The sequence below is a fragment of the Vibrio sp. 10N.222.55.A1 genome, assembly GCF_041473835.1.
Taxonomy (GTDB): domain Bacteria; phylum Pseudomonadota; class Gammaproteobacteria; order Enterobacterales; family Vibrionaceae; genus Vibrio; species Vibrio crassostreae_C.
In genome coordinates this window covers 57,672-108,148 of sequence record NZ_JBFRSX010000060.1, presented here as the reverse complement: position 1 = coordinate 108,148, position 50,477 = coordinate 57,672, and the positions used below count along the sequence as shown (strand labels likewise).

38 protein-coding genes and 2 pseudogenes (1 of these 40 only partly in view) are annotated in these 50,477 nt (G+C 45.1%); 22 read left to right on the top strand and 18 right to left on the bottom strand.

From position 1 onward, the window contains the following. Window positions 1–103: 103 nt before the first annotated feature. From rplT to AB4493_RS17450, 5 genes are all read right to left on the bottom strand, one after another. On the bottom strand, window positions 104–457 hold the full coding sequence (gene rplT / locus AB4493_RS17470) for a 50S ribosomal protein L20 (RefSeq protein WP_004733517.1): 354 nt from the start codon (window positions 455–457) through the stop codon (window positions 104–106). 42 nt (window positions 458–499) lie between these two features. Further along, on the bottom strand, window positions 500–694 hold the full coding sequence (gene rpmI, locus AB4493_RS17465; RefSeq protein WP_004738430.1) for a 50S ribosomal protein L35: 195 nt from the start codon (window positions 692–694) through the stop codon (window positions 500–502). Window positions 695–798: 104 nt separating this feature from the next. Then, window positions 799–1,350 (bottom strand): translation initiation factor IF-3, encoded by a 552-nt coding sequence (gene infC, locus AB4493_RS17460; protein WP_076654893.1) that lies wholly within the window; start codon window positions 1,348–1,350, stop codon window positions 799–801. A 2-nt stretch (window positions 1,351–1,352) separates the two neighbouring features. Further along, complete coding sequence (thrS, locus tag AB4493_RS17455; protein WP_017059786.1) at window positions 1,353–3,281, bottom strand: threonine--tRNA ligase; 1,929 nt, start codon at window positions 3,279–3,281, stop codon at window positions 1,353–1,355. Between the two features lie 377 nt (window positions 3,282–3,658). Next, on the bottom strand, window positions 3,659–4,402 hold the full coding sequence (locus AB4493_RS17450; RefSeq protein WP_136978508.1) for a sporulation protein: 744 nt from the start codon (window positions 4,400–4,402) through the stop codon (window positions 3,659–3,661). 181 nt (window positions 4,403–4,583) lie between these two features. Here AB4493_RS17450 and hutC point away from each other — a divergent pair, with 181 nt between their 5' ends. The 6 genes from hutC (at window position 4,584) to AB4493_RS17420 (ending at window position 11,930) form a co-directional block, all read left to right on the top strand. After that, window positions 4,584–5,297 carry a histidine utilization repressor gene (gene hutC, locus AB4493_RS17445; RefSeq protein WP_017059778.1) on the top strand — a complete coding sequence of 238 codons (714 nt, stop codon included), beginning with the start codon at window positions 4,584–4,586 and terminating at the stop codon, window positions 5,295–5,297. Between the two features lie 113 nt (window positions 5,298–5,410). After that, window positions 5,411–6,661, top strand: a complete 1,251-nt coding sequence (hutI, locus tag AB4493_RS17440) for an imidazolonepropionase (RefSeq protein WP_372155516.1) — start codon at window positions 5,411–5,413, stop codon at window positions 6,659–6,661. Further along, complete coding sequence (gene hutG, locus AB4493_RS17435; RefSeq protein WP_017059776.1) at window positions 6,648–7,676, top strand: formimidoylglutamase; 1,029 nt, start codon at window positions 6,648–6,650, stop codon at window positions 7,674–7,676. The genes hutI and hutG overlap by 14 nt, the downstream gene beginning before the upstream one ends. 78 nt (window positions 7,677–7,754) lie before the next feature. Beyond that, window positions 7,755–9,449 carry a urocanate hydratase gene (gene hutU / locus AB4493_RS17430; protein WP_048615115.1) on the top strand — a complete coding sequence of 565 codons (1,695 nt, stop codon included), beginning with the start codon at window positions 7,755–7,757 and terminating at the stop codon, window positions 9,447–9,449. A 14-nt stretch (window positions 9,450–9,463) separates the two neighbouring features. After that, on the top strand, window positions 9,464–10,996 hold the full coding sequence (gene hutH / locus AB4493_RS17425; RefSeq protein WP_048607477.1) for a histidine ammonia-lyase: 1,533 nt from the start codon (window positions 9,464–9,466) through the stop codon (window positions 10,994–10,996). A 208-nt stretch (window positions 10,997–11,204) separates the two neighbouring features. Beyond that, the gene (locus AB4493_RS17420) at window positions 11,205–11,930 is read left to right on the top strand and encodes a DUF3581 domain-containing protein (protein WP_016792117.1); all 726 of its coding nucleotides are present in this window, start codon (window positions 11,205–11,207) and stop codon (window positions 11,928–11,930) included. Window positions 11,931–12,021: 91 nt separating this feature from the next. Here AB4493_RS17420 and AB4493_RS17415 read toward each other — a convergent pair whose 3' ends face one another. Both AB4493_RS17415 and AB4493_RS17410 read right to left on the bottom strand, forming a co-directional pair. Then, a complete protein-coding gene (locus AB4493_RS17415) occupies window positions 12,022–12,483 on the bottom strand; it encodes an isoprenylcysteine carboxylmethyltransferase family protein (protein WP_372155515.1) in 462 nt (153 codons plus the stop codon). A 66-nt stretch (window positions 12,484–12,549) separates the two neighbouring features. Beyond that, window positions 12,550–15,585, bottom strand: a complete 3,036-nt coding sequence (locus tag AB4493_RS17410; protein WP_372155514.1) for an FAD-binding and (Fe-S)-binding domain-containing protein — start codon at window positions 15,583–15,585, stop codon at window positions 12,550–12,552. 222 nt (window positions 15,586–15,807) lie between these two features. On the opposite strand from AB4493_RS17410, the gene AB4493_RS17405 reads away from it, so the two are divergent. The 7 genes and pseudogenes from AB4493_RS17405 (at window position 15,808) to AB4493_RS17375 (ending at window position 21,130) form a co-directional block, all read left to right on the top strand. Then, window positions 15,808–16,491: a DUF3334 family protein gene (locus AB4493_RS17405; RefSeq protein WP_017059770.1), complete on the top strand. Its 684-nt coding sequence runs from the start codon at window positions 15,808–15,810 to the stop codon at window positions 16,489–16,491. A 209-nt stretch (window positions 16,492–16,700) separates the two neighbouring features. Beyond that, on the top strand, window positions 16,701–17,390 hold the full coding sequence (locus AB4493_RS17400; RefSeq protein WP_017059769.1) for a DUF2786 domain-containing protein: 690 nt from the start codon (window positions 16,701–16,703) through the stop codon (window positions 17,388–17,390). A gap of 118 nt (window positions 17,391–17,508) precedes the next feature. Continuing rightward, window positions 17,509–18,076: pseudogene (locus AB4493_RS17395) on the top strand (tetratricopeptide repeat protein); the annotation flags it as partial. Window positions 18,077–18,156: 80 nt separating this feature from the next. Next, window positions 18,157–18,594: pseudogene (locus tag AB4493_RS17390) on the top strand (hypothetical protein); the annotation flags it as partial. Between the two features lie 165 nt (window positions 18,595–18,759). Then, on the top strand, window positions 18,760–18,948 hold the full coding sequence (locus tag AB4493_RS17385) for a hypothetical protein (protein ID WP_017059767.1): 189 nt from the start codon (window positions 18,760–18,762) through the stop codon (window positions 18,946–18,948). Window positions 18,949–19,291: 343 nt separating this feature from the next. Next, window positions 19,292–19,699, top strand: a complete 408-nt coding sequence (locus AB4493_RS17380) for a SulA-like leucine-rich domain-containing protein (RefSeq protein ID WP_017055178.1) — start codon at window positions 19,292–19,294, stop codon at window positions 19,697–19,699. A 327-nt stretch (window positions 19,700–20,026) separates the two neighbouring features. Further along, on the top strand, window positions 20,027–21,130 hold the full coding sequence (locus tag AB4493_RS17375; protein WP_017055177.1) for a phosphoribosylaminoimidazolesuccinocarboxamide synthase: 1,104 nt from the start codon (window positions 20,027–20,029) through the stop codon (window positions 21,128–21,130). 174 nt (window positions 21,131–21,304) lie between these two features. On the opposite strand, the gene AB4493_RS17370 is transcribed toward AB4493_RS17375, so the two are convergent. Both AB4493_RS17370 and AB4493_RS17365 read right to left on the bottom strand, forming a co-directional pair. After that, on the bottom strand, window positions 21,305–21,682 hold the full coding sequence (locus AB4493_RS17370) for a hypothetical protein (RefSeq protein WP_017059766.1): 378 nt from the start codon (window positions 21,680–21,682) through the stop codon (window positions 21,305–21,307). Window positions 21,683–21,885: 203 nt separating this feature from the next. Continuing rightward, window positions 21,886–24,264, bottom strand: coding sequence for a helicase-related protein (locus AB4493_RS17365; RefSeq protein ID WP_372155513.1), 2,379 nt, complete (start codon window positions 24,262–24,264; stop codon window positions 21,886–21,888). A 183-nt stretch (window positions 24,265–24,447) separates the two neighbouring features. Here AB4493_RS17365 and AB4493_RS17360 point away from each other — a divergent pair, with 183 nt between their 5' ends. The 3 genes from AB4493_RS17360 to AB4493_RS17350 all read left to right on the top strand — a co-directional run bounded on the left by AB4493_RS17360 (window position 24,448) and on the right by AB4493_RS17350 (window position 28,676). After that, on the top strand, window positions 24,448–26,136 hold the full coding sequence (locus AB4493_RS17360) for an NAD-dependent malic enzyme (RefSeq protein ID WP_017059764.1): 1,689 nt from the start codon (window positions 24,448–24,450) through the stop codon (window positions 26,134–26,136). A gap of 172 nt (window positions 26,137–26,308) precedes the next feature. Next, a complete protein-coding gene (locus tag AB4493_RS17355) occupies window positions 26,309–27,109 on the top strand; it encodes a vancomycin high temperature exclusion protein (protein WP_017063589.1) in 801 nt (266 codons plus the stop codon). Window positions 27,110–27,305: 196 nt separating this feature from the next. After that, complete coding sequence (locus AB4493_RS17350; protein ID WP_372116000.1) at window positions 27,306–28,676, top strand: SLC13 family permease; 1,371 nt, start codon at window positions 27,306–27,308, stop codon at window positions 28,674–28,676. 254 nt (window positions 28,677–28,930) lie between these two features. Here AB4493_RS17350 and AB4493_RS17345 read toward each other — a convergent pair whose 3' ends face one another. Continuing rightward, a complete protein-coding gene (locus AB4493_RS17345; protein WP_065585186.1) occupies window positions 28,931–30,226 on the bottom strand; it encodes a GGDEF domain-containing protein in 1,296 nt (431 codons plus the stop codon). Between the two features lie 303 nt (window positions 30,227–30,529). On the opposite strand from AB4493_RS17345, the gene AB4493_RS17340 reads away from it, so the two are divergent. Beyond that, window positions 30,530–31,354: a DUF2797 domain-containing protein gene (locus AB4493_RS17340; RefSeq protein ID WP_372155512.1), complete on the top strand. Its 825-nt coding sequence runs from the start codon at window positions 30,530–30,532 to the stop codon at window positions 31,352–31,354. Between the two features lie 132 nt (window positions 31,355–31,486). Here the strand turns inward: AB4493_RS17340 and AB4493_RS17335 are convergent, their stop codons facing one another. Both AB4493_RS17335 and AB4493_RS17330 read right to left on the bottom strand, forming a co-directional pair. Next, window positions 31,487–32,737, bottom strand: a complete 1,251-nt coding sequence (locus tag AB4493_RS17335; RefSeq protein ID WP_372155511.1) for a diguanylate cyclase — start codon at window positions 32,735–32,737, stop codon at window positions 31,487–31,489. A gap of 346 nt (window positions 32,738–33,083) precedes the next feature. After that, window positions 33,084–33,968 (bottom strand): LysR family transcriptional regulator, encoded by an 885-nt coding sequence (locus AB4493_RS17330; RefSeq protein ID WP_372155510.1) that lies wholly within the window; start codon window positions 33,966–33,968, stop codon window positions 33,084–33,086. A 233-nt stretch (window positions 33,969–34,201) separates the two neighbouring features. On the opposite strand from AB4493_RS17330, the gene AB4493_RS17325 reads away from it, so the two are divergent. Then, the gene (locus AB4493_RS17325; protein ID WP_229647063.1) at window positions 34,202–34,873 is read left to right on the top strand and encodes a type 1 glutamine amidotransferase domain-containing protein; all 672 of its coding nucleotides are present in this window, start codon (window positions 34,202–34,204) and stop codon (window positions 34,871–34,873) included. 168 nt (window positions 34,874–35,041) lie between these two features. Here the strand turns inward: AB4493_RS17325 and AB4493_RS17320 are convergent, their stop codons facing one another. Continuing rightward, window positions 35,042–36,277 (bottom strand): cysteine desulfurase-like protein, encoded by a 1,236-nt coding sequence (locus tag AB4493_RS17320; protein WP_372155509.1) that lies wholly within the window; start codon window positions 36,275–36,277, stop codon window positions 35,042–35,044. Continuing rightward, window positions 36,261–36,917 carry a 2OG-Fe dioxygenase family protein gene (locus AB4493_RS17315; RefSeq protein ID WP_029405418.1) on the bottom strand — a complete coding sequence of 219 codons (657 nt, stop codon included), beginning with the start codon at window positions 36,915–36,917 and terminating at the stop codon, window positions 36,261–36,263. Before AB4493_RS17315 ends, AB4493_RS17320 begins: the two co-directional genes overlap by 17 nt. Before the next feature lie 806 nt (window positions 36,918–37,723). Between AB4493_RS17315 and AB4493_RS17310 the strand changes: the two genes are divergently transcribed. From AB4493_RS17310 to cydC, 4 genes are all read left to right on the top strand, one after another. Continuing rightward, window positions 37,724–38,770, top strand: a complete 1,047-nt coding sequence (locus AB4493_RS17310; RefSeq protein ID WP_372155508.1) for a S1C family serine protease — start codon at window positions 37,724–37,726, stop codon at window positions 38,768–38,770. Window positions 38,771–39,305: 535 nt separating this feature from the next. Beyond that, a complete protein-coding gene (gene trxB / locus AB4493_RS17305) occupies window positions 39,306–40,265 on the top strand; it encodes a thioredoxin-disulfide reductase (protein ID WP_012603688.1) in 960 nt (319 codons plus the stop codon). A gap of 161 nt (window positions 40,266–40,426) precedes the next feature. Next, window positions 40,427–42,211: a heme ABC transporter permease/ATP-binding protein CydD gene (gene cydD, locus AB4493_RS17300; protein ID WP_017059751.1), complete on the top strand. Its 1,785-nt coding sequence runs from the start codon at window positions 40,427–40,429 to the stop codon at window positions 42,209–42,211. Further along, the gene (gene cydC, locus AB4493_RS17295) at window positions 42,204–43,925 is read left to right on the top strand and encodes a heme ABC transporter ATP-binding protein/permease CydC (RefSeq protein ID WP_372155507.1); all 1,722 of its coding nucleotides are present in this window, start codon (window positions 42,204–42,206) and stop codon (window positions 43,923–43,925) included. The genes cydD and cydC overlap by 8 nt, the downstream gene beginning before the upstream one ends. 342 nt (window positions 43,926–44,267) lie before the next feature. On the opposite strand, the gene AB4493_RS17290 is transcribed toward cydC, so the two are convergent. The 4 genes from AB4493_RS17290 to AB4493_RS17275 form a co-directional block, all read right to left on the bottom strand. Beyond that, complete coding sequence (locus AB4493_RS17290) at window positions 44,268–46,151, bottom strand: methyl-accepting chemotaxis protein (protein ID WP_372155506.1); 1,884 nt, start codon at window positions 46,149–46,151, stop codon at window positions 44,268–44,270. 323 nt (window positions 46,152–46,474) lie between these two features. After that, a complete protein-coding gene (locus AB4493_RS17285; protein ID WP_017060963.1) occupies window positions 46,475–48,046 on the bottom strand; it encodes a BCCT family transporter in 1,572 nt (523 codons plus the stop codon). 271 nt (window positions 48,047–48,317) lie between these two features. Beyond that, window positions 48,318–49,916 carry a BCCT family transporter gene (locus tag AB4493_RS17280; protein ID WP_372155505.1) on the bottom strand — a complete coding sequence of 533 codons (1,599 nt, stop codon included), beginning with the start codon at window positions 49,914–49,916 and terminating at the stop codon, window positions 48,318–48,320. A gap of 149 nt (window positions 49,917–50,065) precedes the next feature. Then, window positions 50,066–50,477: the 3' portion of a response regulator transcription factor gene (locus AB4493_RS17275; protein WP_017060961.1), read on the bottom strand. 227 nt of this gene lie beyond the right edge of the window; 412 of the gene's 639 nt are visible here — the last part of the coding sequence; the start codon falls outside the window, past its right edge; the stop codon is at window positions 50,066–50,068.

The window sequence follows — 50,477 nt, the reverse complement described above, 5'->3', positions numbered from 1 at the left end:
TGCGAGATGCGAGATGCGAGAGAGTATGGCAAAGCCAAATTACAGGCAATAAAAAAGGAGAACCGAAGTTCTCCTTTTCTTAAACCTTTAAGCTAACTCTAAATTATAGAGATGCTTTCGCTTTTTCAACTAGAACAGCAAATGCTGCTTTGTCGAATACTGCGATGTCAGCAAGAATCTTACGGTCGATCTCGATAGATGCTTTCTTTAGGCCATTGATGAAACGGCTGTAAGATAGACCATTTTGACGAGATGCCGCGTTGATACGTGCAATCCAAAGTTGACGGAATTGACGTTTCTTGTTGCGACGGTCACGGTAAGCGTATTGACCAGCTTTGGTAACTGCTTGGAAAGCTACGCGGTAAACACGTGAACGTGCTCCGTAGTAACCTTTAGCTTGTTTTAGAACTTTCTTATGACGTGCACGAGCTTGTACACCACGTTTTACGCGAGGCATTATGCTTCTCCTAAACTAAACGAATTTATAAACTAAAAAGAATTAAGCGTATGGCATCATACGTAGAACTTGAGCAACTTCACATTTAGGAAGGATCGAGTTCGGACGTAGCTGACGCTTGTTCTTAGTAGTACGCTTAGTCAGGATGTGACGTTTACCAGCGTGCTTAAACTTAATACCACCAGCAGTTTTCTGGAAACGCTTAGCAGCACCTTTGTTGGTTTTCATCTTAGGCATGATGAATAACTCCGCATTGTTGAGTTGTTAATAACATAGTAATTAGGGCGAATAAAACCCCGCAACCTGAGGCTGCAGGGTTCAATTACTTGCAAAGCCGTTAATTACTTCTTTTTAGGGGCCAACACCATGATCATCTGGCGACCTTCAATTCTCGTTGGGAAAGATTCGACTACTGCAAATTCTTCAGTATCCGCTTTCAAACGATTAAGAACGTCAACACCGATTTCTTGGTGAGCCATTTCGCGGCCACGGAAGCGAATTGTTACCTTCACTTTGTTGCCGTCTTCTAGGAAACCAGTCAGGTTGCGTAGTTTTACCTGATAGTCTCCAATATCAGTTCCAGGTCGGAATTTAATTTCCTTGATCTGAACCTGCTTTTGCTTCTTCTTCTGCTCTTTCGCAGCTTTGCTCTTCTCGAAGAGGAACTTACCGTAGTCCATCACACGACAAACTGGCGGCTCGGCGTTAGGGCTGATCTCTACAAGATCCATACCAGCTTCATTTGCAGCTTCCATCGCTTCAGCGATTGATACTACACCAACAGCTTCGCCGTCTGCGCCAGTTAGACGCACTTCACGAACGCCACGAATGTCACCGTTTAAACGGTGCTGGTTTTGTTTGGCCGGTTGTTGGCCACGTCTTCCGCCTTTAATAGCTATTCCTCCAGATTGAGCTTACGGCTTGAAACCTCGGCTTGGATGTATGAAATAAAGTCATCCACTTTAAATTTGCCAAGGTCCTTACCTTTACGTGTACGTACTGCAATTTCGCCGGCTTCCATTTCTTGGTCACCACACACAAGCATGAACGGTACACGTTTCAAAGTATGTTCGCGGATTTTAAAGCCAATCTTCTCATTTCTCAAGTCTGCTTTGACTCTAAATCCACTTTTTTGCAGTTTTTTCGTAATTTCTTGTACATATTCAGACTGTTTGTCTGTAATGCCCATTACAACTGCTTGTTCTGGCGCCAACCACGTTGGGAAGAAGCCAGCGTATTCTTCAATAAGAATACCAATGAAGCGTTCTAGTGAACCTAAAATCGCGCGGTGGATCATAACTGGCGTGTGACGCTCGTTATCTTCACCTACGTAAGTAGCACCTAAACGTTCTGGTAATGCAAAATCGAGCTGCACTGTACCACATTGCCAAGCGCGGTCCAAACAATCATGCAAAGTAAATTCAATCTTAGGTCCGTAGAACGCACCCTCGCCTTCTTGAATCTCGTATGCAATGTCCATTGCCTCTAGCGCTTGCTTAAGGTCAGCCTCTGCACGGTCCCACATTTCGTCTGAACCTACACGCTGTTCTGGACGAGTAGATAGCTTAACAACGATGCTTTCGAAGCCGAAAGTTGTGTAAGTATCGTAAACCATTTCAATACAAGCTTTAACTTCTTGTTGAACTTGGTCTTCAGTACAGAATACGTGAGCATCATCTTGAGTGAAGCCACGAACACGCATAATGCCGTGAAGTGCGCCAGACGGCTCGTTACGGTGACATGAGCCGAACTCAGCCATACGTAGCGGTAGATCACGGTAAGATTTCAAACCTTGGTTGAAGATTTGAACGTGACCAGGACAGTTCATTGGCTTGATAGCGTATTCACGGTTCTCTGAAGAAGTAGTGAACATCGCTTCAGCGTACTTATCCCAGTGACCAGAGCGTTCCCAAAGAACACGGTCCATCATTAATGGGCCTTTAACTTCTTGGTAATCGTACTCAGTCAGTTTTTGACGAATAAATACTTCTAGCTCACGGAAGATAGTCCAACCGTTGTGGTGCCAGAACACCATGCCTGGTGCTTCTTGCTGCATGTGGAATAGGTCAAGCGCTTTACCGATTTTACGGTGGTCACGTTTAGCCGCTTCTTCTAGGCGCACAAGGTGAGCTTTAAGTGCCTTCTTGTCGTGGAATGCAGTGCCGTAGATACGTTGAAGCATCTTGTTGTCACTGTTACCACGCCAGTATGCACCCGCTACGTTAAGTAGAGTGAAGTGCTGGCAGAAGCTCATGTTAGGCACGTGTGGACCACGACACATATCGATGTATTCTTCGTGATGGTACAGGCCTGGACGATCGTCTTTAGAAACGTTCTCGTCCAAGATTTCAATCTTGTAAGTCTCGCCGCGAGCTTCGAATGCGTCGCGCGCTTCCTGCCAGCTAACTTTCTTCTTAACAACCTGGTATTTGGTCTTCGCTAGCTCTTTCATGCGCTTTTCGATCTTTTCTAGATCGTCTTGCGTTAGAGAGTGCTCAAGATCGATATCGTAGTAGAAACCGTTATCGATAGTAGGACCGATCGCCATTTTCGCTTCTGGAAAAAGCTGCTTAACCGCGTGGCCTAAAAGGTGAGCACAAGAGTGACGAACGATCTCAAGGCCATCAACTTCATCTTTAGCTGTGATGATTTCTAGGCTTGCATCGTTTTCGATAAGATCACAAGCATCAACACGCTCGCCGTCTACACGACCAGCAATGGTAGCTTTCGCAAGACCAGGACCGATTGATAGGGCAACATCTAGAGTTGATACAGGGTTGTCAAATTGACGCTGACTACCGTCAGGAAGAGTAATAATTGGCATTATTTGTCCTTTACAGTGGTGTTGCACACCAAGCAACACATGAAAATGTTTAATATATGTCTTTCAATCAACGAGTACGCTGATTGGGGATATATGCATAATAAATATACCCACATAGAAGCAAATACAGATGCCACATCTGTGAGTAGCCGAACATTGTAACGAAATTATATGAAATGACAATGTTAGTCCCGTAGCACCACAAAAACTATATGACTGAAATGTCTCTTCTATATAGATCCTTCTAACGCCTTACCCATAGCTCAATCATTAATTCGTTGGCTTTATCTACAATACAAAAAAGCCGAACGTTTAAGTTCGGCTTTAGAAATCATATTGAACCTATTAATAGAAAGACACTACTAACAGAGAGGCAACTACGCACTCATGATTCTTGAAACTGCATTGCGAATGTCTGAATCGGCAGCGTTCGCAGGCAAGCTGAATGAGATGTATTGATCGCCACGGAAGCTCATTGAGCGATCGATTTCTGCTAGGCAGTGAACCATTGAGCCTTCAACGATGAATGACAGCTCGATCTCTTTATTATTCATGAAACCGCCGCTGCGAAATTCAATCTCTTGGTAACAACCCGAACGAGAAGCAAAGTTGTTGCCTTTTAAGAAGCCCTTCTCTACGTCAGCTTTCACCATTGCCATACCGGATGCTTCCACGCCTTGGATGATTTTAGCAACTGTTGGCAGTGGGTGTACGGAGATAAAGTCACGGTCTTTAGGGTCAATCGCGAAGCCTATATCTAGGTTGGTTTCAACCCACACATGGCATTGGTTCATTTGTGCGTTCAACGCGGTGACTGGCGTTTCATCATTTAACTTAAGTCGGAATGGAACCAGTTTGGTTTCGCCCGGTTGGATAACGAAAGGCTCTACGGCTTGAATACGACCCAGTGAAAAGGTTTCGTAGCTGGTGCTATCTTCCGTTTCTACTTTTACTTCTGTGTTGAGAACCAAGTTGATCAGGTCGATTTGTTGCTCAACGTCACCACCAACAATGTGAACATTGCCAGACAACTCTCCACCTTGGAAAACTTCAATATTATCTAAGACAGTATCAACCTTTGCTGCACCGATGCCCAACGAGGCCTTTAATTTCTTAAACATATTATTTCCCTTTCTAATTATCTGATTTACGAATAGTTATTGCGTGACAATTTGCGACACTTGCCTCACAGAATCAAGCAATTTGCCCCATCTATGTTGAATAAGGTCACATTGCCCGAGGAAATGTTGAAATCGTGAAAAATTCCGTTACTCTATTTGTATAGTCAAATAAGGTTTCATTATGTCGAAAGCACCGCTCTACCTTCAGATAAAACAGTTCATAGATGACAAGATCAGCAGTGGTCATTGGCCGGTGGGTTACCAAATCACCACAGAACTCGAACTTACCGAGCAGTTCAATGTGAGTCGAATGACGGTCAATAAAGCCATTCGAGATCTTGTGTCTGAAGGCAAGCTCATCAGGAAACCAAGACTGGGGACTTTTGTTTGTGAACCCGACGAAAAAGCGCAATCTCCGTTGCTTGATATCAACAACATAGCGCAAGAGATCAAAGACCGAGGCCAAACGTATACTAGCCAAGTTATCAAGCACGATAGTATCAAGGCTGATGAAAGCACGGCTACACGGTTAGGTGTGATGATTAACGCAGAAGTGTTCTATAGTGAAATCATACACTTTGCGGACAACGCACCGATTCAATTGGAAGCGCGCTGGGTGAACTCTCAAGCCGCTCCAAAATACCTAGAGCAAGACTTTTCAACTTCCACACCTAATGAATACCTTTCAAAAAGCTGCCCGTTAAGTGCTATCGAGCACACAGTTGAAGCCATTATTCCAGACTCTCAAATCAGAACGTCACTAAAGCTATCTGAATCAGAGCCTTGCCTTCTTTTGAATAGAAGAACATGGAGCAAAGAACGCCTCATCAGCTTTGCATTGCTCTACCATCCTGGCTCTAAGTACAAATTAAGCTCCAAGATACTTCTAGATTAAAGAACATCATCCTGCTCGCCGATCACATTTTTGCAACATCAACTTGATTCGGGTCAGCGTTTAGCCTATTTATTTGTATATACATTTAATATTTAGCAAAGATCTAGGTGATTATGAATTTGATCCTCAAAAACGCACGAGTGGTCTCCATGAGTTCGGGATCCGACGGTTATCAGCCCTCTTCCCCTCAAGATATCGTTATCGAAAGCGGTAAAATCGTGTCCATCTCTTGTTCAAACCAAGGCGTACTTGATTCTGAGGTAGAACAACCGAGCACTGATAACTCTGAGGATTACATCACCTATGATTGCAAGAACAAGCTCGTCACCCCAGGTCTGATTGATTGCCACACTCACCTCGTATTTGCAGGCAATCGCGCCAACGAATTTGAACAGCGTTTGAATGGTATCTCTTACACCGACATCGCCAAACAAGGCGGCGGGATTCTTGCGACAGTCACTGCAACACGCGCAGCGCAAGAGTCTGAACTGGTTGAAATGGCACTACCTAGACTCGATGGCCTGCTAAGAAGTGGCGTAACCAGCATCGAAGTAAAATCGGGCTATGGTTTAACACTTGAAGACGAACTCAAGATGTTACGTGCAGCTAAAGCGTTAGAAAATCATCGCCGAATTAAGATCACTACCACTCTCCTTGCAGCACATGCTGTACCGCCAGAATACAAAGAACAACCAGATCGTTACATAGATCTGGTTTGCCAAGAGATCATTCCTAAAGCTGCGGGGCAAGGGCTCGCCGATGCCGTTGACGTGTTCTGCGAATCTATCGGCTTCAACTTAGAACAAACCGAACGTGTATTTGCAGCTGCCAAAGCACATGGGCTAGCGATTAAAGGTCACACTGAACAACTTTCAAATATGGGCGGCAGTGCGCTCGCAGCTAAATACGGTGCACTCTCTGTCGACCATGTTGAATACCTTGATGAAACCGGAGTAAAAGCACTGGCAGAATCAGGCACAGTCGCCACCTTATTACCCGGGGCTTTCTACTTCTTGAAAGAGACTCAACAGCCACCTATTGCTTTACTTCGTGAACACAAAATCCCAATGGCGATCGCGACCGACCTAAACCCCGGCACATCTCCCTTTGCAGACTTAACCCTGATGATGAACATGAGCTGCACCCTGTTTGGTACGACGCCTGAAGAAGCGCTACGCGGTGTAACTTGTAACGCGGCGGCTGCCATTGGTGAGTCACAAACCAAAGGCAAAGTCGAAATCGGTTATGCCGCAGATTTGGCTATCTGGAACATCGACCACCCTGCAGATCTAAGCTATCAAGTCGGTGTTCCTCACCTGCATAAACGCATTGTTAATGGCGAGGTGTGTCATGACTCAATCTAAATCCAACGCTATCCAAGAGAACGCAACAACCGTGCATAACTTTGTGTGGACCGGACGTAATGATCTTGAAGATGGCGCACTCGGTACTCGCGTTCATCACATTACCAAGCAAGTGCAAAGTAGTGAGTTAAGTGACAAGCTGACTGACGGTGATATCGCCTTGGTAGGCTTTGCCAGCGATGCCGGTGTTGCAAGAAATAAAGGACGCGTGGGCGCGAAACAAGCACCTAACTTGATACGCCAAGCGTTGGCGAATATGGCTTGGCACAGTGACGCACACATCGCCGATCTTGGTGATATCGAGTGCAATGATGGTCAATTAGAAGTCAGCCAAAAACAGTGTGCTTCTGTGATTGCCAATGCCTTAGCAACCAACAAAGTGATTACCCTTGGCGGTGGTCACGAGGTGGCTTGGGCAACGTTCCAAGGTCTCGCTGAGCACCTAAATAAAATTCAATCAGAACACAATCCTAAGATCGGCATCGTTAATTTTGATGCTCACTTTGATCTTCGTGAATTTGAAAGCGACATCACCGATGTTAAACCGAGCTCCGGCACGCCTTTTAACCAGATCAGTGATTACTGCCACGCACATCAATGGCCGTTTCATTACGCTTGTCTTGGTGTGAGTGCCGCCAGCAATACCAAAGCGCTGTTTAACAAAGCTGACCAACTGGGCGTGTGGTATGAACACGACCGCAACATGACCCAAGTGAATCAAGTCGCTCAACTGATCAAGTTACAAAAATTCATCGTTGAGTGTGATTATCTCTATCTCACCATTGATCTCGATGTTTTCCCCGCAGCTACTGCGCCGGGCGTAAGTGCACCAGCGGCAAGAGGCGTGAGCTATGAAGCGCTTGCTCCTTTTCTAGAACAGATTTTCCAACACAGTGAAAAACTCATTATCGCGGACATAGCGGAATACAACCCAGACTACGACGTCGATGGCCAAACGGCTCGATTAGCGGCTCGTTTATGTTGGGATATTGCCAGTGCAATGGCCAGCGACTAATCCAGCTATACCGATAACTACAACTACAACTACAACTACAACTACAACGATATAACGTGAAACAGAAGGAATTCCAAAATGACGGAACACCACAACAGTGACCCTCGTCTCGACACGACTCGCGAAATTCGCGCACCTCACGGCACCACTTTGCGCGCTAAATCTTGGTTAACAGAAGCACCACTGCGTATGCTGATGAACAACCTAGACCCTGATGTGGCAGAACACCCACATGCACTGGTTGTGTATGGCGGTATTGGTCGCGCGGCACGTGATTGGAAATGTTATGACAAAATTGTTGAAGTATTAGAGCGTTTAGAGGACGACCAAACGTTACTTGTTCAATCCGGTAAACCTGTGGGCGTGTTCCCGACTCATAAAAACGCACCTCGCGTACTGATCGCTAACTCGAACCTTGTTCCACACTGGGCGAACTGGGAACACTTCAACGAGCTCGATAAAGAAGGCTTGATGATGTACGGCCAAATGACCGCGGGCAGCTGGATCTACATTGGTTCACAAGGCATCGTTCAAGGTACTTACGAAACCTTTGTCGCTATCGCGAAGAAGCACTTCCAAGGTGAAGCAAACGGCAAGTGGGTTCTAACGGGCGGTCTTGGTGGAATGGGCGGCGCTCAACCTCTTGCTGCAACGATGGCTGGCTTCTCAATGATCGCAGTGGAGTGTGATGAATCACGAATCGACTACCGCTTGCGTACTGGCTATGTAGACAAAAAAGCCACCAGCTTAGATGAAGCGATGGCAATGATTAAAGAGTCAGACACGCCAATCTCTGTTGGCTTATTAGGTAACGCCGCAGACGTCTTCCCAGAGTTAGTTGAACGCAATATCACACCTGATGTGGTGACTGACCAAACCTCTGCCCACGATCCTCTTAACGGCTACTTGCCGCAAGGTTGGACGATGGAGAAAGCCGCACAAGAGCGCACCATTGATGAAGCAAAAGTGGTGAAAGCCGCTAAGCAATCAATGGCGATTCAAGTACAAGCGATGCTAGACCTGCAATACCGCGGCGCAGCGACCGTGGATTACGGTAATAACATTCGCCAAATGGCACTGGAAGAAGGCGTAGAAAACGCGTTTGATTTCCCGGGTTTCGTTCCGGCTTATATTCGACCTTTATTCTGCGAAGGTATTGGTCCTTTCCGTTGGGCGGCACTATCTGGTGACCCAGAAGACATCTACAAAACAGACCAAAAAGTAAAAGAACTGATTCCAGACAACCCACATCTACATAACTGGCTAGATATGGCGCGTGAACGCATTCAGTTCCAAGGCCTGCCAGCGCGTATTTGTTGGGTTGGCTTGAAAGATCGTGAACGCTTAGGCCAAGCATTCAATGAAATGGTGAAAAATGGCGAACTGAAAGCACCAGTTGTTATCGGTCGTGACCACCTAGATTCAGGTTCAGTAGCAAGCCCGAACCGCGAAACAGAAGGCATGATGGATGGATCAGATGCCGTATCAGATTGGCCTCTATTGAATGCCCTTCTGAACACAGCGGGCGGCGCAACTTGGGTTTCTTTGCACCACGGTGGTGGCGTTGGTATGGGCTTCTCGCAACACTCAGGCATGGTGATTTGTTGTGACGGCAGTGAAGATGCATCACAGCGTATTGCTCGCGTACTTCACAATGACCCAGCAACCGGCGTTATGCGTCATGCTGATGCAGGTTACGATATTGCCAAGCAATGTGCCAAAGAGCAGAAGCTTGATTTACCTATGCTAAACGAAGAACTTCGTCGCCTTTAATGTCTGGAGAGAACATGTTGAACTTATTACTTAAGCCAGGACTTCTTGGCCTATCTGAACTTCGAAAAATCAGCCGTAGCCCTGTGAACTTATCACTCGATCCTGCAGCAATCCCGGATATCGAAGCGAGCATGCAAGTTGTCGAACAAGTGATTGCTGAAGACCGCACTGTGTATGGCATCAACACGGGTTTTGGCTTATTAGCAAACACCAAGATTGCGCCTGAAGATCTCGAAGTTCTACAGAAAAGTATCGTACTTTCTCACGCTGCGGGCATTGGCAAGTTCATGTCTGATGAAACCGTACGCTTGATGATGGTATTGAAGATTAACAGCTTGTCTCGCGGTTACTCTGGTATCCGCCTCAAAGTGATTAACGCTCTTATCGATCTTGTGAACGCGCAGGTTTACCCGTGTGTTCCACAAAAAGGATCAGTAGGCGCATCTGGAGATCTTGCTCCCCTCGCCCACATGAGTACCGTTCTGCTAGGTGAAGGCCAAGCACGCCACAACGGCAAGATCATCACTGGCTTAGAAGCAATGCAGATCGCAGGTCTTGAACCAATCACACTTGCGCCGAAAGAAGGCTTAGCGCTGTTAAACGGCACACAAGCATCGACTGCCTTTGCATTAGAAGGTCTGTTCGCAGCGGAAGACTTGTTTGCGTCTGCAACCGTATGTGGTGCAATGTCTGTTGAAGCTGCACTGGGTAGTCGTCGTCCGTTTGACCCTCGAATTCATCGCGTTCGTGGTCATCGTGGTCAAATGGATGCCGCGCTTGCTTATCGCCATATGCTTGATCAAAAGAGTGAGATTGGTGAATCACACACTTGCTGTGAAAAGGTTCAAGACCCTTACTCGTTGCGCTGTCAGCCTCAAGTGATGGGTGCCTGTTTACAGCAAATTCGTAATTCAGCAGAAACGTTAAACGTTGAAGCGAACTCGGTATCGGATAACCCACTGGTATTTGCTGAAGACGGCGACATTATTTCAGGTGGTAACTTCCACGCAGAACCTGTGGCAATGGCAGCGGATAACCTAGCACTTGCGATTGCAGAAATTGGTAGCCTTTCTGAACGAAGAATGGCACTGCTGATTGATAGCGCACTAAGCAAACTTCCACCTTTCTTAGTCGATAACGGCGGCGTTAACTCAGGCTTTATGATTGCTCAAGTAACGTCTGCTGCTCTGGCAAGCGAGAATAAAACACTGGCACACCCAGCTTCAGTAGACAGCCTTCCAACATCGGCAAACCAAGAAGATCATGTATCTATGGCAACCTTTGCGGGTCGTCGACTGCGTGACATGGCAGAAAACACCCGTGGCATCTTGGCTGTTGAATACTTAGCAGCAGCACAAGGCTTGGATTTTAGAGCACCAAATCTCTCTTCTCCTCGAGTAGAAGAAGCAAAACAGATACTGCGCGAGAAAGTCAGCTTCTACGACAAAGATCGCTACTTCTCACCAGATATCGAGCAAGCTAACTTATTGCTCAAATTGTCTGTACACAACCACTTAATGCCTGAAGGTATTTTGTGTAGCTTCTGAGTCGTGAAATAACACGTCATATAAACAAGGGCTATCGATTAGCCCTTGTTGCATTGAGCCAGTCACCATATCCCCTGTAAAACTGCCACATACCATCCAACGTATTTATCTAATTGACTGATATATAAGCAAAGTTAACTGGATAGACCATTAGATCGAAGTTAGTTAGCTATAATCCACCCCAGATTTGATGACTAATAGCGATACTATGTTTCTGACACCTTACTTTTCTACTGAAGACAATCAATTTCAATTCACTCGTGAACAAGCTAGCCACTTTGCTAAAAAAGTAGCTGCTGACTTCAACCCAATTCACGATGAAGACAACAAGCGCTTCTGCGTGCCTGGCGATCTTTTGTTTGCAGTTCTTCTGCAGAAAGAAGGCATCAGCCAAAAAATGCGTTTTGATTTTTCAGGTATGGTGGGTAACGGTATTGCGCTTAGCGTTGACAACAAATGTGAGAAAGAAAGCTCACTGGTTGACGAGAAAGGCAAAGAGTACCTACACATGTCTTGTGAAGGTGAAAAGAGCCACGACCAAGCATTCATCGAGCACGTGGTAACAAACTACGTTAAGTTCTCTGGCATGAACTTCCCACACATCATGGTTCCTCTTATGGAAGAACAACAAATGATGATCAACTGCCAACGCCCTCTTGTTATTTACGAGAGCATGGAAGTTGAATTTACTCGCCTAGACCTGTCTCACCCAGAAGTTGAATTCTCTGGCGCGACTTTTGATGTTGAAGGCAAACGTGGCATCGTGACCCTGAACTTCGATTTCAAAGAAGACGGCGAAGTAGTAGGTAAAGGCGTGAAGCGTATGGTAGCAAGTGGCCTTAAGCCATACGACCAAGCTTCTGTAGACGACCTAGTAAACCGCTTCAACGAACGCAAAGAGATGTTTCTAGCTCAGTTCACAGCCGCTGCTTAATCAGCTCTAGAACAAGATCAATAAAGCCCAGCTTGATAATCTCAAGCTGGGCTTTTTTATTTCGATTACTAAGCCAGCACTCAAATCATCACTAAATCCAGCGTCTAACCTTTTGTTTGTAATCAACATATTCTGCGCCGAATAATTGTTCTAGTGCTCGCTCTTCGGGTTTGATTTGGAAGTAATTCATGTAGATTACGAAGCCAAAGCTAAGTAGTACACTGAAGATATTCTGGAAGAAGTAGCCAAAGCAAAATAGCAGGATGAACAACCCTAAGTACATTGGGTTTCGCGTGTAACCAAAGATCCCACTGTCCACGACGGCTGAAGCGGTTTCGACTTTGATCGGGTTAACGGTGGTTTTCTGTTTTCGAAATTCCAATATGCCGGATATTCCGACCACACCACTCAATGTGACTCCGATTCCTAACACAATCATTCCATGAGGCAATGCCAGTGTCCCTTGGCTCAACTGTTGAGCGCAGAAGTATGATGCTACGAATACAATAATGAACAGTGCAACGGGTGGTACTTTTAATTCTAGAAATTTCATACTTTTCCTTATTAACATTCCTTTGTTAGTTTAGAAAAAAGCCCAGCAATTGCTGGGCTAAATGTATTAGAGAATTTTTGCTAGCGCCTGTAATGGGTGAGCAAGCTTCTCACCTTCAAAACGCTTCACTTGGCTGCGGCAAGAATAGCCCGTCACCAAGCAACGATCTTTTGGTAAGTCCTGCATCTGAGGCTTCCAGCTTAAACCATATATGTCTTTCGACATTTGTAGCTTATCGACTTCGTGGCCGAAAGTTCCCGCCATACCACAACAGCCGACAGGAACGCTGGTTAACGCAGCACCAAAGTGCTTAAAGATAGCGCCCCACTCTTTTTCAGCGTTCGGCATCTTGGTCTTCTCTGTACAGTGAGCGAACAAGTACCACATATCTTCACTTGCTGAGCGTGCTTCGAACTCACCTAGCGATGGCATTAACCATTCATGCACAGTAAGTACATCAAAGTCGCCGCGCTTGTCACCTAAGATCTCGACGTATTCATCGCGGTAACAAAGCACAAGAGCAGGATCAACACCGACCAAAGGAATTCCGATATCCGCCACCATCGACAAGAAATCCGAAGTCGATTTCGCCTCACGTGCAAAACGATTTAAGAAGCCCTTGATGTGCAACGCTTTACCATTCGGTTTGAACGGCAGCAGTACCGGAGTTTTGCCAAGTTTTTGAGCCAGAGTGACGAAGTCTTCAATTACCTCGGCATCATAGAAGCTGGTAAACGGGTCTTGAACGATCAGCACATGCTGTTTCTTCTGTTCAGAAGACAAGCCTTCTAAATACTGTAAATCGAAGAGTTGCAGCTCTTTACTCGCTAGACGATTTTTGAGCGTAGGCACCGACATCAATGGTGCATCAACATAACCGACCGTTTTAGCTGTTGCCGTTTGGATCCACTTTTGACCCAATGCAGCGTTGACTACTTTTGGCACTTTCGCCATCAGCGGCAGCATGGTTTCAATGTTGGCAACTAGATAATCTTTTGCAGGGCGCTGGTAACGCGAGTAGTAGATGTTCAAGAATCGAGAACGGAAACTTGGTACATCGACTTTGATCGGACATTGACTCGCACACGCTTTACACGCCAAACAACCGTTCATCGCCTCATGAACTTCATGCGAGAAATCGTACTCATGGCGTTTGTTCATCGTATTGCGAACACGCTCAATCATAGTCTTAACGGGTGTGTTGTCTTTCAACGCTTCTTGCTCAAGGTCGAGAATATCAACGCCTTGTTCAGTCAGTTGACGCAACCACTCTCTTACCAAGCCTGCGCGGCCTTTGGGTGAGTGACGTCGGTCAGCCGTAACTTTCATTGAAGGACACATTGGCGAGCTAGTATCGTAGTTGAAACACAAGCCGTTACCGTTACATTCCATTGCTTGCTTGAAGCTGTCACGAACTTGTACGTCGATCTGACGGTCGTAGAAACCACGCTTGGTATCGGTGACTTTCACCAATTCAGCGTCACTTTCTAAAGGCGTACAGATCTTGCCTGGGTTCATCTTGTTGTGCGGGTCGAATGCTGCTTTAATACGTCTTAATTCGGTAAACAGCTCTTCACCAAAGAAGTCTGGGCCATACTCAGAACGGAAACCTTTACCGTGCTCGCCCCACATTAAACCGCCGTATTTCGCCACCAGCTTAACCACTTCATCAGAGACTTCATGCATCAATGCTTCTTGCATCGGGTCACACAGATCCAATGCTGGACGAACGTGTAATACGCCCGCGTCAACGTGACCAAACATGCCGTAATTCAACTCTTTTGAATCGAGTAACACTCTAAATTCAGAGATGAAATCCGCGAGGTTTTCTGGTGGTACACAAGTATCTTCAGCAAAAGCGACTGGCTTAGCTCGGCCTTTCGCCGCACCTAACAGACCCACTGCTTTCTTACGCATGTTGTAGATTCGGCCAATGCTCGCCAAATCGCTACAAACTTGAAAACCAATCACGCCGGCTTCTTCGCTTTCAACCATGGTTTCAAGGCGTGCAGTCAGCGCTTGAACTTGCTGTTCAACTTCCGCTTCATCTTGGCCTGCAAACTCAACCATGTTGATGCCAAGCATCTCTTTGTTCGGAACATCAGTCAGCAAATCGCTCACGGTGTGCCAAACGATGTCTTGCTTCGCTAGGTTCAATACTCTTGAATCTACCGTTTCAACAGACAGTGCTTTCGCTTCCACCATGAACGGCGCATTACGCAGCGCAGAATCAAACGTGTTGTATTTCACGTTAACCAGTGTGCGCGCTTTTGGAATCTTGGTTAGGTTTAACTTTGCTTCCGTGATGAATGCTAAAGAACCTTCAGCGCCACATAGAACGCGAGTTAGGTCAAAGCTGTCATCTTGTTCGTTGATTGCATTCTTTAGGTCATAGCCTGTTAAGAAGCGATTCAGCGGAGGGAATTTATCTAAGATTTGAGCGCGTTTGTCTCGACAAACCGCCTCTGTCACCGCAAGTGCATGGTGAGCGAATTCACCCTCTACAGGTAAGCCGCGTGATAAATCAGATTCTAGACATGAACCATCTGCGAACACCGCTTGCAGCGACAATACATGGTCAGACGTTTTGCCGTACTTCAATGACCCTTGGCCCGAAGCATCGGTATTGATCATGCCACCCAAGGTTGCTCGGTTACTGGTTGATAGATCAGGAGAGAAAAAGTAACCATAAGGGCGAACAGCGTCGTTCAATTGATCTTTAACGACACCAGACTGAACTCTTACCCAGCCCTCTTTCTCGTTAATCTCAAGAACCTTATTCATGTATCGCGACAGGTCAACCACGACACCTTTTGTTAAAGATTGTCCGTTGGTTCCGGTACCGCCGCCACGAGGGGAAAAAGTCACGCGTTCGTAAGCGGATTTAGAAACCACTTTACCGATAAGCACAACGTCTTGCGTTGTTTTAGGAAGGATGACCGCCTGCGGCAATTGCTGATAGACACTATTATCAGTCGCCACAGCCAAACGGCTAGAATATTGAGATTCAATGTCGCCAGTAAAGCCCGCTGTTTTTAGTTCATCTAAAAAGCGTACGACAACTGGATCGACATCAGCATTGAGTTGAAGTCTTGGTAACATTTGCTTCCTGCCCCTACTTCGCTGATCCTATCAGCATTGGGTTATCTGAGATTTATAATAATTTTCTTTGAATTTCGTCACTTTACTACTATTAAGATCATATAAAAAGGTGATCAAATCAGAATCTCAGTGCAAGAATGGAGAAATAGTCACTTTCGTCTTAATTCAGTAACAATATACTGAATAACATTTTGTTTAAGACATCTCCACGAGCACATCACAATGAAAAAAAACAAAACAGTCACAACTGAAGATATCCTTCTTAAACTATGCCAATCAGTCTCAAGCGTACTGACTTCAGCGACGGCTTCTCAGGTGTCCTATTCAGCCATGGTTCAAAAGATCAACAAGACAAGCCTAAAGCCAGATTTTGGTTGCTTCGTTCTGTTTGACGGCGGCTTTTCTGGTCTCGTTGTTATTAATTTTACGTCCAAAGCAGCGCTAGAGATCTACACCAATTACATGCGCAATATGGGCATGCCTGAAAACGAGCTTGCTGTGCTTCATACTTCAGACGAAGTGGGTGATGTATTGGGTGAGTTGATGAACCAATTAGTTGGCGATTTCACCAATAAAATCCGCAAAGAGCTGCAAACCAACATCACACAAAACCAACCGAAAATGCTGGCTCTGAACAAGCAAGTTAACCTTTCTGTTGATACCAATCTCGACCGTCCACAAGCTCGTCGTGTGACCTTCTCTACCGCTAATAACAACATCTTCTACCTTGAGCTTGCGATGGATAAGACTGAGTTCATTCAATTAGAAGAATTTGAAATCGCAGAAGACGAATGTCCAGATAGCATTCTTGAGGCGACTCAGAAAAAAATGCAAGAAGCGAACAAGCCAGCTCAAAGCTCTGGCAATGATTCTGCGGCAGATCTACTCGATGAACTGGGTATCTAGTTTACGAATGCTCTAGACATATTGAAAAAACGTGGCACTAACGCCATCAATACGCTTGATGGCGTTTTTGTTTTTACCGCCAACTGGGCTCATGCAGTTCAATGTTCACCGCCTTCCTTGTTCATCAAACCAGTTTTGCCTTTCTGTTACCCGCGAAAACATGTAAAATGTTGGACTTTTAAAAATTTGCGGTACTGATTAAATTGTCGATGGATAAGAAAAAAGCCCTAAAGAAAATTGCCAAGTGTCTTGAGCTTGGAAATTCTGCGAACGTCAATGAAGCTGCCAATGCGATAAAAATGGCGCATAACTTGATGCTGAAATATGGTCTCGAAAAAGACGATATTGAATTTATCAAGATGGGGAAAACTCAGTCCAGTCACCTGTTACCTGCAAATATCAGTTCTACACTGCTGCGTGTTATTCGCGGTATCAACACCAAATTTGGCGTAGAAGCCGTATTGCTGAATCATAAAGGCCTCAAGCGTGTTGAGTTCATTGGTGAAGCCGACCGCGCGATCTTCGCAGCGTTCGCTTTCGATATCATTTATCGTGAACTGAATGAACACACCGGCCAATTCAGAAATAGCTTTGCTGGCTCTGGCACAGGGTCCTTAGAAGTGACACGCCGCGTGAACTCGTTTGTTTCAGGCTGGGTTGAAGGTGCGCTTGAAAAGCTACCAACCATTACTCCCGACGACGAATCAAACAACAAGATCAATAACTACATTGATAAAGAATTCAAAAATATCGACCGTGAAACGTTCAAGCAGCAACTGAGAGAAGCGATGAAAAACCTCACCGCCGATTATGAAGTTGGTTTGAAGAAAGGTCGTAAATTGTCTGTTAATCGACCAGTTGGCGGTACCCAGGCAGCTAAAAAGATAACTAAATCATAGAGCCGATGCACATTGGCTTAGGGTATTGATAGTGATTACTTTAGTCGTATCACTCGCCGAAGAAGATACGACTTAATTGACAACCACATATCGTATTAGACTTAACTATGAGGTCCCATTGTTTATCGTGTCCAATTTTCCCCCCTCATCATTTCTTAGAGCTCTATTTCTAGCCCTCATCTTTTCCACGATACCGTTGTCCACCACACATTTCGTGCACGCAGCAAGCAGTGATGAATTTTCACTAGAATCACAACCTCAAGATCCAGTTTCTCAATACCAATTGGCTCAAGCTTATGAATCGGGTGTCGACGTTCCTGTTAGCACCAGTGATGCATTGTATTGGTACACGCAGTCAGCAGAAAACGGCAACCCAAACGCGCAATTTAGACTGGGTGAATGGTACTTGGCAGGTACAGGTGTTGAACAAAGTAACAAGCTTGCTTTGGAATGGTTTATTAAAGCGGCGTTGCAAGGTAACCAGCGCGCACCTATCGAGGTAGCAAAACTCTACGAATCCTCGCTAGAACAAGACCTCCTTCAACCATTAGATAAAGCGCAGCTATGGTATGAAGCAGCCTTAAAAGATAATCCACAAGCAGAAGAGGGCTACAACCGCATTTTGGAAGCACAATTCAACCAGCAACGTGCAAAACAGATCTCTTCAATAGAACAGCTCGATGACAGCATCGACTCTGAAATAGACACCAGTCAGGGGGTATCTAAGCACGTTCAATCTAACCAAGCATCACGCTCTAACCTCTCCAGTTCTAACCTAACTAGCTCTGACTATATGATTGGTGCTGCGTTGGCCGTGTTGATTTCAATCATCAGCATTATTGCGACGCTCGTTATCTCAAGAAAAAGACAAGCTCTAAAGTCGGGTGATTCGCGACAGCAACAACAATCACTTGAAGCGCAGCTTAGCTCGAAGGACCTTACGATTAAGCAGCAAAAACGCCAGCTGCACACTATGTTCCACGAATTGAAGAAGCAGAAAAACAGCAAAGGTCTGAGTAATTTGCAGGTGGCCTGCGCGCTATTTGGCTACACACCTAGCTCAATCCCCGACCAGAAAAGCATCAAGATCCGATACAAACAGCTATCAAAGATCTACCATCCAGATGGTCACGGATGTGACGAAGAAATGAAACGTTTGAACAATGCGCTAAAAACCATTTTACAAAATGTTACAAAACCGTAAACAAACACACATCTTCATTTTCCTAGATCTCAAAGATATCGATTTTATTGGTGTTGCAATCGATCCCCCTCTCAAAAACGGGTAACAAACTATTAACTAATGGGTCTTACTTGTGTCATAATTTGCGCCGAAAATACACCTGACTTAAACAGGTGAGGAGAGAATATGTTCACAATAGAAGGCGTTTGTGATTGGTGCAAAAAGCCAAGCCTAGTTAAAAAGCACGACTACCTAGATGGTAAGTGTCATCATGCATGTAACGAGTGCAATGATATTGCAACCATTGATGTTCGCCAGTTCAATATTGGTGAAATGGAAATGAGAGCAAAACTCTCCCAAGCGACATTGAGATAAGCAACACCGTGAAATATAAGAAAGCGCCTAAGGCGCTTTTTTTGTGCCTGTGGTTTTAGATCTTCTTTCTTCTTTCTTCTTTGTTCTCTCTTCTATACAGGTATATACAGTACTTTTCTGCAAAAACCAGTGTATACACCTGTATAAAGCTCACATTTATTCAACTTATGATACAAAACAGCAGATTCATTCAAATTTAATTTATCGAATACTTTCAATGATTTAATCATTTACCATCCATAACCTCAGACGAAATCGTCCAATAATCCCGCAAAAAACGCTTGATCTTATAAGCAACTAAAACTACTGTATACACATACAGCATGTATATAAGGACAGCAAAATGATTCAAGCACACGTTAAAGCACAACACTCTAGCCCGCTAGTTCACTGCGCATTTACATCAGTTTCTCGTAAAAGCAAAAATTCAAACGAGGAAGCGTTGTTTGCAAGAATGGCGTTGCTGTCCAATCAACATCAGTGGTTACTGTTTACGGCTCAAACACCAAGACCATCGGCTAAGCAGCTTAAGCAACATAATGTTTGCTGCGACCGCGTTATTCATATGAAAGCCTCTCATCAAATGACTGAGGTAGAGACTGTCGAGAAAGCAATCCGCTCTAAGAATGCGAGCGCGATTGTTGCAAGTGCATCGATTGATCAGTTCAGCCAACAGTACCTAAGAACATTAGGGTTACGCTTTCAATGTGAAGTCTTCTTTATGGATGCAAATTCAGAGCGTATTCACTAAGCCACCTTGCTTAATAACATGTTGGCTTAATAACATTTTGGCTCAAAAACATGGTCCACAAACATAGCTTAATCTTTTAGCTAACAAACTTAATTTAACTTAAGAAACAATTCGCCAAAACACAGTCCAAACATACTGCCTTCCCCTGCCCTACAATTCGCCCATTTTTTAGCGGATTGTTAGGCGGGGGTTTTTATTTAAACAACAGATTTAGCAAACGTTTGCTTTTTCTCTGGAAGCAAATAGTAGATTGGGTATAATGCCCGTCTAATCATGTGCACACCGCACTTCTCTGTATGACGTTTGATAAAAGATAGGAATGTCTAAATGAGCCTTGCTGATCAAGTTCTTGCCGTAAATGATGACCTACCAATCCGTACTGATAAACCTGTCCACAGTGGCAAGGTTCGTTCGGTCTACTGGTTAACTGAAGAAGATAGCCAACGACTAATTAAAGAGAAAGGCTACGATGTAGCACCAGATGCGCCTTTAGCAATCATGGTGATCAGTGACCGTATCTCTGCATTTGATTGTATCTGGCGTGGTGAAGGGAATCTTAAAGGTGTTCCAGGTAAGGGAGCGGCTCTGAATGCTATCTCTAACCACTGGTTCAAATTGTTTAAAGACAACGGACTTGCTGACAGTCATATTCTTGATATCCCTCACCCGTTCGTATGGATTGTACAAAAAGCTCGCCCAGTCATGATCGAAGCGATTTGTCGTCAATACATCACTGGTTCAATGTGGCGTGCATACGCAAACGGCGAACGTGAATTCTGTGGTATCGAGATGCCTGAAGGCCTTGAGAAAGACAAGAAGTTGCCTGAGCTACTGATCACGCCTTCAACAAAAGGGATTCTGAAAGGTATTCCTGGCGTTCCAGAAGCTGACGATGTGAACATCACACGCAACAACATCGAAGATAACTTCGCAGCATTCAACTTTACTCAAGCAAGCGACATCGCGCATTACGAAAAACTTCTTAAAGAAGGCTTCAACGTAATCAGCCAAGCGCTAGCAAAAGTAGACCAAACCTTTGTTGATACCAAATTTGAGTTTGGCTACGTCAACGATGCTCAAGGCAAAGAAAAGCTTATCTACATGGACGAAGTCGGTACTCCAGATTCATCTCGCATTTGGGATACTCAGGAATATAACAACGGCAACATCGTTGAGAATTCAAAAGAAGGCTTCCGTCAGTTCTTGCTTAACTACTTCCCTGATGCCGACATTCTTTTGAATAAAGAGCGTATGCCAGAACGTGAAGCATTGGCTCGTGACAATGAACTTCCACTGGATTCTCTAATGTCTCTGTCTCGCACTTACCTTGATATCGCAGCGAAAATCACAGGTGCGGAGATCGTACTGAGCGAAAATCCTAAGCAAGAGATCATCGATGTACTGCGCGCTGACTATGGTCTAATCGACTAGTCGCTTAATTGCTAATTGCTTAATCGCTTAATCGCTTAATCTCAAAATAAAAAGCTCGAAAGCTAATAAGCTCGTAGACTCAAGTTTTAGATACTAAAAGGGCCTCAATATTTGAGGCCCTTTTTACGTGTACGTTTTTACTATTCCTCGAGAGAGATTATAGGCGAGCTGAAGTTACAGCTTAATCGTGAACTCTTCTCCAGAATTACCCGCAATCACTAAATGACTGCGCGATTCAATATACTCGATCTGCTCTTCTTCAAGTGAATATGGCATCACCACTTTGAGCTCATTGATCCCTTCCAGCTTAGCGAGCTTGAGTAAGGTAACAATGTTCGACTCATCACTTTTACGCGTCGACATTGATTTCAATGCCATCTGCCATAAACGATCCTCTGGGGTGCCCAACTCTTTAATGCTATCTCGCCAGACGGTACTGAACACTGGCGCAATTGTGGTGAGTGCTTCCAGAAAAGTCCATTTTTTACTGCATGAGGCGCCAAGAAATGTTGTGTAATCGAACTCTACACGCGTCTCTTCCTGTTTATCCATGATGTCCCCCGACACTTTGGCAACACAATATACTCAATATCTATCAACTCTTTCTTTATAGCAATAGGATATAGAAGAATAGTCTTTTATGACCTTTTGATTGGTTAAAAAGGCATATAAAAATCAAACTTGTAACAAAATAAGCACTGAAAAATCATATATGCATCTATTTGATTAATATTTTAGAGATAAAACTTATCCATCTATTTGATATCAATTATTCGACTCGCTTTTTTGAACTGAATACGCCAACCAGACCATGTCGGTAGCTCCCAACGTTTTGGCGATAACTTTCGGCTACCCGACTGATAATGGACGTAAATCAGCTTTCTTGCGGGCAAGTATTCAACATCGAGTTGCAAGTCGGCAAGGCTCAATGCAAACGGGTATTTTTCCGAAAATTCTGAGTAGAGCCAAGTTGGAATGCCATCGAACGGTATGTCTGCATGATCGAACATTTCCAATTCGCTGACATCAGTAACACCTAGTACTTCAAGCTGCTCTATAAACCATAGCTCAAAGTTAATGTTCTCAATTTCTGGTGTGTATTTAGTTTGTTCATCGAGACCAAGTTTCACATACAACTGCCAGTGTTTGATTTCTTGAGTGCGAGCCTTTGCAAAACCGGGAAGCTGCTCTCCATTTAACACAAGGTCGACGATAGGTTTTAACGATAGTTGCCCTTCAGCGGCGACGAGTTTGGTTGTAATCGTGCGGCCTGCGTACACCAATGCCATCTCGGTAAAAACACCATCATCATTCACAACGGTTTCGCCTTGCTCCCACTCTCCTAGTTCAGCATCAATGAGAAGCTCAAGAGGAATGGGTGTCGTGACCGTCGCTAAGGTCAGTGTTTGCTTAACGCCTCTTCCCGGCAAGCTGTGAGTATCCAACACCAACATCGCTTGTGCATTATCAGGGAAACGGTTCTGACGACCGAGCACCACTTCTAAAACACCATTGGCAAAGGCTTCTTTCCTTTTCAGTCGGCGCACAAACACCAGTTCAGGATGCAGATTCACAATGCTCTTGAGCAATTCAATGCGTTGGAAACGTGACGCGACTTCTAGCTGAGGAAGTTCAAATACCTCCCGCATTTGCTTCGCCAATCCTTGAGCTTCATTCAGAGCCTGTTGGTCGATGTCTAAATGCGGATATTCTCGACCGCGCACAATCTGAATCAACAGGCTTAAATCACACCCTTCCTTCTCTTGTTGCGCGAGCGCTTCAAGATGTTCTGCATTGTTTGGTAACTGATACAAGCGAGCAGGAACGGACAGCGCCGCAGTGAGATCAACCATCGCCTCTTTTAATGCTTTGGTTTTGATTCGAGTAACGATATCGGCATACAAAGCATCAATCGGCAACGGATACAGCTTTTTACCATGCTCGGTAACTTGATGGTCGGCGTTAATCGCTTCCATCGTCAGCAAGGTTTGAGTTGCACTGTTGAGTGATTTCTCTGGAATAGGGTCAAGGAAGGACAAGCTCTCAAGCGGAGATCCACAACATGCTGCGGCCAACATAGGTTCAGTCAGCTCTTCACGCTGCAATTCAGGCGGTGTGACTAACTCTAACGCCGCATGTTCACCATATAGACGCACGCAAACGCCATCCATTACCCTACCCGCGCGGCCAGCTCGCTGTTTGGCACTCGCTCGTGATATGGATTTAAGCATCAGTGTGGTTCTGCCATTACGCTGAACGGTGCGTCTCTCTAATCCTGAATCTATCACCACGCCAATGTCAGGAATGGTTAATGAGGTTTCTGCAACGTTGGTCGCAAGGATGACCTTTCTCAAACCATTACCTTCAGTATTGATATTACGACCCGATAAGGCTGAATCTCGCTCTTTATCACTGACCGACGCATGCAATTTAACGACTTGGATATCTGGATTTTTCGCCAAGGCTTGTTCGCATTGCACGATCTCTTTTTTACCCGGCAGAAAAACCAACATATCGCCAGAAGAAGCGATCAGCTGATGATTCACTTCTTCCGCGATACGCTGCTCTAGATGTCGACTATCAGGCAGTGTTCTGGATTCATTCGCTCTGTGCTCAATCTCAACTTGATAGGTTCGCCCTTCACAGCTTATGCGATTCGCATCCAAATAATGAGCAAGGCGTTCACCCTCAATGGTTGCTGAAGTGATCACCAAACGATGACTCGCTTTTTGTTTCAGAATCGCCACCAGCAGATCAATGTCCCAGCGCCTCTCGTGAAACTCATCCACCACGATCACATCAAAACTAGCTAATCCATCTTCTGATAACCAACGCAGCGCGATACCGGGCGTCACAAAAACAACGTTAGTTTGCTCGTTGTATTCCGACTCAAGCTTAATCGCATAGCCCACTTTGCTACCCAACTTCTCGCCTGATCGCTGCGCGAGATATTTAGCCAGTGATGTACACGCGATGCGTCTTGGCTCCACCACTAACACTCGTCCATGTTGAGAGGCCCAAAGTGGCAGGCGCGTTGATTTACCTGATCCGGTTTCCGCCTCTACGACAAGGTGAGAATTAGCGATTTGTTCGTGGAATACGTTTTGATAAGCATCGATGGGAAGTAATGACATAAAATGGCGAGTAGCGAAAAAGTGTGAGCAAAGTATAACGAATTATCGTGTTGAAATTCGATAAGTGTGGGACAGAGGTAAGAATATCATTTTGTTTGCTCAGATCGCGGAGAAACTATTTACAATTGAATAACTAAACCGTTATCATTTTTTAGTTACCCTTTCTCCCATATTAGGCATCCAATGAACAACGATAAACGCCCTCTATATATCCCTTATGCTGGTCCTGCTCTACTAAGTACACCTCTTCTAAACAAAGGCAGCGCATTCTCTGCTGAAGAGCGCAGTTCTTTCAACCTTGAAGGTTTGTTACCGGAAACAACCGAAACAATCCAAGAGCAAGTAGGACGTGCATACAAACAATATTGTAACTTCGAAAGTGATATGGATAAGCATATCTACCTTCGTAACATCCAAGACACTAATGAAACGCTTTTTTATCGTTTAGTTCAAAACCACATCTCTGAAATGATGCCTATCATTTACACGCCAACGGTTGGCGCAGCATGTGAGAACTTCTCAAATATTTACCGTCGTGGCCGTGGTCTGTTTATCTCATACCCGAACCGCGATCGTATCGATGACCTACTGAATAATGCGACAAACCACAACGTTAAAGTTATCGTGGTTACAGATGGTGAGCGTATTCTTGGTTTGGGAGACCAAGGCATCGGTGGTATGGGTATTCCAATTGGTAAGCTAGCACTTTACACAGCGTGTGGCGGTATCAGCCCAGCTTACATGCTACCAATCGTACTCGATGTGGGTACTAACAACCCTCAACGTCTTGCTGACCCAATGTACATGGGCTGGCGTCATCCTCGTATTACGGGTGCTGACTACGATGCATTCGTTGAAGAGTTCATCCAAGCGGTTCAACGCCGTTGGCCTGATGCATTAGTTCAGTTCGAAGATTTCGCACAAAAGAACGCAATGCCACTGCTTGAGCGCTATAAAGATCGCATCTGTTGTTTCAACGATGACATCCAAGGTACAGCAGCAGTAACCGTAGGTTCTCTACTTGCAGCATGTAAAGCAGCGAACAGCAAACTGTCAGATCAGCGTATCACCTTCTTAGGTGCGGGTTCTGCGGGTTGTGGTATTGCTGAAGCTATCATTGCTCAAATGGTGTCTGAAGGTATCAGCGATGCACAAGCTCGCTCTCAAGTTTACATGGTTGACCGTTGGGGTCTGCTACAAGAAGGCATGCAAAACCTGCTTGATTTCCAACAGCGTCTGGTTCAAACCAACGAAAACACCAAAGACTGGGAAAGCGATGGCACTGGTTTCTCTCTACTAGACGTAGTTCGCCACGCGAAACCAACCGTATTGGTTGGTGTGTCTGGTGCTCCAGGTCTATTCAGCAAAGAAGTCATCAAAGAGATGAACCTACACAGTGAACGCCCTATCGTGTTCCCACTGTCGAACCCAACAAGCCGTGTTGAAGCGACGCCAAACGACATTATTCGTTGGACTGATGGCCAAGCACTTGTTGCGACAGGTAGCCCATTTGAGCCAGTCGTTCACAACGGCACAACTTACCCAATCGCTCAGTGTAACAACAGCTACATCTTCCCAGGTATTGGCCTTGGTGTATTGGCTGTGAATGCTTCACGCATCACTGACGAAATGCTAATGGAATCAAGCCGTGCACTTGCTACGTGTTCTCCACTAGCAATCAATGGCACAGGTGCTCTACTTCCACCATTGGAAGAGATCCACACGGTATCTAAGAAAATTGCTCTTGCGGTAGGTAAAAAGGCGATTGAACAGGGCGTTGCTCTAGAGATCACTGAAGAAGCACTGCAACAAGCGATTGACCAGCACTTCTGGCAGCCAGTTTACCGTCGCTACAAGCGCACGGCATTCTAATAAAGCGTACTGCGCTTGGAATAAAGAGCGTTAACGACTCTTATATGAGCCTCTGCAATTGCAGGGGCTTTTTTCTTTAAACTGTCTTGTCTTTTTAACTGATTTTTCTCATTTTTATTTGGTATTATCGAGCACTCAAAAATTAATGCTCAGTGAAAGGACCATACCGAGAGTGAAATTTGATTCTCACATTATCCGTAGCTACATAAAAAAAGCTTACAAAAAACTGCAAGGTTTTCTGTTTGGCGCTTTCCTCGTGTTCTTAGTAGGCAGCGCTGCGGTTATTGCGATCGATTATTGGGTTTCATGGCAAGCGGAAGATCGCATCATCTACGATATAGATGAAGTGCCCGAGCTTGAGGTCGCCGTTGTGCTTGGCACGAGCAAATATTTGGGTCGAACACTCAACGACTATTATAAGCACCGAATCGAAGCCGCGATTGAGCTGTTCGACCGTGAAAAAGTCGACCAGTTTCTGTTAAGTGGTGATAACGCTCATCGCTCTTACAATGAGCCGTGGACGATGAAACGCGACTTGCTGAAAGCGGGTGTACCCGATGAACGCATTAACCTCGATTACGCAGGCTTTAGAACCTTAGACTCGATTGTTCGCGCTAAAAAGATCTTCGACACCGACAACTTCCTGATCATTACTCAGAAATTCCACTGTGAAAGAGCACTATTTATCGCTAATTCTTACGATATTCATGCACAATGTTTAGCGGTTTCAGGCCCTACTCATCATTCAGGCACCTCTATCCGTTTGCGTGAAGTTTTTGCGCGTACCAAAGCCTTCTTAGATTTGTATATTATGGGGACAACGCCAAAGTTCCTTGGACCTAAAGAGCCCATTCAATCGAGTCCAAAACCGGAATCATTTCCGATTCCAAACCCTATGACTGACCCCTCTGTAAACCCTGTTGTAGATCCTACAACAAACCCTATTGCAGACCCAGCAGAGACAGATGTGTAGAAAACTACACATTTTGAATTTGTTGCCTCACATTTCCCCACTGTTACACAAAAACACACCAACACGCCTTTATTAACTTAAGTAACATTCTCCCAACAAAGTCTGACCCTACATCAAGCTATATACCTCGAAAATAATAAGCACGACTCAATGAAGTCGTGCACCAATAAAACGAGGATAACAAAAGGAGCGTCTTATGACGGCACTTGTTACTACACTGAAACACTGGTTGTTCACCCGCAACAGCATGATATTAATTGGTAATTTCACGCTATTCGCACTCTTGCTCAACACCCTTCCTTTCGAATCACAAGTCAATACTGGTTTGAGTATTCTCGTGTTCGTTGCCATTCTATGGTTAACAGAAGCTATTCACGTCAGCATCACCGCTTTGCTCGTTCCCCTATTGGCTGTCTTGTTTGGTGTATTCAACACGCCCGCAGCGCTGGCTAACTTTTCAAACCCAATCATCTTCTTATTCATGGGTGGCTTCGCATTGGCAGCCGCACTGAACAAGCAAGAGCTAGATAAAGCGATAGCTGACAAAGTACTGCTGATAGCAAAAGGCAGAATGTCGGTGGCGGTGTTCATGTTGTTCGGTGTGAGTGCAGGTCTATCAATGTGGATCTCAAACACAGCTACCACAGCAATGATGCTTCCCCTTGTTCTTGGCATCATGAACAAGGTTGACCAAAGTGAAGACCGCAACACCTACGTGTTCGTGCTACTGGGTATTGCTTACTGTGCTTCAATCGGTGGCATCGCAACCTTAGTTGGTAGCCCACCAAACGCAATTGCGGCGGCAGAAGTTGGCTTAAGCTTCACAGAGTGGATGGCACTTGGCCTACCTATCTCAATGATCTTACTTCCAATCGCGATGATTATTCTTTACGTGATGACTAAGCCGAAGCTTGACCACAAATTCGAGCTAGACCATGCCCCAGTTGAGTGGACAAACAGCAAGAAAATCACACTGTCTATCTTCCTTCTAACCGTAACGCTTTGGATATTCGGTAAACCAATCAACGCAATGATTGGCGGATTCTCTAAATTTGATAGCTTAGTAGCGATTGGCGCAATTGTACTGCTTGGCGCTTCTAGAGCGGTGGAATGGAAAGACGTTGAGAAGACAACGGACTGGGGTGTGCTTATCCTATTCGGTGGTGGTATCTGCTTAAGTAACATTCTAAAAGCGACAGGAACCAGCGTATTCTTAGCACACTCACTAAGCGGATTTTTAGAAACAGCTGGCGTACTGCTTACGATTCTAGCCGTGGTAGCGTTCGTGGTATTCCTAACGGAATTTGCGAGTAACACAGCGAGTGCAGCACTTCTGGTGCCAGTATTCGCAACCATCGCTGAAGCACTTGGTATGTCGCCAGTTATTTTGTCTGCACTGATCGCTGTTGCTGCGTCTTGTGCCTTCATGCTTCCTGTTGCAACACCACCAAACGCAATCGTGTTTGGCTCGGGTCACATCAAGCAGAAAGAGATGATGCGAATCGGTATGGTGTTGAACCTAGTTTGTATCCTAGTTCTGACTCTGTTCGCTTGGATCTTCTGGTAAACACTAACGTTCTATAAGCGCATGCTTACAGGAATGCTCCCCTAAACTGGTTGAACTTCCCCCGGTTTAACCAAGACAAAAATGCCCGTTCAGCGTAAGCAAGCACTGAACGGGCATATAAAAACAAGAAACGCTTTCCCTTTTGGTGGCCCCGCGCCACCTTTTTTGTTTTGGCTTTTGGGAGAAGAACCATAAAAACGCCACACGTCACCTATGCACGTGTGGCTTATAAACTCATCAAAACAATTTTCAGATTAGTGACTCAAGATCACCTGGTTTCGACCTGAATGCTTTGCTTGATATAAAGCTTCATCAGCGCGAGCAATGGTCTCTGTCACTCGCTCTTGCTTCATCTCGGCAACACCGATACTGCATGTCAGCGGATCGCCATGAACCCAAAGGTGCTGGCTAACCAATAATCGAATGCGTTCAGCTTTTATCTGCGCCTCTCCGGCTTCGGTCTCAGGGCAAAAAACAATGAACTCTTCACCACCCCATCTCACCAACTTGTCGGTAGCGCTGATCGAACTGCCCACCACCATGCTGAACTCGCGTAAAATATGGTCACCCATTTGATGTCCGTACTTGTCATTTACACTCTTGAAGTAGTCGATATCGAGATACAACATACCCAGCTTGCCATGTCCTTGCTTCACATGTTGTGACTGCATTTTCAACCAATCACGAATCGCGTGGCGGTTTAGTATTCCGGTTAACTCATCACGATGGGCCATCTCTGAAAATTCAAAATTCTGTTCTCTCAGTGCGCGATTGACGTTCTTTAAGTGGTGATGTCTTTTCTCTGCGATCACCATGCGTTTTCTTGAACGGTTTAACTCTGACAGCAAGAATACGGTGCCCGTCCCCACCCACACAAACAGTAGGATCATGAACAAGCTTTCTGCGGTGATATACGAACCTTCGAACTCAATACTGCGGATGACGATTCTGTGGTGACCGAGTTTCGCTCCAGACGCAGTAGCAAACTCGACCATATTCACATTCGAAAATTCAGGGGCCGAATGCTCTAACGCAATGTCGTTGTCAGCCAGCCACCATGTCATCACTTGCAGATTTTTGATCGGGATTTCAATCACACCACCATCGATTCCTGGAGAAAACTCCATCCCATTGTACTTGTGCGTGTACTCGTCATCAGGAACTGAATAAGCAGGGTTGTAGTTACGTAGATAGGTTCTCAAACGGCCACTAGAGTCAGCCTCCGCATGGTAATCAATGTTCACTCTAAAGGTGTGGTACTGAGAAAGGTCAAGGCCCGAGGTGATGTCAGGGTTGATACGAATCGACAGCCCACAGTAAGGCCACGGATACTCAGATTCTTTAAGTTCACAATCGAGAGTGTACTGTCCATTTTCATAGGATAACTGGGACGTACTGACTCCCCTATCAACTTGATCACTGGTCGCGATAAATTCATATTTATCAGGGGTAATTGCCGTTATCACACGATTTCCGCTCACACGGTAATACTGCACAATGGCAAGCGTTGCGATAACTAGAAAGATAACAATCTTATGGATCCACTTCACGTCTAAGCTTCCGGCTTAAGATCCCTATAGTTGGGATTTCACGATAAAAAACAAATCAGGTAAATTAGTGATCTTAATACCAATAAATCACTAAAAAACGTTATATCACGCCCGAACAAAATGTCATACTATATTTTTATGCATGTATTTTCCGTTAATTATTCACGGCGAGAATCAAGTAATATTGCGTATAAAAACAGGCTCTATTTGTTATACTCATCGCATAATCATCGTTAACCGTACTGCCTGCTCACAGCGCAATCGAGTCGACGAAATAATAATCAAAATACAACGAGTAATGTCATGTCTTTATTAGCAAAAGGAACACTCAAAAAGATGAGTGCTTCCCTTGATGCCGCGGTTACCTACCGTTTGCCTGTAGGCGAAGAGTTTGTAGAGCTAAACCCTCTGATTGGTAAAACCATCAACCTCACTCACACCGGCAATATTTTTTGCTGCTCATGTGGTAAGAAAACTAAGAAGAGCTACTCTCAAGGCCACTGTTTTGTGTGCATGAAAAAGCTAGCAAGCTGCGACATGTGCATCATGAAGCCAGAGACTTGTCACTACGATGAAGGCACGTGTCGCGAGCCTCAATGGGGTGAAGAGAACTGCATGGTTGATCACTTCGTTTACCTATCAAACACATCAAGCCTAAAGGTGGGTATCACTCGTCATACTCAAATCCCTACCCGTTGGATTGACCAAGGCGCGACTCAAGGTTTGCCTATCTTGAAGGTAAAAACACGTCAGATCTCTGGCCTGATCGAAGTTGAGTTAGCGAAGCACATTGCTGACAAAACCAACTGGCGCACGCTGCTAAAAGGCGATGGCGACGATATGGAGTTGGTAGAAAAAGCCAAAGAACTATTGCCATTGGTTGAGGATAAAATCCAAGAGATCAGAGCAAAGTTTGGTGACGATGCAATCGAGATTCTGAGCGAAAACATCACTTCATTGAGCTACCCAGTTGAGCAACACCCAGTGAAGATTGTTTCGCATAACTTTGACAAGAACCCTGAAGTATCTGGTGTGCTGCAAGGTATTAAAGGCCAATACCTAATCTTAGATACGGGCGTGATTAACATCCGTAAATTTGGCTCTTACGAAGTGGAAGTGTCTGCATAACTTGTAGAACTTAAACGTTTCTTATAGTTAGAAGCGCTTAGTGAATAGCCAAAAAATAAAATGCCCTCAAGTGATGACTTGAGGGCATTTTTCGTTGTCGATCCTATTCGCTTTCGATGACGATTTTAGGCGTTAGAGCGCAACCACATCTCCGTCTACACAATTCTTGCCGTTGGCTTTCGCGCGATAGAGAGATTGATCGGTTAAATTCACGAGTGCATCAATCGTGACACCGTCTTCACAGGCTTGGCTATCACTGATTCCGATACTGACACTCGAATTAAATCGTAACTGTTCATCAATCTTAAATTCGGTTTGATTAAACTGCTCTCGGATCTGATCAGACACTTGACGCGAAATCTGAGGCGACGCATTAGGGATAAATACAATGAACTCTTCACCGCCCCATCGACCTGCGACACCGCCCACAGCCTCAACATTACGCTTAGTAATATCAGCCAATGCGCAAATTACCTCGTCACCCACCATGTGCCCGTAGGTATCATTGATCGATTTGAAGTCATCGATATCAAGCAGCATACACACTAAGTGAGTCTCAAAGACAAGGTGCTCTCTCAGCCACTCATAAATCGCCCTACGGTTAAGCAAATCCGTCATTTCATCGTAATTCGCTTGGTGTACCAACTGCTTTTCCAGCATCACCTTTTGAGTCACATCTTCGAGCACAACCTGAACGGCTGGCTGACCTTTCCAAGTAATCGCATTGTCGTAAATATTGAAGAACCGATGAACGCCGTCAAAGCCAATGTTTTCAACCACGGTACTAGTACCTGACAACTCCCCTGATACGATCGCGTGATAGTGCTTGCTGATGCCATCGGCATTCTGTTTTGGTACCAGTTCAAGGATAGAGTCCAGCTCTAATACTTGCTCGATGGAAGCCGCGCCTTGCATGTTGACCCAAGATTGATTAACCATCAGCGGCTTGAAATCTCGGTGAACCAAGATGCCCTGCCCAGATTGCATGATCATGTCGTGATACATCTTATCTTGCTCACGCACCGCATTTTGCAGCTGAATCGCAGGGGAAAGATCGATCACTGTGACTTGCAGTGCAGGTCTTCCCTGCCACTCCGTCACATGGTCGATAGAAAACACGGTGAACTCTCTGCCATTGCGATCAACATTGGTATAGGTGTGAACCTGAGGGTCGCGTTGACCACTGACCGTTTCAAGGTAATTTTGATAGGCGAGAACATGATAATCTTCTGAGATTAGATCTAGAAAGCTATCGATATTAGAAAGTAGTTCTTCGGGCGATTGGTATCCATAGATGCGAGCATAGTTAGCGTCAACACTCACTACATTCATATCTTGAATAGTTATTACACCGTACGTGGATTCGAAATTTATTGAAGACATTGCCAACTCCGCACTCTAGCTACACTTCATAAACTGGAGCATAACAACACATCCTGCCAACGCTTCCACACAATCTATCACGCGCTAGGGACATTAATATGCCATCTAGTATATCGTACTGTTGCGGCCTTCTCTACAACTCAATTGCTAACACGAGTTAGTAAAAGTAGACAAGCATCTCAATCCCATTATTCGCGTCAAAAAACAGAAATAGATAACCTATACCAATGTAACCATTATCTTTTTCTACTTTTGGCCTTGAACTGATGAAAGAATCCGCTCCCAACCACTTCAAATCCTGTTCGCTATTCTTTTAAACCTGCGCACTATTCTTTAAACCTACGAACTATTCATTCCAATCAGAGAAATATGAGACTAAGAAGTCGATAGCTAACCGTGCTCTCTGTGGAAGAAAACGACGGTTCTGATAAACAATCCAACTGCTTGTGCCCGCTCCCCAATACTCTTCTAACACAGGGACGAGTTTTCCATTGCTAAGACTGCCATTGAAACTGCTTTTAGGAAGATAAACGATGCCAAGCCCCTCTTCGCAAGCTTTCAGTACAGCGCTTGAATTGTTGCTTTTCCAACGGCCATGAACTCTGACTGCGGTTAGCGGATTTCCATCGTTCTCGAACAACCACTGGTCACTGTTGGCGATAATACAGCTGTGCAGCTTGAGTTGTTCTGGATTCGCTGGAGCACCAAACTCAGCAATGTAATCTTTGCTTGCTGCCGCTGCCATCGGGCGATCAACCAGCTTTCTTGCCACCAGCCCTGAATCGTCTAATCGACCATAACGAATGGCGAAGTCGATACCATCTTCGATGAAGTTAACCATCTTAGTATTGAAGTTCATTTCGATGGTGAGCTCAGGATGATCTTTGGCAAACTCCATCAGCGCTGTCGCAACATGATTTTCTGCAAATGCACCCGCAGCACTAACACGTAATGTACCGCTAAGCTGAGTTTGTTGAGACGTGACTTGTTCATTCGCTTGTTGCAGCCCAATGACCAAGTCTTTGCACTGCTGATAATAGGTATGACCCGATTCGGTCAGGCTCACCATCCGTGTTGAACGCGCAAGCAACGCCACACCCACTCTCTCTTCTAACCTTGAAACTTGGCGGCTGACATGGCTGGTACTGCAACCCAGTTGTTTTGCTGCTGCAGAAAAGCCATGACACTCAGCAACCGCAACAAACTCATTAATCCCTTCAAAGCTGTCCATACTTCACCTGTTTACATCTAACGAGTTCACATCCGACTAATTCTCATTCGACTGTTGCTATATAGCAATAATGTTTTGTCTATTCGGCATATTATCACTCAAATGGTTTACTACTAGTATTACAGGTAACGAAACAGCGGCATCTCTATTAAAAAGACTGATGTCTGTCTTAAAAACGCGGATGTCTAAACAACGACGCTGAAACCAAACAAACGTGCTCAAAGGGACGAATCATGAAAAAAATACTAATACCTGTAACTAACCACGCAACACTAGGCGATACAGATCAAGCGAACGGTACTTACGCGCCTGAACTGACTCATGCTCTGAAAGAGATCATTGCTGCGGGTTTTGAGTACGACATCGCGTCTATCAAGGGTGGCAAAGGCCCATTGTACGGAACCGATATTGAAGGGGATTCAGTAAACGCGGAGATCTTGGCTGATGATGACTTCCAAAACCGCATCAACAATACGATTCCTGTAAGCCAAATTAATGCAGCAAGCTACGATGCTATCTTCTACCCAGGCGGATTCGGCTTGCTTTCAGACCTAGCAACCAACGAGCAATTCGCTGCTATTGCGGCTAAGCACTATGAAGATGGCGGTGTGATTGCATCAGTATGTCACGGCCCTGCGGCGCTGCTTCCAATAGTTCTGAGCAACGGTGAGAAATTACTGAGTTCTAAATCGGTGACTGGCTTTACACGTGAAGAAGAGATCGACTTTGGCACCATCAACGACATTCCATTCCTACTCGAAGAGTCTCTTGCTCGCAGCGCTGCGCGTTTCAACAAGGTTCAACCTTGGCAAGAGCTTGTGATTGTTGATGAACGAGTGATTACAGGTCAAAACCCAACCAGCGCACACGCTGTAGGTGCATCTCTGGTTAAGCAGCTGTCTTAGTTAGATCGCTGTCTTGATTAAATAGCGGTCTTAATCGAATCACTGGCCTTACTCAAATAAGTAATAAGCGCGGTGAAACAAAAAAAGAGCATACTTCCACCTCAATATTCATGAGAGAAGTATGCTCTTTTCTAATTCTGTAACCATCTAGGTGTTAGTTACTTCTTGCTAGTGACTTCGCAAGATCCCTTCAAGCACATTGAACAGCAAGTCGATCTCTTCAATCGAGTTGTAATGCATACAACCAATACGCACCACGCCCTGCTCTTCGATACCTAACTGCTTCACCAACCCTAGTGCGTAGAAGTGACCATTCCACACACAGATATTATGTTCACCCAGCTTCTTGGCTATGAACTCTGGAGAATGGTTTTCAAAGGTAACCGCAAAGGTTGGCGTTCTTAGGTTCGAGTTAAACTCGGTTTTCCCGTAAAGCTTTGCCCCTTCAAGATCGGACAAGCGTTTAAGGAAGTACTCACTGAGTTGGCTTTCATGCTTATTATAAAGCGCGTAGCTTTGCTCTAAACGAGAACGTAATGAATCGGCGGGATCACCCAACTGCGCCAAGTAATCCACCGCCGCAATCACACCGGCAAGGCCTTCAAAACTTTGCGTTCCTGTCTCAAAACGACCTGGGCCGATATTAGTCGCAGGCTCAACCTTGTAAGGCTTTAAAGTATGCAGCCATTGAGGCGCAACATAAGCAATGCCCACATGCGGGCCGAAGAACTTATACGCTGAACACGCTAAGAAATCACAATTCAGTTGCTGAACATCAATCAAGTGATGAGGTGCGTAATGCACGGCATCGACATAAACCTGCGCACCATGCTGATGTGCAAGCTCGATAACTTTTGCCATGTCGACAATCGAGCCTGTCGTGTTCGAAGCAAACGTCACCGCGACAAGCTTGGTTTTCTCGTTCAGCAGCGACTCAAAGTGCGCCATGTCTAGGCTGCAATCCGACTCGTCTACGCGAACTTGGCGAACAATCGCGCCTTTGTCGTCTGCCGCTTGCTGCCAGCTCGATACATTTGAGTAATGGTCTAACGCAGTAACGATAACTTCATCGCCCTCTTTCCAATCGCGGCTGATCGCTCGGCTAAGTTGGAAGGTCAGAGATGTCATGTTCGCACCGAACACAACGTTGCCAGAAGACTCCGCATTAAGCAGTGCTTGCGCCGCTTCTCTTGCTTGCTGCATTAAGCTTGTGGTCTTTTGGCTAGAAAAATAGTGGCCGCCTAGGTTTGAATTGAAATGCCCTAGGTATTCGGTCATCGAAGCTAAAACATTCTCAGGCACCTGAGATCCACCCGGACCATCAAAAAAGGTCACAGGCTTGCCGTTATGGTATTGGCCTAAAGCACTAAACTGTTGGCGTACATCATTAAGAGTGAAGGACATTGCGCGCATCCTTAGCCGTTAGAACAAACACATCCATATAGCCCATCTCATCGTGGTCTATGGTACGAATCGGTTGTGCGTTGTGCCAAAGCTTGCTGTCGGCCAGCATTGCAACTTCGCCGTCTTCAAGCACTTTTCTAAAGAACGGTGCTTCATGAGAATCTTGGTACAGCATGATCTCGCCACCCACAATGTTATGACGGTTAACACCAATTAAAGCGATGTGGTCGAAGCCATCTTGGTGAACACCTTCTGGCGCAACCTGTGTCTCTTCAAAAATGGCAGCGATGCGGATTTGGTGGATTTCGATTTCTTGCCCGTCTTCAAGCCCATTGGTTTCAATGAACAACTCACACATCTCTTGCATGCCTTCGCTGCTTAAGATTGGTGCTTCAATTGGTTCGAATTGACGAACAACGTCACCTTGAAAGTGATTAATGTCTTCAGACTGAACAAAGTTATGTTTGTCTAGCTCTACGACTTGTCCATTACTGAATTGAACCACCGAGTACCTTCTCAATCGAAACTGACCATCCGCATGCTCTGTGCTTGGAAGCTTAGAGAATGACGGTGACAACTCCTCAACTGCGTGGTTACTGAGGTGGGTAATATGTAGGGTATTTTCGTGAGCATGTAACATCATCGACTCCTTAATGATTGTTAATTAACTTTCGATATTTAACGTTTTATTTACATAAAGGATACTTGAAGATCTTGCCAAATCAACATTAAACAATCATTTATCCCGTCAGATTTAATAATTCAGACACTAAATCTAACCTAAAATTCAAAAGCAGTGTATAACACCAAAATAAAAGATGACCAACTCTTAAAACTAGCACACTCCACTAGCTAGTTATAAATCCCTACAAATTTAAATTTAACGATATTATTAACTAGCAAGTGATGTTTCATATTGTGTCAGCCCTTTTACTTCAATACGCCAGCCTCCTTGCATGAGTTCAGGCATCACGCTCACCATCATTCATTTCTATGATTTTGCATAGCAAAATACGACCTACCTATCAATTGCCAAGCTATTGATTATTTACACAACAAACTGAAATTGGTTAATTTATAAGTACGCCAGAAACCAAACGCCTTTGCTTGCGCGTCTGGAACAGGTCGAGTTCGGGGGGAACTCGGCCGCTCTTAAGTAACAATTACTTTCTTTTAAGGTTACGCCTTTCTCAATTCCAATTCAGTTTGTGGTGTGTTCTCCTAGTATCAGTTAAGACTCGTATTTGAGTTAACCTAGAGAGCTTGATAATAAAGTGCTTTAAAAATGTAGATTCCGGCACTGATGTGCTAATTCCTACCCGTTGTTTTTCTAATACACTATCTAGCTACTTCGAGCTTTTTCGTAGCATTTTGAAACGAATGATCAATCAAACAACCATGAGGTTAATGGTAGAATTCTGCCCCTTTTTTGTTTTGGAGATGTTCGTGAAAAAGTTACTTTTGTTATGTATGGTGTCTTTGTCTTTAATGGGGTGTGTGTCATCGCAAGTAGCCATTGTGGATAACACTGCTGTAGGTAACAATAACATTCATGTTGTGATTGAAAGTGACGCGGTTGAGGATCGACTTGGTGTTGGTCCGGTTATCTTGAAGTATTTAGAAGATAAACAAATCTCATCAGAACTTGGTCATGGCGGCAAGCATTTTGCGCAATCAGGCACTGGTAGCGGTTTCTTGGTGGCTGAAAACAAATGGCTCACCAATTACCATGTAATAAAGGATTTAGATGACATTACTATCAGTTATGCAGGTAAGAACATTCCGGCTACTGTTATTGCTACTGATGAACATAATGATCTAGCCCTCCTCAAGGCAGACAGCGGTGATTTGAAATCAATAAAATTCGCTACAGCTGAAGTTGGAAATAGTATTTACGTATCGGGTTACCCGCTCTCTTCTATGCTGGGCGATTATGCAAGACTGACAACGGGTAATATAAGCAGTTTGTATGGATTTGATGGTAACACTAGCAACATACAAATTACGGCCCCGATCTCTCCAGGGAACTCAGGAGGACCTGTAACAAATACCGACTTTGAAGCGGTAGGTGTAGTCGTCAGCACGGCAAATACAGTCGCGATGGCTAATAGAATCGGTTCGCTACCTCAAGGCTTAAACTTCGCTGTATCTCCGAACATTGCCACAGGATTTTTGTTGCAAAATGGCGTTGAGACACCACAAGAAACAATAGATAGCGTTCAGGCGCTTCTCAGTAGTACGGCATTAATTTGGAATGGCAATTCAACAAACCAGAAGCGAACTTATATCGCCAAGTTTACTTATAGATATTATTGGGACCTAGGTAACCATCTGTCGTATATGAGATTGCACCTTATTGATAGTAATACCGGTGAAACGGTTTTAAAGTCATCCCTCGAAGCTGATTCAATGGGTGTCCAAGGTCCAGTTTATGACATGATGGACAAGATCACCTCGGAATTAGCGGTAGGTCACAATCAAACCAACATGTAATTTTGATAACCAAGAGTCAATATCAAAGAGTCGTTCTACTTAGTTAGTTCGGCTTTTTGGCCACAAGTTATCACTCGAAATTAAAGCTCTGATCGGTTTGGTTTATGGTTGGCCTTTCTCTACGCCTTGTGTATTTAAAGCACTTTTGTTTAACTGTCCTGAACCAATAGGGCTAGACGCTTCTGTAAGCGACTTTCCAACCCCAAAAGTTGCCCGAACCCTCGAGTTCGAGTGTTTTTTGTACTCTTAATTATAAACTTCAAAGCCTACATACTCTCTGAGCACTATAACATGCTCACTCCTCCACTAGCTTTTGAAGGCCCCTAACTAGCGATAGTGCTGACCTCCCCACCACACGTTAAACCTTGGGAAGTTCTCACTGACTCTTCCAGCCAGGAAAACGTTTGTCTCCATTAAGTTCTAACGTATAACGATTAATTACACTTCAGCCCTTGTTTACACTTTTATTGCCTCCATATTTTCCATACAATCCTAAGCGATTATAAATAAAAACAATTTCAATTTCGGAGTCCTCATGAGCGACGTAAAGCACTGTAATTTATTGATTCTTGGTTCTGGCCCTGCTGGCTATACAGCTGCAGTTTACGCTGCTCGTGCAAACCTAAACCCTGTACTTGTTACCGGTATGCAGCAAGGTGGTCAGCTTACAACCACAACAGAAGTGGAAAATTGGCCGGGTGATCCTGAAGGTTTAACGGGTCCAGCTTTAATGGATCGCATGAAAGAGCACGCAGAGCGCTTTGAAACAGAGATCCTGTTCGACCACATTAACGAAGTCGACCTTTCAAACCGCCCTTTCCGTCTTAAAGGCGATTCTGGCGAGTACACGTGTGATGCGTTGATCATCTCAACGGGCGCATCGGCTAAGTACCTAGGTTTAGATTCTGAAGAAGCATTCAAAGGCCGCGGCGTTTCTGCTTGTGCAACGTGTGACGGTTTCTTCTACCGCAACCAGAAAGTAGCGGTTGTTGGTGGTGGTAACACCGCTGTTGAAGAAGCACTTTACCTGTCTAACATTGCATCTGAAGTTCACCTAGTTCACCGCCGTGACACGTTCCGCGCTGAAAAGATCCTAGTGAAACGTTTAATGGACAAAGTAGAGAACGGCAACATTGTTCTTCACACTGACCGCACGCTAGACGAAGTTCTAGGCGACGACATGGGCGTAACCGGCGTTCGTATTAAAGATACTCAGTCTGATAAAACGGAAGACATCGAGGTAATGGGCGCATTCATTGCTATCGGTCACCAACCAAACACTGAAATCTTCAAAGGCCAAGTCGACATGAAAGATGACTACATCATCGTTCAGTCTGGTCTTGAAGGTAACGCAACACAAACCAGCATCCCTGGCGTGTTCGCTGCAGGTGATGTAATGGACCACAACTACCGCCAAGCAATCACTTCTGCTGGTACAGGTTGTATGGCTGCACTGGATGCTGAACGCTTCCTAGATGGCCTTAACGATAAGTAAATATGAGATTGCAGATTTGATTATCGGTGCTCTCGCCTCAGTAGATGCAGGGCGTCATCACATTTTGTTGTAAATCCCTAGAGCCCAGTGGTATATCCACTGGGCTTTCTTTTGTATACTAGCCGCCCTCAACAAATAATAATTATCATTAAGCCTTCATAATGGATAAGAAAAAACAACGCAGCTTGAACAAGTGGCTTAAGCAACAAAGTAAGTTAGCGAAACGCTGGCTTATGATTGCGATTAGCCTTGGCGTACTTTCAAGCGTGTTTTTAATTGCTCAAGCAGCTCTTCTCGCCTCTATTCTTCACCAGCTGATCATCGAGAATGTCGATAAGTCTGAACTGGTTGGTCATTTTGCTGGCTTGGCACTTTCGGTCGTTGGCCGTGCGGGCTGTACATGGGGTCGTGAGATCGCAGGTTATCGCTGTGGTGAACAAATCCGTGTTTACATTAGGCAACTCATCCTAGATAAATTACGTGAGTTAGGCCCTGCTTACATTAAAGGTAAACCTGCCGGTACGTGGGCAACGCTGTTGCTAGAACAAGTAGAAGACATGCAAGACTTCTTCTCTCGTTACTTACCTCAGATGTCTCTGTCGGTAATGATTCCATTCATTATTTTGGTTGTGGTGTTCCCAGTTAACTGGGCAGCAGGACTGATCTTCTTGATTACTGCTCCACTGGTGCCGATGTTCATGGCACTTGTTGGTATGAAAGCAGCCGATGCAAACCGTAAAAACTTCAAAGCACTGCAACGTCTTTCTGGTCACTTTTACGACCGTTTGCAGTCAATGACAACCATCCGTCTATTTGACCGCACAAACGCTGAAACAGAAGTATTGAAAGGTGCATCTGAGGTGTTCAGAACGCGCACCATGGATGTATTGAAGATCGCTTTCTTGTCGTCTGCAGTACTTGAGTTCTTCACGTCTATCTCGATTGCGATGACGGCGGTTTACTTTGGTTTCACTTACATCGGCGAGCTTAACTTCGGCCACTACGGCGTTGGCATTACGCTATTCGCAGGTTTGTTTATCCTTATCTTGGCGCCAGAGTTTTACCAACCTCTGCGTGATTTAGGTACTTTCTACCATGCGAAACAACAAGCGGTTGGCGCAGCGGAAAGTATTGTCGAGTTCCTAGAAACAGACATCACTAAAGTTAAATCAGGCGACACTCAGTTAGACCCGGCTCAAGGCATCAATATTGAAGCTCAAGATCTGAAAGTATTGAGCCCTGAAGGTGTTCAACTGGTTGGTCCTATCTCGTTCGCGCTTAACACTCGCCAATCGACTGCGTTAGTTGGCCCAAGTGGTGCAGGTAAAACAAGTTTGATCAACGCTATTCTTGGTTTCATGCCTTATGAAGGAAGCTTGAAAATCAATGGCATTGAACTGCGTGACCTAGACTTAGCCTCTTGGCGTAAAACCATTAGCTGGGTTGGTCAAAACCCGTTGCTACTGCACGGCACAATTCGTGACAACGTCACTCTAGGTAAGCACGATATCACTGACCAAGTTGTCGAGAACGCACTTGAGCAGTCTTTTGCTAACGAATTCGTAAATGAGCACGGCTTGGATTACATGATTTCTGATCGCTCTGGCGGTCTGTCTGTGGGTCAATCTCAGCGTTTGGCTCTGGCTCGCGCAATGATCCAAGACGGTCAGTTCTGGTTGCTCGATGAACCCACTGCCAGCCTAGATACTCGTAGCGAACAGTTGGTAATGAAAGGCATCAATAGCAACATCGAAAGCCGCACTGCCCTGCTTGTGACGCATCAACTTGCCCCGCTTCAATCGGTCGATAACATTCTGGTTATGCGCGATGGTGGTCTGGTTGAACAAGGTCATTACTCTCAGCTTTCGACTGCGGGTGGTTTGTTTGAAGAGATGCTGAACGCGAACTTAGCTCAACAAGATAATAAGGGTAATTTAGATGCGTGATTTACTGCCTTACCTGAAACTCTATAAAAAGCATTGGTTTGGCCTATCGCTAGGCATGCTATTGGCTTTTGCTACTCTGTCGGCTTCTATTGGCTTGTTAACGCTATCAGGCTGGTTCATTTCAGCTTCTGCGGTTGCAGGCCTTACGATTGCACGTGAAACCTTCAACTACATGCTACCGGGTGGTGGTGTACGTGGTTTGGCAATGAGCCGTACTGCGGGTCGTTGGGGTGAACGTGTTGTCAGCCACAATGCAACATTCAAATTGTTAACTGATCTGCGTATCTTCTTCTTTAAGAAGCTGGCTCCGCTGATCCCAGGTCGTATTTCAAACCTTCGTGATGCCGACCTACTGAACCGTTTGGTTGCCGATGTCGACGCCATGGACCACGTGTACTTACGTTTAGTAAGCCCAGTGACGGTGGGTGTGTTCGGGATCTTCTTCCTGACTCTGTTCTTGATGTGGTTCGATAGTTCGCTTGGTTTGGTCTTGGGTTCTATCCTTCTGATCATGCTGTTGGTTTGGCCAATCTTGTTCTACAAATTGGGTAAACGTAACGGTGGTGAACTGACACAGAACAAAGCTGATCTTCGTGTGACTACGTTAGATTGGATTGAAGGCTACAGTGAACTGACTCTGTTTGGTGCGGAAGAACGTTACCGTAATGCGATTCTAGAGACACAACAGAAGCTGATGGCGAATCAGTTTGTGAATGCCAACCTAACCGGTATGGCGTCAGCAGCACTGATGCTGTTCAACGGTTTGACACTTGTTCTTATGCTTTGGCTTGCGGCTGACGGTGTGGGTGGTAATGCACCAGACCCGTTCATCGCGCTAATGGCATTCGCAACCATGGCAAGCTTCGAGCTATTAATGCCAATTGCAGGTGCGTTCCAGCATTTAGGTCAAACTCTGTCTTCAGCACGTCGCTTGAACGAAGTTATTTTGTCGGAGCCTGAAGTTCAGTTTTCTGAAGAGAAACTCGACATCAACAAGCCGCTTGATATTACGTTCTCAAACGTGACGTTCAACTACCCTGACTCTGAGCGCAGTGTTCTGAACGCTGTTGACCTAACGATCCCTGCCACGCACAAGGTTGCGATTGTTGGTCAAACGGGTTCTGGTAAATCGACTCTGATTCAGCTTCTGACTCGCTACTGGGATCCTAAAAAGGGCTACATATCAATCGCGGGTATTGAACTGACGCAGTGGAACGAATCGCAGCTTCGTGAATCAATCAGTGTAGTAAGCCAACGTGTCGACATTCTAAATGGTACTTTGCGTGACAACTTGTTGATTGCAAGACCAGAAGCGACCGATGATCACTTAGCAAATATCCTAAGAGATGTTGGCCTAGAAAAGCTGCTTGAGAATAATGCACTTGATAGCTGGTTAGGTGACGGTGGTCGTCAACTGTCTGGGGGTGAGAAGCGCCGTATTGGTATCGCACGCGCGATTCTTCATGATGCCCCTATCCTGCTTCTAGATGAGCCAACAGAAGGCTTAGATAAGCAAACAGAACACAGCATCATGACGCTGTTCGAGAAGCACTTTGAAGGCAAGACGGTTATCTTCATTACGCACCGTTTGATTGGTCTAGAGTCGATGGATTCGATCGTTCTGATTGAACAAGGCGAGATTGTTGAAAACGGCTCTCATGAGAAACTGTTAAACGAAGCAGGACGTTATTTCCAACTTCGTCAGGCAATCTAGCTTCCCCTTAAGCTATAAAGAAAACTATTCAAGGCCCGAGTTTATGCTCGGGCTTTTTTGTGTCTGTGATTCTCCTGAACTACACCCTTCTCCAATCAAACTTGGCCAGTCACTTACAATAAGTACTGACCTTGATGCCAATACCCAAACAGCTTAAAAACGACAAGCGAACGACCCTGCGATGGTTAAATTTATGGAGCAGTACTTCCCTACTCGTGCCAACCTTAAAGCGAAATTCCCTGGCTATCCGAATAACTAGTTAGGGATTCATAACTCTAACTAGCACGCACAAAAAAGCCGAATGTGATAATCACATTCGGCTTTTAAATTACGAGTTAGTGCTTAAAGCTTGAAGCGGCTGATTTCGCTTTCTAGCTCGTGAGACAGCTCAGAAAGTTGAGCGGCTTGCTCTGCAGCTTGGTGTGCTTCGTCTGCTAGCTCGTTAGATACGTCACGGATTCCTTCAGTGTTACGAGTAATCTCAGACGTTACTGACGCTTGCTCTTCTGCAGCAGAAGCAATCTGTGTTGCCATGTCGCTGATGCGTTCAACAGCAGCATGGATTTGCGTTAGGCTTGCAGCCGCTGAGTTCGCGTCATCAACACTGGTTTCAGCAAGAGTACGGCTATCGTTCATGATGTTAACCGCTTTGCCTGTTGTACCTTGCAGCAACTCAATCGTTTGTTGAATTTCTTGCGTTGAACCGTGTGTACGTTGGCTCAGAACTCGAACTTCATCCGCTACTACTGCGAAACCACGACCTTGCTCACCGGCACGTGCTGCTTCAATAGCGGCGTTAAGTGCAAGTAGGTTTGTTTGTTCTGCAATACCTTGAATGTTAGACAAGATAGCGTTGATGCTGTTGCCGTGCTCTTCAAGTTCTAGAATCACGTTGGTTGCGATTTGAACTTCTTGAGCCAGGTTTTGGATAGAGCTTTGAGTCTGTGTCACTTGACCAGTACCGTGCTCACACGCGCCAACCGCTTCAGATGAGTTCTGTGCAGTATGGTCTGCGTTACCTGCGATCTCTTGTGTTGCTGCAGCCATTTCGTTAACGGCTGTTGCTACCATGTTGATCTCGTCTTGTTGCATTTGGATACGAGCACTACGTTCTTCAGCTTGAGAAGCCGTTTGACGCGCTTGGTTGCCCAGCGCAGCAGATACTTCGCTTAGCTTGATCACCATGGTGTGCATGTTGCCCACAAAACGGTTGAAGTTTGCTGCAAGCTGACCAATTTCGTCGTCGCTCTTAGGCTCAAGGCGTTGAGTAAGATCGCCCTCACCTGAAGCAATTTCTTCAAGTGCTGCTGAAACGCGGTTTAGGTCGCGGAATAGGAAGCTTACTAACCAAGACACAAGTACGATTACGATGAGCGTAATAATGACAGCAGTGATGATCAGCTGAGTAAGTAGCGTTGAGTGGTTCGCTTCTTCTGTTGCTTTGTCCATCTGAACCGCGAAGATCCAGTTAGTGTTAGGCACCTTCGTGAAGTAAAGCAGCTTGTCTGCGCCGCGCTCTTTGATGATCTCGATGCTACCCGTACGCACTGCGTTTTCGATGATAAGCATAGAGATATCGTTTGAAAGCTGGCTTACCGGCTTCAAGCTTAGTGCTGAATCTGGGTGTGCTAGGAATGTGCCGTCAGAGGCATCAATTAGCATTGCGTAAGCGTTGTCACCAACATCAAGGCTGATTACATCGTTAACCAACTGGTCGATCAGTACGTCTGCACCAACAACACCAACAAGTTGGCCATTGTGGCGAACAGGTTCTGCGATCGTTACTAGAAGTGCTTTGGTGATTGCATCTTGGTAAGCCGTAGTAATGATTTGCTTACCTGCAGCGTTTGCTTCTTGGTACCAAGGACGTTGACGAGGATCGTAATCTGCACGATTACGTTCAGGATGTGAACGGTACATTCCACCTTCTGGAGTACCTAAAAAGATATCGTCAAAGCCACCCGCTACACGAGCTTGTCTAAGGAAAGGAACAACATCATCCTCTCGTGAAAAGTCATTAAATGCTGATGCGATATCAGTACGGATATCAATCCAGTTTTTAATACCTTCAGATGCTGCTTCAGATACGCTTTCAGCTCGTAGGTATACGCCATTACGAGTCTGTTCAAATAATTGGTTTGCTGACAACCAAGTCAACGCTGTAGCCATAACGACAACAGCAGATAGGCTAGCGCCTATCAACTTCTGCTTTAGTGTTAGTTTCATGTCAAAGTTTCACGAGTGGTGGGAAATCTCGCGCATACTACCCAATATTAGTATTAAATTCGAGCGATTTCACAATTTAATATTGGAATATAATTTTAAGCAAACCATAAGCTTAAGTAATGTCAAATCCTTGGCTTATCGCCAAATTTAAGGCTGTGTTGTCTCTACGGTTATTAACATTTTTATCGCACTTCACATGCTTAAAAGAGACAAGAAAACACGGTAAAGAGGAAACAAAAAAGGCAGAAGAGTTTCCTCTTCTGCCTTCATATTATTTACCGTTCTACTGCGTATAAATTGCAGTAGATTTCAGCTTAAAAAGCCTAGCGTTTTTCTGTACGCATACCCATTAGCAAGCTCACACACATCAGTAATAGAATGATGGTAAATGGTAATGCCGTCGAGATTGCACCCGCTTGTAGAGCTTGTACTGCTTCAGTACCACCAACCCACAATAGAGCCACAGCAATCGCACCTTCTAGGAACGCCCAGAACACACGTTGAGGCACAGGCGTATCAACTTTACCACCCGCGGTGATGCTGTCGATTACTAGAGAGCCTGAGTCAGACGATGTAATGAAGAAGACTAGAACCAATACAACCGCAATGATTGAAAGCAGAGTCCCGAACGGCAGTGCATCAAACATTTGGAACATTGCTAGTGATACATCTGTTAGGCCGTCTTGACCAAGAATACCAACGTTATTCACGATTTGGTCAATCGCCATGCCACCGAATACTGACATCCAAATGATAGTCACTGTAGTCGGTACAATCAGTACTGCTGTGATGAACTCACGAACGGTACGACCTTTAGAAACACGTGCGATAAACATACCTACGAATGGAGACCATGAGATCCACCAAGCCCAGTAGAATACAGTCCAACCGTGCATCCACGTTTCATCTTCACGACCGTGAGGGTTACTCAACGGAATGATGTTTTCAATGTATGCCATCAATGTCGTTGGGATAGAACCTAAAGTCACCGCGTAGCCGATTAGAGCCACTAAGATAAGCAGTAGGAAAGCCACCAACATGTTGATGTTACTGATAACTTTAACGCCACCATCAATACCACGAAGTACTGATACTACCGCCAATAAAGTCACCGCTGTAATCACAATAACTTGCAGACCTAAGCCCGCTTCAATGCCGAATACATGCTGAATACCACTTGCCGCTTGTTGTGCACCAAGACCTAACGATGTCGCCAGACCAAATAGCGTTGCAAGTACAGCAAGAATATCAACAATGTGACCTGCCCAGCCCCAAGCTCTATCACCTAAAATTGGGTAAAAGATAGAACGGATAGAAAGAGGCAATCCCTTGTTGTAAGAGAAAAACGCAAGTGACAGTGCTACTACGCCATAAATCGCCCAAGGGTGTAGACCCCAGTGATACATGGTTGCGCCCAATGCCAGTTTTGCAGCTTCTGGTGTGTTTGGTTCAACACCTAACGGAGTTTCAAACCAACCCGTGAAGTAAGCCGCTGGCTCTGCCACACTCCAGAACATCAAGCCGATACCCATACCTGCGGCAAACAGCATCGATAGCCAAGAGAAGAATGAGTAATCTGCCGTCGCATCAACACCACCAAGGCGGATTTTGCCGTACGGAGAAACAATCAAACCTAAGCAGAAAATTACGAAAATATTACCCGACCAGATGAAAAGCCAATCAAACGAATTGATAATCTGGCCTTTAACGCCATCTAGCGCAGCCTTTGCTGAAGCGGTATCTGTAATAAGAACACCGATCAGGAACAAAGCGATAAGTCCCGCACTAATACCAAATACTGGGTTATGAACATCAAAACCCCATTTTTGGACGTTATCTTGACCGACAGTGTAATCCGTACTGTCGATACTGTATTTATCTATACCTTTAGTCATCATCCCTCTCTACGGAATTCTATTAGGGTCTATTGACCTCGTATTCCTTACTTACCTGCGACTTAATTACAAACTCGAACCTACGATCCAAGTAGTACAAGCTGTTGTCACAATAATTCAAATACTTGGATGTCTGAAGTTTAGCAGGTTAACTTGTTGTTTTCAGTAAACTAGAATCGGCTCGATGGAATTTCAAACAATATTCACGTAATTACTCAAGTTTATGACGAAAAAAAGGTCGACCCTGTCGACCTTTTTATCAAAAATACTTTTAACTCAAAGCATTTTGGTGCTTAACCAATTGATTTTCAGTTCGTAAACCGAGTAATAAGCTTAGGCACATAAGCAATAATATGAAGGCAAATGGTAGCGCCATCGATACCGTTCCAGCTTGCAGTGCTTGAATAGATTCCGTACCACCAACCCATAGTAGAACCGCTGCAATCGCGCCGCCCATCAACGCCCAAAATACACGTTGTGGAACCGGTGCATCCACTTTACCGCCAGAGGTAATGCTATCGATAACCAATGAGCCTGAATCAGAAGAGGTGATAAAGAACACCATAATCAAACCAATCGATACCACTGAAAGCACAGAGCTCATTGGCAGAGCATCGTAAGTATGGAAAAGAGAAAGTGTAATATCTTGCAGACCATTCACACCAATCTCGCCCACCTTGTTCGCCACTTGATCAATCGCGATGCCACCGAAAATAGCCATCCAGATGATGATTACTGTCGTTGGGATGAACAATACAGCAACGATAAATTCACGAATCGTTCGACCTTTAGAGATACGAGCGATGAACATGCCTACGAATGGTGACCAAGACATCCACCATGCCCAGTAGAATACCGTCCAACCTTGCATCCACGTTTCATCATCACGCCCATGAGGATTACTTAAAGGAATGAAGTTTTCAATGTAGCCCATTAGCGCGGTTGGGATTGCTTTAATACCCGCCATGCCACCTGCAATCGTAACAAAGATCAGCAAGCCTAAAGCCACCAGCATATTCACGTTACTTAGCACTTTTACGCCGCCGTTGATGCCACGAACCACGGACATTGTCGCTAAGAAAGTAACCACAGCGATAACAATCAGCTGCATGCCAATACCGCCATCGGTACCAAATACATGGTTAATACCACTTGTTGCTTGTTGAGCACCTAAGCCCAATGAAGTTGCAAGGCCAAATAGCGTTGCAAGCACAGCGACGATATCAACAATATGACCAAACCAACCCCAAGTTCTATCACCCAAGATAGGGTAGAAAATAGAGCGGATTGATAGAGGTAAACCTTTATTGAAGGTGAAGCAGGCAAGCGCTAGAGCAACAACCGCGTAAATCGCCCAACCGTGCAGACCCCAGTTGTAGATGGTTGCACCAAGAGCCAACTTCGCCGCTTCAGGAGAGTAAGCTTCAACACCTAGTGGTGTTTCATACCAGCCAGTGAAGTAAGCTACTGGCTCAGCAACACCCCAGAACATTAAGCCAATACCCATTCCTGCGGCGAATAACATCGACATCCAAGATAGGTTTGAGTGCTCTGCTTTGGCATCATTGCCACCAATACGTATCTTGCCATACGGGGAGACAATGAGGGCAAAACAGAAAATTACGAAGATGTTTGCTGCCCACATGAAGAAACCATCGAAGTTACCAATGACTTTCCATTTGATTCCATCAAGCGCCGCTTTTGCGGTTTCAGGGTCTGCGACTAGAAGTGCCAACAGGAAGATAATGATCGCCCCTGCACTGATTCCAAATACTGGGTTATGAACATCAAAACCCCATTTCTGAACGTTATCTTGTCCTACTGTATAATCGGTATTTTCAATACTATACCTATCTTTTACAGGCTCCATGCTTCCTCTCTAATTTGCAGCGCACAGTTTGCAACATTGCATTCGGCGCTTAAATTTCGAAAAGAAGAATATCAACCTGTCGCAAAAATACTAAAAAAACCTCCATAAAGGAGGCGTAAATTACACATTTAACGTTATTTAGCGTAAGATCAGTCCACAAGCCCGGAGCTGACCGCATATTTAGCAAGCTCTGCCGTAGAGTGAATATCGAGCTTATGCTTAATATTTTGCCTATGGGTTTCTACCGTTCGATAGCTGATATTCAGCGCCTTTGCGACCTCTTTACTGCTCTCCCCTTTTGCGACTAATTTCAGCACAGCCTCTTCACGTCTGCTCAATGGATTCTTGACAGATGGCGTGGGAGTAATCGGCTGAGTAAACAAATTCTGCGTGACTTTTTCACAGAAATAGGTCGATCCTTGATTGACCGTTTTGATTGCCTGTACCATTTTTTCAGCCGAAATCTCTTTCAACATGTAACCGACAGCACCCGACTGCATCACCTTCATGATGTATTCACGGTTGTTATGCATGGTCAGCATCAGGACCTTGGCTTCTGGG

Excerpts from the sequence above, each read along its gene's own strand:
- AB4493_RS17350 (WP_372116000.1), top strand. The coding sequence starts at position 27,306 with ATGACGGCACTTGTTACTACACTGAAACACTGGTTGTTCACCCGCAAC.
- hutH (WP_048607477.1), top strand. The coding sequence starts at position 9,464 with ATGTTGAACTTATTACTTAAGCCAGGACTTCTTGGCCTATCTGAACTT.
- AB4493_RS17330 (WP_372155510.1), bottom strand. The coding sequence starts at position 33,968 with ATGGACAGCTTTGAAGGGATTAATGAGTTTGTTGCGGTTGCTGAGTGT.
- thrS (WP_017059786.1), bottom strand. The coding sequence starts at position 3,281 with ATGCCAATTATTACTCTTCCTGACGGTAGTCAGCGTCAATTTGACAAC.
- AB4493_RS17385 (WP_017059767.1), top strand. The coding sequence starts at position 18,760 with ATGTTCACAATAGAAGGCGTTTGTGATTGGTGCAAAAAGCCAAGCCTA.
- AB4493_RS17420 (WP_016792117.1), top strand. The coding sequence starts at position 11,205 with ATGTTTCTGACACCTTACTTTTCTACTGAAGACAATCAATTTCAATTC.
- AB4493_RS17315 (WP_029405418.1), bottom strand. The coding sequence starts at position 36,917 with ATGTTACATGCTCACGAAAATACCCTACATATTACCCACCTCAGTAAC.
- AB4493_RS17415 (WP_372155515.1), bottom strand. The coding sequence starts at position 12,483 with ATGAAATTTCTAGAATTAAAAGTACCACCCGTTGCACTGTTCATTATT.
- cydC (WP_372155507.1), top strand. The coding sequence starts at position 42,204 with ATGCGTGATTTACTGCCTTACCTGAAACTCTATAAAAAGCATTGGTTT.
- hutI (WP_372155516.1), top strand. The coding sequence starts at position 5,411 with ATGAATTTGATCCTCAAAAACGCACGAGTGGTCTCCATGAGTTCGGGA.
- AB4493_RS17400 (WP_017059769.1), top strand. The coding sequence starts at position 16,701 with ATGGATAAGAAAAAAGCCCTAAAGAAAATTGCCAAGTGTCTTGAGCTT.
- hutG (WP_017059776.1), top strand. The coding sequence starts at position 6,648 with ATGACTCAATCTAAATCCAACGCTATCCAAGAGAACGCAACAACCGTG.
- AB4493_RS17325 (WP_229647063.1), top strand. The coding sequence starts at position 34,202 with ATGAAAAAAATACTAATACCTGTAACTAACCACGCAACACTAGGCGAT.
- hutU (WP_048615115.1), top strand. The coding sequence starts at position 7,755 with ATGACGGAACACCACAACAGTGACCCTCGTCTCGACACGACTCGCGAA.
- AB4493_RS17340 (WP_372155512.1), top strand. The coding sequence starts at position 30,530 with ATGTCTTTATTAGCAAAAGGAACACTCAAAAAGATGAGTGCTTCCCTT.
- rplT (WP_004733517.1), bottom strand. The coding sequence starts at position 457 with ATGCCTCGCGTAAAACGTGGTGTACAAGCTCGTGCACGTCATAAGAAA.
- rpmI (WP_004738430.1), bottom strand. The coding sequence starts at position 694 with ATGCCTAAGATGAAAACCAACAAAGGTGCTGCTAAGCGTTTCCAGAAA.
- AB4493_RS17450 (WP_136978508.1), bottom strand. The coding sequence starts at position 4,402 with ATGTTTAAGAAATTAAAGGCCTCGTTGGGCATCGGTGCAGCAAAGGTT.
- trxB (WP_012603688.1), top strand. The coding sequence starts at position 39,306 with ATGAGCGACGTAAAGCACTGTAATTTATTGATTCTTGGTTCTGGCCCT.
- AB4493_RS17410 (WP_372155514.1), bottom strand. The coding sequence starts at position 15,585 with ATGTTACCAAGACTTCAACTCAATGCTGATGTCGATCCAGTTGTCGTA.
- AB4493_RS17320 (WP_372155509.1), bottom strand. The coding sequence starts at position 36,277 with ATGTCCTTCACTCTTAATGATGTACGCCAACAGTTTAGTGCTTTAGGC.
- AB4493_RS17405 (WP_017059770.1), top strand. The coding sequence starts at position 15,808 with ATGAAAAAAAACAAAACAGTCACAACTGAAGATATCCTTCTTAAACTA.
- AB4493_RS17335 (WP_372155511.1), bottom strand. The coding sequence starts at position 32,737 with ATGTCTTCAATAAATTTCGAATCCACGTACGGTGTAATAACTATTCAA.
- AB4493_RS17375 (WP_017055177.1), top strand. The coding sequence starts at position 20,027 with ATGAGCCTTGCTGATCAAGTTCTTGCCGTAAATGATGACCTACCAATC.
- AB4493_RS17365 (WP_372155513.1), bottom strand. The coding sequence starts at position 24,264 with ATGTCATTACTTCCCATCGATGCTTATCAAAACGTATTCCACGAACAA.
- cydD (WP_017059751.1), top strand. The coding sequence starts at position 40,427 with ATGGATAAGAAAAAACAACGCAGCTTGAACAAGTGGCTTAAGCAACAA.
- AB4493_RS17280 (WP_372155505.1), bottom strand. The coding sequence starts at position 49,916 with ATGGAGCCTGTAAAAGATAGGTATAGTATTGAAAATACCGATTATACA.
- AB4493_RS17360 (WP_017059764.1), top strand. The coding sequence starts at position 24,448 with ATGAACAACGATAAACGCCCTCTATATATCCCTTATGCTGGTCCTGCT.
- hutC (WP_017059778.1), top strand. The coding sequence starts at position 4,584 with ATGTCGAAAGCACCGCTCTACCTTCAGATAAAACAGTTCATAGATGAC.
- AB4493_RS17290 (WP_372155506.1), bottom strand. The coding sequence starts at position 46,151 with ATGAAACTAACACTAAAGCAGAAGTTGATAGGCGCTAGCCTATCTGCT.
- AB4493_RS17380 (WP_017055178.1), top strand. The coding sequence starts at position 19,292 with ATGATTCAAGCACACGTTAAAGCACAACACTCTAGCCCGCTAGTTCAC.
- AB4493_RS17285 (WP_017060963.1), bottom strand. The coding sequence starts at position 48,046 with ATGACTAAAGGTATAGATAAATACAGTATCGACAGTACGGATTACACT.
- AB4493_RS17370 (WP_017059766.1), bottom strand. The coding sequence starts at position 21,682 with ATGGATAAACAGGAAGAGACGCGTGTAGAGTTCGATTACACAACATTT.